General features: G+C 73.1%; 52 protein-coding genes, 2 tRNA genes, 1 other RNA gene and 2 pseudogenes (1 of these 57 running past the window's edge). 23 read left to right on the plus strand and 34 right to left on the minus strand.

Annotation, left to right across the window (positions count from 1 at the left end):
• From ACWCYO_RS24635 to ACWCYO_RS24655, 5 genes are all read left to right on the plus strand, one after another.
• Nucleotides 1-159, plus strand: a complete 159-nt coding sequence (locus ACWCYO_RS24635; protein WP_449785439.1) for a hypothetical protein — start codon at nt 1-3, stop codon at nt 157-159.
• Nucleotides 160-337: 178 nt separating this feature from the next.
• The gene (gene nhaA, locus ACWCYO_RS24640) at nt 338-1,765 is read left to right on the plus strand and encodes a Na+/H+ antiporter NhaA (protein WP_270146037.1); all 1,428 of its coding nucleotides are present in this window, start codon (nt 338-340) and stop codon (nt 1,763-1,765) included.
• Nucleotides 1,766-2,057: 292 nt separating this feature from the next.
• Complete coding sequence (locus tag ACWCYO_RS24645) at nt 2,058-2,534, plus strand: phage holin family protein (protein ID WP_449785406.1); 477 nt, start codon at nt 2,058-2,060, stop codon at nt 2,532-2,534.
• A 77-nt stretch (nt 2,535-2,611) separates the two neighbouring features.
• A complete protein-coding gene (locus tag ACWCYO_RS24650) occupies nt 2,612-3,733 on the plus strand; it encodes an alpha/beta fold hydrolase (RefSeq protein WP_449785407.1) in 1,122 nt (373 codons plus the stop codon).
• Between the two features lie 144 nt (nt 3,734-3,877).
• Nucleotides 3,878-4,087 carry a hypothetical protein gene (locus ACWCYO_RS24655; RefSeq protein WP_270146031.1) on the plus strand — a complete coding sequence of 70 codons (210 nt, stop codon included), beginning with the start codon at nt 3,878-3,880 and terminating at the stop codon, nt 4,085-4,087.
• Between the two features lie 182 nt (nt 4,088-4,269).
• On the opposite strand, the gene ACWCYO_RS24660 is transcribed toward ACWCYO_RS24655, so the two are convergent.
• From ACWCYO_RS24660 to ACWCYO_RS24685, 6 genes are all read right to left on the minus strand, one after another.
• A complete protein-coding gene (locus ACWCYO_RS24660; RefSeq protein ID WP_270146029.1) occupies nt 4,270-4,971 on the minus strand; it encodes a metal-dependent hydrolase in 702 nt (233 codons plus the stop codon).
• Nucleotides 4,972-5,118: 147 nt separating this feature from the next.
• Complete coding sequence (locus ACWCYO_RS24665) at nt 5,119-6,303, minus strand: MarP family serine protease (protein WP_449785408.1); 1,185 nt, start codon at nt 6,301-6,303, stop codon at nt 5,119-5,121.
• Nucleotides 6,304-6,349: 46 nt separating this feature from the next.
• Nucleotides 6,350-7,084 carry an NUDIX hydrolase gene (locus ACWCYO_RS24670; RefSeq protein ID WP_270146025.1) on the minus strand — a complete coding sequence of 245 codons (735 nt, stop codon included), beginning with the start codon at nt 7,082-7,084 and terminating at the stop codon, nt 6,350-6,352.
• Nucleotides 7,081-8,025: an endonuclease III gene (nth, locus tag ACWCYO_RS24675; RefSeq protein ID WP_449785409.1), complete on the minus strand. Its 945-nt coding sequence runs from the start codon at nt 8,023-8,025 to the stop codon at nt 7,081-7,083. Before nth ends, ACWCYO_RS24670 begins: the two co-directional genes overlap by 4 nt.
• A 180-nt stretch (nt 8,026-8,205) precedes the next feature.
• The gene (locus ACWCYO_RS24680) at nt 8,206-8,706 is read right to left on the minus strand and encodes a MarR family winged helix-turn-helix transcriptional regulator (RefSeq protein WP_405000686.1); all 501 of its coding nucleotides are present in this window, start codon (nt 8,704-8,706) and stop codon (nt 8,206-8,208) included.
• Between the two features lie 46 nt (nt 8,707-8,752).
• On the minus strand, nt 8,753-10,516 hold the full coding sequence (locus ACWCYO_RS24685) for an FUSC family protein (protein WP_449785410.1): 1,764 nt from the start codon (nt 10,514-10,516) through the stop codon (nt 8,753-8,755).
• Between the two features lie 118 nt (nt 10,517-10,634).
• Here ACWCYO_RS24685 and ACWCYO_RS24690 point away from each other — a divergent pair, with 118 nt between their 5' ends.
• Nucleotides 10,635-11,261 (plus strand): RraA family protein, encoded by a 627-nt coding sequence (locus tag ACWCYO_RS24690; protein WP_449785411.1) that lies wholly within the window; start codon nt 10,635-10,637, stop codon nt 11,259-11,261.
• Between the two features lie 28 nt (nt 11,262-11,289).
• Here ACWCYO_RS24690 and ACWCYO_RS24695 read toward each other — a convergent pair whose 3' ends face one another.
• Complete coding sequence (locus tag ACWCYO_RS24695; protein WP_449785412.1) at nt 11,290-12,108, minus strand: isocitrate lyase/PEP mutase family protein; 819 nt, start codon at nt 12,106-12,108, stop codon at nt 11,290-11,292.
• A gap of 113 nt (nt 12,109-12,221) precedes the next feature.
• Here ACWCYO_RS24695 and ACWCYO_RS24700 point away from each other — a divergent pair, with 113 nt between their 5' ends.
• Nucleotides 12,222-13,259: an ArsR/SmtB family transcription factor gene (locus tag ACWCYO_RS24700; RefSeq protein WP_449785413.1), complete on the plus strand. Its 1,038-nt coding sequence runs from the start codon at nt 12,222-12,224 to the stop codon at nt 13,257-13,259.
• 152 nt (nt 13,260-13,411) lie between these two features.
• On the plus strand, nt 13,412-14,086 hold the full coding sequence (locus ACWCYO_RS24705) for a Crp/Fnr family transcriptional regulator (RefSeq protein ID WP_030288117.1): 675 nt from the start codon (nt 13,412-13,414) through the stop codon (nt 14,084-14,086).
• Between the two features lie 101 nt (nt 14,087-14,187).
• On the opposite strand, the gene ACWCYO_RS24710 is transcribed toward ACWCYO_RS24705, so the two are convergent.
• The 5 genes from ACWCYO_RS24710 to ACWCYO_RS24730 form a co-directional block, all read right to left on the minus strand.
• A complete protein-coding gene (locus tag ACWCYO_RS24710; RefSeq protein WP_449785414.1) occupies nt 14,188-15,021 on the minus strand; it encodes an MBL fold metallo-hydrolase in 834 nt (277 codons plus the stop codon).
• Nucleotides 15,022-15,094: 73 nt separating this feature from the next.
• Nucleotides 15,095-15,268: a hypothetical protein gene (locus tag ACWCYO_RS24715; protein WP_270146012.1), complete on the minus strand. Its 174-nt coding sequence runs from the start codon at nt 15,266-15,268 to the stop codon at nt 15,095-15,097.
• A gap of 163 nt (nt 15,269-15,431) precedes the next feature.
• Nucleotides 15,432-16,298: an NUDIX hydrolase gene (locus ACWCYO_RS24720; RefSeq protein WP_270146010.1), complete on the minus strand. Its 867-nt coding sequence runs from the start codon at nt 16,296-16,298 to the stop codon at nt 15,432-15,434.
• A 63-nt stretch (nt 16,299-16,361) separates the two neighbouring features.
• The gene (locus ACWCYO_RS24725; RefSeq protein ID WP_270146008.1) at nt 16,362-16,829 is read right to left on the minus strand and encodes a RidA family protein; all 468 of its coding nucleotides are present in this window, start codon (nt 16,827-16,829) and stop codon (nt 16,362-16,364) included.
• Nucleotides 16,826-16,984, minus strand: coding sequence for a DUF4177 domain-containing protein (locus ACWCYO_RS24730; RefSeq protein WP_094743074.1), 159 nt, complete (start codon nt 16,982-16,984; stop codon nt 16,826-16,828). Before ACWCYO_RS24730 ends, ACWCYO_RS24725 begins: the two co-directional genes overlap by 4 nt.
• A gap of 247 nt (nt 16,985-17,231) precedes the next feature.
• Between ACWCYO_RS24730 and ACWCYO_RS24735 the strand changes: the two genes are divergently transcribed.
• Both ACWCYO_RS24735 and ACWCYO_RS24740 read left to right on the plus strand, forming a co-directional pair.
• Entirely contained in the window at nt 17,232-18,320 is a 1,089-nt protein-coding gene (locus tag ACWCYO_RS24735) for an ArsA-related P-loop ATPase (RefSeq protein ID WP_270146006.1), read from the plus strand.
• Nucleotides 18,317-19,540, plus strand: a complete 1,224-nt coding sequence (locus tag ACWCYO_RS24740; protein ID WP_449785415.1) for an ArsA family ATPase — start codon at nt 18,317-18,319, stop codon at nt 19,538-19,540. The genes ACWCYO_RS24735 and ACWCYO_RS24740 overlap by 4 nt, the downstream gene beginning before the upstream one ends.
• A 121-nt stretch (nt 19,541-19,661) precedes the next feature.
• Here the strand turns inward: ACWCYO_RS24740 and ACWCYO_RS24745 are convergent, their stop codons facing one another.
• Nucleotides 19,662-19,985, minus strand: a complete 324-nt coding sequence (locus tag ACWCYO_RS24745) for a WhiB family transcriptional regulator (protein WP_030240986.1) — start codon at nt 19,983-19,985, stop codon at nt 19,662-19,664.
• A gap of 504 nt (nt 19,986-20,489) precedes the next feature.
• Here ACWCYO_RS24745 and ACWCYO_RS24750 point away from each other — a divergent pair.
• Nucleotides 20,490-22,739 (plus strand): transglycosylase domain-containing protein, encoded by a 2,250-nt coding sequence (locus ACWCYO_RS24750; protein ID WP_270146003.1) that lies wholly within the window; start codon nt 20,490-20,492, stop codon nt 22,737-22,739.
• Nucleotides 22,740-22,854: 115 nt separating this feature from the next.
• Here the strand turns inward: ACWCYO_RS24750 and ACWCYO_RS24755 are convergent, their stop codons facing one another.
• Nucleotides 22,855-23,307, minus strand: coding sequence for a GatB/YqeY domain-containing protein (locus ACWCYO_RS24755; protein ID WP_270146002.1), 453 nt, complete (start codon nt 23,305-23,307; stop codon nt 22,855-22,857).
• A 90-nt stretch (nt 23,308-23,397) separates the two neighbouring features.
• Here ACWCYO_RS24755 and ACWCYO_RS24760 point away from each other — a divergent pair, with 90 nt between their 5' ends.
• The 3 genes from ACWCYO_RS24760 to ACWCYO_RS24770 all read left to right on the plus strand — a co-directional run bounded on the left by ACWCYO_RS24760 (nt 23,398) and on the right by ACWCYO_RS24770 (nt 25,226).
• Nucleotides 23,398-24,108 carry a CGNR zinc finger domain-containing protein gene (locus ACWCYO_RS24760; RefSeq protein WP_449785416.1) on the plus strand — a complete coding sequence of 237 codons (711 nt, stop codon included), beginning with the start codon at nt 23,398-23,400 and terminating at the stop codon, nt 24,106-24,108.
• A complete protein-coding gene (locus ACWCYO_RS24765; protein ID WP_449785417.1) occupies nt 24,108-25,052 on the plus strand; it encodes a metallophosphoesterase in 945 nt (314 codons plus the stop codon). The genes ACWCYO_RS24760 and ACWCYO_RS24765 overlap by 1 nt, the downstream gene beginning before the upstream one ends.
• 100 nt (nt 25,053-25,152) lie before the next feature.
• Nucleotides 25,153-25,226 (plus strand) — tRNA-Pro (locus ACWCYO_RS24770).
• 68 nt (nt 25,227-25,294) lie between these two features.
• Here ACWCYO_RS24770 and ACWCYO_RS24775 read toward each other — a convergent pair.
• A pseudogene (locus ACWCYO_RS24775) lies at nt 25,295-25,606 on the minus strand (tyrosine-type recombinase/integrase); the annotation flags it as partial.
• A gap of 135 nt (nt 25,607-25,741) precedes the next feature.
• Nucleotides 25,742-26,193: pseudogene (locus tag ACWCYO_RS24780) on the minus strand (replication initiator); the annotation flags it as partial.
• 326 nt (nt 26,194-26,519) lie between these two features.
• On the opposite strand from ACWCYO_RS24780, the gene ACWCYO_RS24785 reads away from it, so the two are divergent.
• From ACWCYO_RS24785 to ACWCYO_RS24795, 3 genes are all read left to right on the plus strand, one after another.
• Nucleotides 26,520-26,999, plus strand: coding sequence for a hypothetical protein (locus tag ACWCYO_RS24785; protein WP_270145997.1), 480 nt, complete (start codon nt 26,520-26,522; stop codon nt 26,997-26,999).
• Between the two features lie 363 nt (nt 27,000-27,362).
• Nucleotides 27,363-29,150, plus strand: coding sequence for an NHL repeat-containing protein (locus ACWCYO_RS24790; protein WP_449785418.1), 1,788 nt, complete (start codon nt 27,363-27,365; stop codon nt 29,148-29,150).
• 208 nt (nt 29,151-29,358) lie between these two features.
• On the plus strand, nt 29,359-30,591 hold the full coding sequence (locus ACWCYO_RS24795) for a substrate-binding domain-containing protein (protein WP_449785419.1): 1,233 nt from the start codon (nt 29,359-29,361) through the stop codon (nt 30,589-30,591).
• A gap of 588 nt (nt 30,592-31,179) precedes the next feature.
• Here the strand turns inward: ACWCYO_RS24795 and ACWCYO_RS24800 are convergent.
• The gene (locus ACWCYO_RS24800) at nt 31,180-33,939 is read right to left on the minus strand and encodes an AAA family ATPase (RefSeq protein ID WP_449785420.1); all 2,760 of its coding nucleotides are present in this window, start codon (nt 33,937-33,939) and stop codon (nt 31,180-31,182) included.
• Nucleotides 33,940-34,093: 154 nt separating this feature from the next.
• On the opposite strand from ACWCYO_RS24800, the gene ACWCYO_RS24805 reads away from it, so the two are divergent.
• The 4 genes from ACWCYO_RS24805 to ACWCYO_RS24820 all read left to right on the plus strand — a co-directional run bounded on the left by ACWCYO_RS24805 (nt 34,094) and on the right by ACWCYO_RS24820 (nt 38,673).
• Nucleotides 34,094-34,471: a nuclear transport factor 2 family protein gene (locus tag ACWCYO_RS24805; protein ID WP_449785421.1), complete on the plus strand. Its 378-nt coding sequence runs from the start codon at nt 34,094-34,096 to the stop codon at nt 34,469-34,471.
• A gap of 167 nt (nt 34,472-34,638) precedes the next feature.
• Nucleotides 34,639-36,063 carry an MFS transporter gene (locus ACWCYO_RS24810; protein ID WP_449785422.1) on the plus strand — a complete coding sequence of 475 codons (1,425 nt, stop codon included), beginning with the start codon at nt 34,639-34,641 and terminating at the stop codon, nt 36,061-36,063.
• Between the two features lie 118 nt (nt 36,064-36,181).
• The gene (locus ACWCYO_RS24815) at nt 36,182-38,032 is read left to right on the plus strand and encodes a S9 family peptidase (protein ID WP_270145985.1); all 1,851 of its coding nucleotides are present in this window, start codon (nt 36,182-36,184) and stop codon (nt 38,030-38,032) included.
• Nucleotides 38,029-38,673 carry a hypothetical protein gene (locus ACWCYO_RS24820; RefSeq protein WP_449785423.1) on the plus strand — a complete coding sequence of 215 codons (645 nt, stop codon included), beginning with the start codon at nt 38,029-38,031 and terminating at the stop codon, nt 38,671-38,673. Before ACWCYO_RS24815 ends, ACWCYO_RS24820 begins: the two co-directional genes overlap by 4 nt.
• Before the next feature lie 74 nt (nt 38,674-38,747).
• Here the strand turns inward: ACWCYO_RS24820 and ACWCYO_RS24825 are convergent, their stop codons facing one another.
• From ACWCYO_RS24825 to ffs, 10 genes are all read right to left on the minus strand, one after another.
• Entirely contained in the window at nt 38,748-39,539 is a 792-nt protein-coding gene (locus ACWCYO_RS24825) for an SURF1 family protein (protein WP_270145981.1), read from the minus strand.
• Between the two features lie 84 nt (nt 39,540-39,623).
• Complete coding sequence (locus ACWCYO_RS24830) at nt 39,624-40,781, minus strand: hypothetical protein (RefSeq protein ID WP_449785424.1); 1,158 nt, start codon at nt 40,779-40,781, stop codon at nt 39,624-39,626.
• Nucleotides 40,774-41,319 carry a SigE family RNA polymerase sigma factor gene (locus ACWCYO_RS24835; RefSeq protein WP_270145977.1) on the minus strand — a complete coding sequence of 182 codons (546 nt, stop codon included), beginning with the start codon at nt 41,317-41,319 and terminating at the stop codon, nt 40,774-40,776. Before ACWCYO_RS24835 ends, ACWCYO_RS24830 begins: the two co-directional genes overlap by 8 nt.
• Before the next feature lie 285 nt (nt 41,320-41,604).
• Entirely contained in the window at nt 41,605-42,666 is a 1,062-nt protein-coding gene (locus ACWCYO_RS24840; protein ID WP_449785425.1) for an aspartate-semialdehyde dehydrogenase, read from the minus strand.
• 28 nt (nt 42,667-42,694) lie between these two features.
• On the minus strand, nt 42,695-43,975 hold the full coding sequence (locus ACWCYO_RS24845; protein WP_270145973.1) for an aspartate kinase: 1,281 nt from the start codon (nt 43,973-43,975) through the stop codon (nt 42,695-42,697).
• Nucleotides 43,976-44,302: 327 nt separating this feature from the next.
• Nucleotides 44,303-45,010, minus strand: coding sequence for a DUF5063 domain-containing protein (locus tag ACWCYO_RS24850; RefSeq protein WP_270145971.1), 708 nt, complete (start codon nt 45,008-45,010; stop codon nt 44,303-44,305).
• A complete protein-coding gene (gene recR, locus ACWCYO_RS24855) occupies nt 45,003-45,602 on the minus strand; it encodes a recombination mediator RecR (protein ID WP_030288200.1) in 600 nt (199 codons plus the stop codon). Before recR ends, ACWCYO_RS24850 begins: the two co-directional genes overlap by 8 nt.
• A 193-nt stretch (nt 45,603-45,795) precedes the next feature.
• Nucleotides 45,796-46,134 (minus strand): YbaB/EbfC family nucleoid-associated protein, encoded by a 339-nt coding sequence (locus tag ACWCYO_RS24860; protein WP_270145967.1) that lies wholly within the window; start codon nt 46,132-46,134, stop codon nt 45,796-45,798.
• 102 nt (nt 46,135-46,236) lie between these two features.
• Nucleotides 46,237-48,447, minus strand: coding sequence for a DNA polymerase III subunit gamma and tau (locus tag ACWCYO_RS24865; protein ID WP_449785426.1), 2,211 nt, complete (start codon nt 48,445-48,447; stop codon nt 46,237-46,239).
• A gap of 87 nt (nt 48,448-48,534) precedes the next feature.
• Nucleotides 48,535-48,631: signal recognition particle sRNA small type (gene ffs, locus ACWCYO_RS24870), an RNA gene on the minus strand.
• A gap of 108 nt (nt 48,632-48,739) precedes the next feature.
• Between ffs and ACWCYO_RS24875 the strand changes: the two genes are divergently transcribed.
• Nucleotides 48,740-48,824 (plus strand) — tRNA-Ser (locus ACWCYO_RS24875).
• A 444-nt stretch (nt 48,825-49,268) separates the two neighbouring features.
• Here the strand turns inward: ACWCYO_RS24875 and ACWCYO_RS24880 are convergent.
• From ACWCYO_RS24880 to ACWCYO_RS24890, 3 genes are all read right to left on the minus strand, one after another.
• Complete coding sequence (locus ACWCYO_RS24880) at nt 49,269-50,021, minus strand: alpha/beta fold hydrolase (RefSeq protein WP_449785427.1); 753 nt, start codon at nt 50,019-50,021, stop codon at nt 49,269-49,271.
• Nucleotides 50,022-50,040: 19 nt separating this feature from the next.
• Nucleotides 50,041-50,517 (minus strand): NUDIX domain-containing protein, encoded by a 477-nt coding sequence (locus tag ACWCYO_RS24885; protein ID WP_449785428.1) that lies wholly within the window; start codon nt 50,515-50,517, stop codon nt 50,041-50,043.
• Nucleotides 50,518-50,608: 91 nt separating this feature from the next.
• The gene (locus ACWCYO_RS24890; protein WP_449785429.1) at nt 50,609-51,526 is read right to left on the minus strand and encodes an FkbM family methyltransferase; all 918 of its coding nucleotides are present in this window, start codon (nt 51,524-51,526) and stop codon (nt 50,609-50,611) included.
• Between the two features lie 103 nt (nt 51,527-51,629).
• Here ACWCYO_RS24890 and ACWCYO_RS24895 point away from each other — a divergent pair, with 103 nt between their 5' ends.
• Nucleotides 51,630-52,130 carry an AAA family ATPase gene (locus tag ACWCYO_RS24895; protein ID WP_396495954.1) on the plus strand — a complete coding sequence of 167 codons (501 nt, stop codon included), beginning with the start codon at nt 51,630-51,632 and terminating at the stop codon, nt 52,128-52,130.
• On the opposite strand, the gene ACWCYO_RS24900 is transcribed toward ACWCYO_RS24895, so the two are convergent.
• The 4 genes in view from ACWCYO_RS24900 to ACWCYO_RS24915 are tightly spaced (each overlapping or abutting the next) and all read right to left on the minus strand, a layout consistent with a single transcriptional unit that may run on beyond the window.
• Nucleotides 52,088-52,978, minus strand: a complete 891-nt coding sequence (locus ACWCYO_RS24900) for a glycosyltransferase family 2 protein (RefSeq protein ID WP_449785430.1) — start codon at nt 52,976-52,978, stop codon at nt 52,088-52,090. The two genes, ACWCYO_RS24895 and ACWCYO_RS24900, sit on opposite strands and share 43 nt — an antisense overlap.
• Entirely contained in the window at nt 52,975-54,210 is a 1,236-nt protein-coding gene (locus ACWCYO_RS24905) for a hypothetical protein (RefSeq protein WP_449785431.1), read from the minus strand. The genes ACWCYO_RS24900 and ACWCYO_RS24905 overlap by 4 nt, the downstream gene beginning before the upstream one ends.
• Entirely contained in the window at nt 54,207-54,911 is a 705-nt protein-coding gene (locus ACWCYO_RS24910; protein WP_449785432.1) for a hypothetical protein, read from the minus strand. The genes ACWCYO_RS24905 and ACWCYO_RS24910 overlap by 4 nt, the downstream gene beginning before the upstream one ends.
• Nucleotides 54,908-56,060: the 3' portion of a glycosyltransferase gene (locus tag ACWCYO_RS24915; protein WP_449785433.1), read on the minus strand. Its footprint extends 2 nt past the window's final position; 1,153 of the gene's 1,155 nt are visible here — the last part of the coding sequence; its start codon straddles the right edge of the window (only 1 of its three bases is visible, at nt 56,060); its stop codon occupies nt 54,908-54,910. Before ACWCYO_RS24915 ends, ACWCYO_RS24910 begins: the two co-directional genes overlap by 4 nt.

A 56,060-nucleotide genomic window follows, 5' to 3' on the forward strand; every position in this document is an offset into this window, starting at 1 on the left:
CTGGCCGCCTGCGTCGCCAACGGCTGGGACACCGGGAGCTACCTCGACCCGGCGCACCCGATCCAGGAGCTGGCCCGCGAAGGCCTGCGAAGGCCCGCGAAGACACAGCCGGATACCGGCGGGTCCGCTGCTACTCCGGAGTGCAGAACCGGCCCGTAGGGCTTAAGTCCTTTAACAGGACAATCCGGATGTCACCTGAACGTCCCGCTAGACTGTTAAGGACGCATCAAGATCCTTAAGCAGGATTCGCGGGCGTCACAGGGCGCGCCGGGAAGTCTGGTCGGCAACTGCACCATCCGTGCAACCGTTGCCGCTCCCAGCCCCGAGGAGGTCCCGCGTGACCGACCAGCCGCCCGTCCACGAGCCGACGACCCGCCGCCGGCAGTTCCTCGGCCGGCTGTCACTGCCCGAGCGCACCTTCATCACCGACGCCCTGCGCACCGAGACGGTCGGCGGTGTGCTGCTGCTGGCCGCCGCCGTGGTCGCGCTGATCTGGGCGAACGTCTGGCCGCACGCGTACGAGAGCGTGCTCGACTACCGGATCGGCCCGTCCGCCCCGCTCCACCTCGACCTCACGCTGGCCGTCTGGGCCAAGGACGGCCTGCTGACGATCTTCTTCTTCGTGGCCGGCATCGAGCTCAAGCGCGAGTTCGTCGCGGGCGAGCTGCGCACTCCGAGCGCCGCGCTGCTGCCAGTGGTCGCCGCCGTCTGCGGCGTCGCCATGCCCGCGATCCTGTTCGCCCTGGTCAACTCCGGCAGCGGCGGCCACCCCGGCGGCTGGGCCATCCCGACCGCCACCGACATCGCCTTCGCGCTCGGTGTGCTGGCCGTGGTCGGCAGCCACCTGCCCTCGCCGCTGCGCGCCTTCCTGCTCACCCTGGCCGTGGTCGACGATCTGATCGCGATCCTGATCATCGCGATCTTCTACAGCTCCGGGATCAAGTTCTGGGCGCTCGGCCTGGCCTTCGCCGGCCTGGTGCTGTTCTGGTTCCTGCACCGGCGCGGGGTGAAGGGCTGGTACCTGTTCGTGCCGCTGGCCGTCGTGGTCTGGGCGCTGATGCACGAGAGCGGCGTCCACGCCACCGTGGCGGGCGTCGCGATGGGTCTGATGCTGCGCTGCCACCGGGAGGGCGACGAGAAGCACTCCCCCGGCGAGCACATCGAGCACCTGGTCCGCCCGCTCTCGGCCGGGCTGGCCGTCCCGGTGTTCGCGCTGTTCGCGGCCGGGGTGACGATCTCCGTCCCGGCGCTGCGCGAGGTGTTCACCCAGGCCACACCGCTCGGCGTCGTGATCGGTCTGCTGGTCGGCAAGACGGTGGGCGTGTTCGGCGGCACCTGGCTGGCCGCCCGGTTCACCCGGGCCGAACTGAACCCGCAGCTCAAGTGGGCCGACCTGTTCGCCGTCTCGGTGCTCGCCGGGATCGGCTTCACCGTCTCGCTGCTGATCAGCGAGCTGGCCTTCCCGCACGACCTGGCGCTCGCCGACCGCTCCAAGACGGCCGTCCTGGTCGGCTCGCTGCTCTGCGCGATCGTCGCCACCGTGCTGCTCAAACTGCGCAACCGGCACTACCGCGCACTGTGCGACGAGGAGGACCGGGACCTGGACGGCGACGACGGCGGCGACGGCGACAACGGCGTCCAGGACGGCCGCCAGCAGGACGACCCGGCCTGGCGGGCCCGGACCGCCGACCCGGCGCCGGCCCCCGCACCGGCCCGACGCCTGCCCGGCGACGGGCTCGGCGAGGAGCCCGGAACCGACCGCTGAGACCCCGCCGGGAGGTTCCCGCAGTCCTCTCGCAGTCCTCTCGCAGGCCTTCCCACCGGCCTCCCGCAGGGCTTCCGCGGGTCTCCCGCAAGCCTTCCCACCGGCCTCCCGCAGGCCTTCCGAAGCCAGGACACGTCCCTCCGGCGGGGCCCCGGAGTGGTGTCCGACTGACCGGTAGGGGCATGATTCTGAGCTGTCGACAAACCACTGACGCCTCCGGACCCCCCACCGGCCCGGGAAACCGCACACCGCGACGGCGTCACGCCGCAGCAGCCGCAGAGGAGAACCGCTGATGCCCGCAGGAGCCGCAGACCCGTCCAGCAACGGCCGGGCGCCCTACGAGGGCGAGCGTTCGGTGGGGCAGCTGTTCGCGGCGGCCACCGCCGATCTGTCCGCCCTGGTCCACGACGAGATCGCGCTCGCCAAGGCCGAGATCCGCAAGGACGTCAAGCGCGGTCTCACCGGCGGGGTCTCGATCGGGGTCGCCGCTGTGGTGTTCCTGTTCTCCATCCCCATGTTGAGCGCCGCCGTGGCCTTCGGCATCCACGCGCTGGGGCTTTCGCTCGGCTGGTCCTTCCTCATCGTCGCGGCCGCCTACTGGGTGCTCGGGGTGCTGCTGTTCGTGGTGTCCCGCCGCACGTTCAAGAAGATCGAGCCGCCGCACCGCGCCATCGAGGGTGCCCAGAAGACCGCCGAGGTGCTGAAGAACGCCCGGCCTCGCCCGGCCACCCAGGAGGAGATCGACCGGGGCCTGGGCCGCATCCCGTAACCGCGAGAGGGGCCCTGGACCCGCCGACAACGAGTGCCGGGCACGTGTCCGGCTCCCGGATGTGACACGCTCTCGGTATGCCGCTTGACCAGAAGCCCGTGACCGCGCAGCCGTCCGCCGATTCCGGCCCGGACTCCGGCCCCGATTCCGGCCCCGAGCTGGCCCCCGGACACGAGTCCGAACAGGACCCCGGCCCGAACCCCGGCCCGGCGCCCGTCCAGCCCGCCCAGCCCGTCCAACCCGCCCAGCCCGCCCAGGCGGTTCCCGGTGCCGAACGGCACGGCGGCGGTACGGCCGAGGCCTGGAGCATCCGGCAGCCCGGCCCCTGGGTGCACCGCGACCTCGCGGCCAACGGCGCCCGCTTCCACATCACCGAGCTGGGCTCCGGCCCGCTGGTGTTGTTGGTGCACGGCTGGCCCGAGTACTGGTGGGCGTGGCGCCACCAGCTGACGGCGCTCGCCGAGGCCGGCTACCGCGCCGTGGCGCTCGACCTCCGGGGCATCGGCGGCAGCGACCGCACCCCGCGCGGTTACGACCCGGGCAACCTCGCCCTGGACATCACCGGTGTGATCCGCTCGCTCGGCGAGCGCCGGGCGCACCTGGTCGGGCACGCCTCCGGCGGCACCCTGGCCTGGGTTGCGGCGGTGATGCGCCCGTCGGTGATCCAGAGCCTCACCGTGGTCTCCGCGGCGCACCCCCGGGACCTGCGCCGGGCGCTGCTGACGGACCGCAAGCAGCTGGCCGCCTTCGACCACGTGCTGGGCTTCCAGCGGCCGTGGATACCGGAACGCCGCCTGGTCGCCGACGACGCCGCGCTGGTCGGCCGCTACCTGGACGAGTGGACCGGGCCGAACAAGCTGGACGAGGTGGCGGTGCACGCGTACCGGCAGGCGATCCAGATCCCCAGCACCGCGCACTGCTCGATCGAGCCGTACCGCTGGTTGCTGCGCTCGATGGCGCGCCCGGACGGCATCCAGTTCGCCCGGCGGATGAAGAAGCCGATCACCGCGCCGACCCTGCACGTCCAGGGCGCCTCGGACCCGGTGCTGCTGTCGCACACCGCGCTGGGCGGCGGCGAGTACGTGGCGGCACCGTACCGCTGGCGGCTGATGCCGGGGGTGGGGCACTTCCCGCACGAGGAGGCGCCGGAGGAGTTCACCGCTGAGCTGCTGGACTGGGTCGGCCGCCACAAGGACTGACGACCGGAGGGAACGGCGGGGGGCAATCGGGAAATGGGCTGGCGGCCCAACTCCCTTGATGTCGCGCTCATATGACAATCGCATAGGCCAGTTCCGGTGAACCCGTGCGGTTACTCCCACCGGCCCAGGGGCATCCATTCCGGTATGACCTGGATGCCCGATCGCGACGACGCTCCGCGCGGCCGACGCCACAGCAGTCCCCAGCGCTCCGCACACCGCCCGGACCGGGCCGATGACCTCGGCTTCGAGAGCCTCGACCGCCGTCAGCGCGGGGCGCAACGGCAGATGGGCATCCGGCGCATCCTGGGCCGGCGCGCCCGGTGGGTGGGCGCACGACTGCGGCGCGAGACCTGAGGCCTCGCGCCGCTTCAGCGGACCGGACGACAGCCGGCCGCGGGCTACAGCCGGCCGCTCCGGCAGGCGTCAGCCAGTCGGTCGCCGGGCCGGCAGGCGTCAGCCAGTCGGTCGCCGGGCCGGCAGGCGTCAGCCAGTCGGTCGCCGGGCCGGCAGGCGTCAGCCAGTCGGTCGCCAGCAGGTCAGTTCACGATCGTCGGCGACAGCGCGGTGAACCAGAGCAGGACGAAGGTCGCCACCGACATGATCGGCACCAGCACCTTGGTCTCGACGTTGTTGCCGCTGCGCTTGATCAGCACGATCTCGTAGCGCTCCTTGTGCGGCCACAGCAGCGGCGCGCCCTTCTTGGTCAGGCAGTCGCCCAGCAGGTGCGCCAGCGTGCCCAGTCCGACCGCGTACGGCAGCCAGCCGGGCGCGTTGGGCATCCAGGTGTTCATCCCGAAGGTGCCGAGCGCGGCCAGGCCGATGACGGTGATCCATGCCTCGGGGCCGTTGCTCGGCGGGCAGAGCCGCAGTGCGCGGATCGCCAGGGCCAGCAGGAAGAAGGTCACCGAAAGGGTGAAGTAGCGGCCCAGGAAGGTGACGCCGGCCCAGGTGCCGCCGCCCATCAGCGCGACGAACAGCAGCGAGTGCGTGGCGTGCCGGTGCCCACCGGAGGCCCAGGCCACGAAGCGGCAGAGTGCCTTGGACACCGGTCCGAGGAAATTTGCGATCGAACCGTCGTGGTGGTCGAGGTCCGGCAGCAGCGCCGCGCCCGCGCACAGCACCGTGCCCATCAGTATGTCCGCCGGCTGCAGCGTGGTGTGCAGCAGCAGCGGAGGCAGGAACGGGGCCGAGGCCGCGTACAGCATCGCCCCGCTCACCGCGTGTGAATGACCCATCATCGGACTGCCACGACCTCCCGTTGACTCACTCCGGGACGGCAACCCGGTTGAGCCGAACGGGTGAGCGCGGCCGAGGCTACCAGGGAGGACTGACGGATCGACGGATCCCGCACCGGCGGATCGCGGGGCGGGACGACGGTCGGACCGTCAGAGCGCGCAGCCCTCGGTGTCCACCCTGGTGGTCGCGCTGCCGCCCGCCGTCGCGTCCTCGCGCACCTCGGCCGAGGTCAGCACGTACCCGGTGTCGGCACTGTCCAGGGACTTGGCGAACACCACGCCGTACACCTGGCCGTCCGGGGTGAGCAGCGGACCGCCGCTGTTGCCTTGGCGGACCAGCGAACGCACCGAGTAGACGTCGCGCACCACCTGGCCGCGGTGGTAGATGTCCGGGCCGTTGGCCTGGATCCGGCCGCGGATGCGGGCGGGCTGGACGTTGAAGGCACCGTTCTCGGGGAAGCCCGCGACGATCGCGCTGTCGTTGGTCCTCGCCTCGCCCGCGAAGGTCAGCGGGGGCGCGTTCAGTTTGGGCACGTCCAGGACGGCGATGTCGCGCTGCCAGTCGTAGCGGACCACCGTGGCGTCGTAGAGCTGGCCGACGCCGCCGATCTGCACGGTCGGCTCGTCGACGCCGCCGACCACGTGGGCGTTTGTCATCACCCGGTGCGGGGCGAAGACGAAGCCGCTGCCCTCCAGGGTCTTGCCGCAGGAGGGCGCGGTGCCGACCACCTTGACCAGGCTCTGCCGGGCCTTGGCCACCGCCGGGCTGTTGGCCAGCGCCGGATCGGGGGTGTCGACCTGGGTGATCGGCTCGTGCTCGAAGGGGTTGAAGACCTGCGGGAAGCCGTTGCGGGCGAGCACCTTGGAGAAGTCGGAGAACCAGTTCGGCGCGTCGCTGGGCAGCGCGTCCTGGACGCCGCCGAGGATCGCCGAGGACCGGACCTGCTTGGAGACCGTCGGCAGGGACGTTCCGGCCAGCGCGGAGCCGATCAGCCAGGCCACCAGCAGCATCGAGATCACGTTGACCACCGCGCCGCCGGACGCGTCCAGCAGCCGGGCCGGACGGCGGTCGATGTGGCCGCGCAGCTTCCAGCCGAAGTGCGCGGTGATCGCCTGCCCGATCGCGGCGCAGACGATCACCACCACGACGGCCACCACCGAGGCCGTGGTGCCGGGGCTGAGGTGGTCGAGCAGCAGCGGCAGCAGCTGGACGGCCAGCAGACCGCCGCCGAGGAAGCCGACGAGTGACAGGACGCCCACCACGAAGCCCTGCCGGTAGCCCGAAATGGCGAATCCGACGGCGGCGAGGATCAGCAGCACATCCAGGACGTTCACTCCGACACCCTCCCACGCTTCGCGCCCCTGCCGCGCCGACGGACCGTCACGAGCGGTCGGCGTCGCCGCCCGGCAGGGCACGGGAGTGTTCGAGGTCACCCTGGACGAGCGCGAGCGCGTCGTCCGAGAGGTCGACGATCCGGGACGGGTCCCAGGGCAGCTCCAGCCCGCTGTGGTGCAGCACCCGGTCGATCACCCCGGCGGTGAATCCCCAGACCAGCCGCCCGGCGACCGCGAAGGCCGGTCCGATGTGCCCGGACGGGTGCCGCAGCCGGACCCGGTTCGCCGGGTCGGCCAGGTCGGCGATCGTGACCCGGAACACCGCGCCGGTCTCGCCCTGGTCCACCGGGCGCACCGGCGACTCCTCGCGCCACCAGCCCAGCACCGGGGTCACCACGAAGCTGCTCACCGGGATGTACAGCCGGGGCAGCGCGGCGAAGACCTGCACCCCGGCCGGGTCCAGGCCGGTCTCCTCCCAGGCCTCGCGCAGCGCCGCCGCGATCGGGCCGGGGCCGTCCGGGTCGCCGTCCTCCGGGTCCAGCGAGCCGCCCGGGAAGGACGGCTGGCCGGCGTGCGAGCGCAGCGAGCGGGCGCGCTCGATCAGCAGCAGGTCCGGCCCGTCCGGGCCCTCGCCGAACAGCATCAGCACGGCTGCCGCCCGGCCGCCCTCGCGCGGCGGCAGGAAACGGCTCAGCTGCTCCGGCAGCACCCGCTCGGCCGCGTCCCGGACCGGCTCCAGCCAGCCCGGCAGGCCGCTCCGCTCGATGAGTCCGGCGGTCACGCGTCCACCGCCAGGTCCGCGACCTGCCCGTGGTGGGCGGCGGCGTCGGCGCGGGCGGCCGCCTCGCCGGGGAAGTCCGCCGGTGGCTTCAGCCGCTGGCCGGGATGGCCGCCCATCTCGTACTTGAGCAGCTTGCGGGCCTTCTCCGGGTCCAGCTCGCCCTCCCCGTAAGCGGGGCAGAGCGGCGCGATCGGGCAGGCCCCGCAGGCGGGCCTCTGGGAGTGGCAGATCCGGCGGCCGTGGAAGACCACCCGGTGCGAGAGCATCGTCCACTCCGACTTCGGGAAGATCTCGGCGACGGCCAGCTCGACCTTCACCGGGTCCTCTTCGGTGGTCCAGCCGAACCGCCGGGCCAGCCGCCCGAAGTGGGTGTCCACGGTGATGCCGGGGACGCCGAAGGCGTTGCCGAGCACGACGTTGGCGGTCTTGCGGCCGACCCCGGGCAGGGTCACCAGGTCGGCCAGCCGGCCGGGGACCTCGCCGCCGAACTCGTCGCGCAGTGCCGTGGAGAGGCCGATCAGCGACTTCGCCTTGTTCCGGAAGAAGCCGGTCGGACGGATGATCTCCTCCAGCTCCTCCGGGTTCGCCGCCGCCATGTCCTCGGGCGTCGGGTACTTCGCGAACAGGGCCGGGGTGGTCTGGTTCACCCGCAGGTCGGTGGTCTGCGCCGACAACACGGTGGCGACCAGCAGCTGGAACGGGTTCTCGAAGTCCAGCTCCGGGTGCGCGTACGGGTACAGCTCCGCCAGCTCGCGGTTGATCCGCCGGGCCCGTCGCACCATCGCCAGGTGCGACTCCGGCTTCCTCGGCTTCACCGCCGGCTTCGCCGCCTGCTTCACGTCAGGCTTCACGGCCGACTTCACGGCCGACTTCACGGCCTGCTTCTCGGCGTGCTCCGCGGCCGGCTTGGTCGCGGTCTTCCGGGCCTTGCTCTCTGCCATGCACGAAGGCTACGCCGAGCGGCGGACCGCTTGGGGCCGATCAAGGAGGGAAAAGGGCCTGCCGGGGCGGCTGTTGCGCAAAGGGGAGCGGTCCGGCTGGGGGGAGAACGGGTGATCAGGGCCTGTTGGCCGAGGACATGACCGGGTCCGGCCGGAGGGCGTTCACCGGATGCACCGCGTTCACCGCAGGGGGCGGCCGATGGTGCCCTCGAGGGTGTTGAGCAGGCCGGCCAGGGCCTCGGCGAGGCGGTCCTGTTCGTCGGGGGTGAGGCCGGAGAGCAGGGCACGGTCGTAGGCGACGAGTTCCTGGATCAGGCCGTCGACCAGTTCTCGGCCGGCGTCGGTGAGTGAGAGGTGGGCGACCCGGCGGTCACGGTCGTCGGTGCGGCGGCTGACCAGCCCGCGCTCCTCCAGCAGCCGCAGGCGCTTGGTCACGGCGGCGCCGGAGGCGAAGCTCTCGCGGGCCAGCTGGGTGGGCGTCAGCTCGACGTCGACCCGGCGCAGGGCACCGAGGATGTCGAACTCGGCGCGGGTGAGGCCGGCCCGGGTGAGCGGGTCGGGCGTCTGCTGGAGCAGCGCGGCGCAGCGGTTGATCCGGCCGAGGACGGCGATCGGGCCGGTGTCCAGGCCCGGGTAGGCGCGCTCCCACTGGCGCAGCACACCTGCGACGACGTCCTCCACGTGCGCTGCTCCCGTTCTGCGGCCGACCACCGGCCGTCCGTCGATCCTAGGGCCCGACGGTGCGCACTCCGGCGCCGCGCCGCTCCAGCAGGGCGGCCAGCAACTGGTGGGCGTGCTGCTCGGTGTCGGCGGCGCGCTGGTGCGGGAGGGCGGGGCGGCGCCACTCGCCGGTGGCGGTGTCGGCGGCCTCGCGCAGTTCCAGCAGGGCGCTGGCCAGTCCGGTGCGGGCGGCCACGGCTTCGGAGTCGGTGGGCCGGACGACCCCGACGGCCGCGCTGGCCCCGGAGGTCGCAACGGCCCCGACGGTCTCGACGGCCGCGATGGCGGCCCGGGCCTCCCGGGTTGCGGTCTCGGCGCCGGCCAGGGCGCGGGACAGCCGGGCGGCGGTGCGGCGGTTGGTGACCAGCAGGCAGGCGGCGAGGCCGGTGAGCGCGCCCACGCAGGTGTCCAGCCAGCGGTCGGCGGCCAGGGTCCGGGCGGGCTGGGGGCCCGCGAACTCGGTCATCAGCAGTGCCATCGGGGTGACGAACACGGTGGCCAGCCAGTAGCTGCGGGCGATCGTCGCCTCCGCGCCGAACTGGCACAGCAGCCCCAGTGCGATCAGCGCCACCGAGCCGGAGTGCGCGACGGGCAGCACGGCGGTGAACAGCACCAGGCCGATCAGGTTGCCCAGCACCCGCTGCAGCGCGCGCTGCCAGGAGAGCGTGCTGTTGGCCTGGAACACCGAGGCCGCGGTGACCACCGCCCAGTACGGTCGGCCGACGCCGAAGGCCAGCGAGAGCCATCCGGCGGCGGCGCAGCCGACCGCGACCCGCAGGCCGATCGGCAGCAGCGTGGAGCCGGGGCGCAGCGCCTGACGCATCGTCCGACGCGGCGCCGGCCGGGAGTCGGGGCGGTGGGTGCTCAGCTCGGCGGCCTCCGCCTCGGTGAGGTCGAGCAGCGGCAGCGGACGGCCCCGGCGCAGCTCGCGGGCCCAGGCCGAGTACCGCTCGGCGGCGGCATCGGCAGCACCGGCGGCATCGGCGCCAGCGACAGCACCGGCATCGGCGGCGGCACCGGCGTCGTCGGCCGGGTCGACGGGTGCGGCCAGGGCCGACTCCGCGCGCAGGAGCAGCCGCTCGGGCGCGTCGCCGAGGGCGCGCCACCGGGCCGGGGAGGAGAGCACGAGGCTCTGCCGGGCCGCGTCGACCGCGCCGACCAGGGCGGTCCGGGCGGCCGCGTCGGGGGTGCCGGGCGCGGTGCGGACCAGCCGGGCGGCGGCCTCCAGCGCGCGGGCGGTGGCGATCCGCTCGGGCCCGTACGGGCGCAGCAACGCGGGGGCCATGCCGACCAGCCAGGCCAGTGCGGCGCCGAGCACGGTGAGCGCCAGGTGCGGCGGCAGATCGGCGGGGTGCTGGGGAACGAAGGCGCAGGTGGCGGTCGTGAAGGTGATGATCAGACTGCCGGGCGGGCCGATCCGGGCGGCGTCGCAGCACAGCCTGTGCAGCGCGGCGAGCACGGCGGCCACCACGACCAGCACCACCGGGTCACGGGTCAGCGCGGCGGCGGTGAGGGCGGCGGCGGTGCTGAGCACGGTGCCGAGCAGCACGCCGGCCAGGGTCCGGGCCCGGGCCCGGTAGGGCAGGCCGTGCCCGTACAGGGCGCCGAGTCCGCCGGCCGAGGTGTAGAGCGCGAGGTCGAGCCGGCCGAGGGCGAGCAGGGTGAGGTCGAGGACGCCGAGGGTCACCACGGCGCTGAGCGCGGGCTTGTGCCAGATGTCCCCTGGCGGGCCGACCCGGAGTGCCTGCCGGAACTGGGCGATTGTGGCCATGGAGAAAGATTAGCGGATAATTTATATGTAAAACACTGAGGAACGTCGGAGTCCCGGAACCCCCGTCCACCCACGCCCTAGTCTTCCGACGGTCTGACCATCGGAGGAAAGAGGAAGCATGGACGGGGACTTCAAGGACTTCGCGGACATTCCCACCACCACCCTGGCCGACGTCCTGGGCCGCGCCCAGGTCATGGACATCGGCCTGCGCCCGCTGTGGACGGGCATGCCCCGGGTGGCCGGACCGGCCTTCACCGTGCAGTGCCCGCCCGGCGACAACCTGATGCTGCACGCGGCGATCTACCGGGCCGAGCCCGGCTCGGTGATCGTGGTGGAGTCCGGCGACCTGGACTACGCGCTGGCCGGTGGCAATGTCTGCGCCGTGGCGCAGCGCCGGGGCGTCGCCGCCTTCGTGGCCGACGGCCTGATCCGGGACCTCGGCGAGGTGCGCGAAATGGGCTTCCCGGTGGTCGCCCGGGGCGTCATCCCGATCCCCGGAGCGAAGAAGCAGCTGGGCACCCACGGCGCCCCGGTGCGCTGCGGCGGCGTGCTGGTGGCGGCCGGCGACATCGTGGTGGCCGACGAGGAGGGCGTCGTGGTGGTGCCGGCCGCCGAACGGGCGCGGGCCCTGGCGGCGGCCCGGGCGAAGCTGGCCAAGGAGGCCGCCGAGACCCTGGACGACTGGGAGGCCGCCCACCACGCCCGGATCGAGCAGAGCCTCGCCGAGCTGGGCTTCACCGACTGACGCAAGTCAGTACAGTCCGTTCGACTAGCTAGTACAGCCCGTTCAACTCCCCGAAGCCGAGCGCCCCGTCGAGCTCCGTCAGCGTCCCGGCGCCGAGCAGCTCGACGGCGGCCCGGTGGGCCGTGGTGTACGCGGCCTGGGCGAGGCCGGTGCCGACGCTGATCCGCCGCACCCCGGTGGCGGCGAGTTCGGTGACGGTCGGCCCGCCCGCCCCGGCCATCGCGTTCACCGGCAGCGGGGAGCGCCGGCACAGTTCGGTGAGGGCGTCGAGGTCCAGCAGCCCGGGGACGAACAGGCCGTCGGCGCCCGCCGCGGCGTAGGCCTCGGCCCGGACCAGCACGTCCTCGAGCCCGCCCAGTCCGAACAGGAACACATCGGTACGGGCGTTGACCAGCAGCTCGGGCAGTCCGGCCGCCGCTGCCGCGGTGCGGGCCGCGCGCAGCCGCTCGGCCTGCTCGGCCACCGGGAACAGCGGCCCGCCGACGGCCGTCGAGTCCTCCAGGTTGACCCCGGCCGCGCCGGCGCCGACCAGTTCGGTGACGGTCGCGGCCACGTCGGCGGGCAGCGGCCCGTACCCGCCCTCGGCGTCGACGGTGACCGGCAGGTCCACCGCGGCGACCACCCGGCGGGCCGCCTCGACCGCCGCCGCACGGTCCATCCGCTGGCCGTCGCCGTGGCCCAGCGACCAGGAGACGCCGCCGCTGGTGGTGGCGATCGCCCGGGCGCCGGCCGAGGCGATCACCGCGGCGCTGCCCGCGTCCCAGGCGTTGGGCAGGATGAGCAGGCCCTCCGCGACGAGCTGGCGCAGCCGCAGCGCCCGCTCGCGGGCCTCGGGGGTGATGGACATATCGGGTCACCGGCTTTCGTACGGATCGGTGGGGACGCGGGCATCCTGCGCCCCGGCCCGGGCCCGCCACCAGTGATTAAGCTGGGGCCGAATCTTCCGAAGGGGGCCCGCGGATGCGGACGGAACTCCAGTTCTCCACCCAGGACTTGGCACTGACCCGGTTCGCCGTCAGCCCGATGCAGGAGGTGGTGACCAGCCTGCGCGCGCTCGCCCACTCCCCCGCGCCCGCGCTGCACCGCCGCTGGGCCGGGCAGGTGCGGGCCCGGCTGGCCGCCACCGGGCTGGACCGGGGCCGGCTGGCGGCGATGGTCCCGCCCGACGGCCACCTGCCCGACTTCCTCAACCCCGCCCCGGCGGGTTGCTCGACCACGCTCGCCGAGGAGCTGGCCGCGATCACCGCGACCGGCGCCGAGCAGGTCCGGGCCGACCTCGACGTCCTGGCCGCCGAGGCCGGCGGCCGGCTGCCCGCCGCGCTGGCACCGCTGCACCGCGACCCGGCCGGCCAGCTGCCCAGGCTGGCGGCCGAGATCGAGGCGTACTGGGAACTCGCGCTCGCCCCGTACTGGGCCCGGATCCGGGCGCTACTGGCGGCGGACGTCTTCCACCGCTCCCGACAGGCCGCCGAGCACGGCACCGCGCGGATGCTGAACGAACTGCACGGGACGGTCCGCTGGGACGGCGCCGCGCTGCGGCTGGAGCAACGGCACTGCGCCGTCACCCGGCTGACCGCCGGAGCCGGGCTGCTGCTCCTCCCCTCGGCCTTCGCCTGGCCCCGGGTGCTCACCCGGGTACTGCCGCCGGACCCGCCGCAGCTGATCTACCCGGCGCGCGGCACGGCCGCGCTGTGGGAGGAGCGGCCGGACCCGGCGGCGCGCACCGACGCGCTGGCCGCCGTCCTCGGCCGGTCCCGGGCCCGGCTGCTGGCCGAGCTGGACTCCCCGGCCTCGACCACCGAGCTGGCCCGCCGGACCGGGCTGTCCCCGGCCGCCGTCTCCCAGCACCTCACCGCCCTGCGCGCGGCGGGCCTGACCAGCGCCCACCGGGCCGGGCACGCCGTCCTCTCCGCCCGTACGGCGGTGGGCGACTCCCTGTTCGATCCCGGCGAACCGGCGTTCGATAGGCCGGCGCCCGCCGGGCGCCCCACCCCGTGACCCGCCGGTACGAATGGCCCCGCACCGCACCCCCGGACACACCCCCTCCTCATATGATCGGAGCGACATGCGCCATGCTTGGTGATGCAGAACACTGAACGGAACTTGCGCCGGACGGCCCACCCGCCGGACGGCCGAGAAGGAGGAAGCACGTGGACGACGTTCTGCGGCGCGCCGCACTCTTCGCGGCACTCGACGACGAACAGGCCGGCGAGCTGCGCGCTTCCATGACCGAGGTCACCCTCGCCCGTGGTGAGTCGCTGTTCCACGAGGGCGACCCGGGCGACCGGCTGTACGTCGTCGCCGAGGGCAAGGTGAAGCTGCACCGCGCCTCGCCGGACGGCCGCGAGAACATGCTGGCCGTGCTCGGCCCCAGCGAGATGATCGGCGAGCTGTCGCTGTTCGACCCGGGCCCGCGCACCGCCACCGCCAGCGCGCTGACCGAGGTCAAGCTGCTCGGCCTCGGCCACGGCGACCTGCAGCCCTGGCTGCACGCCCGCCCCGAGGTCTCCATCGCGCTGCTGCGGGCCATCGCCCGCCGACTGCGCCGGACCAATGACGTGATGTCCGACCTGGTCTTCTCCGACGTGCCCGGCCGCGTCGCCAAGGCCCTGCTGGACCTTTCCCGCCGCTTCGGCGTGCAGTCCGAGGAGGGCATCCACGTCGCCCATGACCTCACCCAGGAGGAGCTGGCCCAGCTGGTCGGCGCCTCCCGCGAGACGGTCAACAAGGCGCTGGCCGACTTCGCCGGCCGCGGCTGGCTGAAGCTGGAGGCGCGCGCGGTGGTCCTGCTGGACGTCGAGCGGCTGTCGCGCCGCTCGCGCTGACGCTTCGACGCTGACGCTCCGAGCACCGCGAAGAGCAGTACCGCGAAGAGCAGTACCGCGAAGGGCCCGTCCGGACGGACGGGCCCTTCCGCGTTTCCGGCTCAGTCCTGGTCCGGGATCAGCCCGTGCTCCTCCAGGTACTCCAACTGGGCGCGCACCGACAGCTCGGCGGCCGGCCAGAGCGCCCGGTCCACGTCGGCGTAGACCCTGGCGACCACGTCGGCGGCCGTCCGGCAGCCCGCCTCGACCGCGGTCTCCACCTGGGCGAGCCGGGTGGCCCGGTGGGCCAGGTAGTAGTCGACGGCGCCGAGCGCGTCCGCGAGCACCGGGCCGTGGCCGGGCAGCACCGTACGGACGCCGTGCGCGGAGGCCATCGTGTGGAGGCGGCGCAGCGAGTCCAGGTAGTCGCCGAGCCGGCCGTCGGGGTGGGCGACCATCGTGGTGCCGCGGCCGAGCACGGTGTCCCCGGTGAGGACCGCGCCGTCGTCCGGCAGGTGGAAGGTCAGCGAGTCCGAGGTGTGGCCGGGAGTGGCGACCACCCGCAGGTCGAGGCCGCCGACGTCCAGGCGCTGGCCGCCGACCAGGCCCTCGGAGCCCAGCCGGTGCGCCGGGTCCAGGGCCCGCACCTCGGTGCCGGTCAGCTCCGCGAAGCGGGTCGCGCCCTCGGAGTGGTCGGCGTGGCCGTGGGTCAGCAGGGTGAGCGCGATCCGCTTGCCGCGCTCCTCGGCGAGGTCGACCACCCGGCGCAGGTGGCCCTCGTGCAGCGGGCCCGGGTCGATCACCACCGCGAGGTCCGAGCCCGGCTCGGAGAGCAGCCAGGTGTTGGTGCCGTCCAGCGTCATCGGCGACGGGTTCGGCGCCAGCACGCACAGCGCCCGTGGGGTGGCCTCGCCGCCGACCACGGCGGCGGGGTCACCAGGCAGGAGTCCACTCATGCGCCCGCCTCGCTGCGCTCGGTGGGCGCTGCGCGCAACGCGCACCTCTCGGTGGTTCGCCCGCTCCGCTCGTTCACCGGCCGCCTCCGCCGTCGCGATGCAGGGCCCGCAGCGGCAGGACCCGGACGAGGGCGCGCTGGGCGACCTCGACGAACGGGACCTGGCTCTCGCAGGCCGGGGAACGGGGGATCAGTCGGCGGGCGGGCAGCTCGGGGGCCGTCCGGCGAGCCACGTCGTTGTGGTTCATCGGTCGTCGGTCCTTTCTGATCGTCTGATCGGCATCTCTTCAGTGGTGGTCAGGAATCGCGGGGCAGGCGTCGGGTCGGGTGTCCACGACGCGGTACCCCCAACTCAGGTGCCCCGAGGTCAGGTGCCCCGAGGTCAGGTACCCCGAGGTCAGGCGCCTCCGGTCAGGAGTCCTCCGGGAACTCCCCGTCGATGGTCAGCTCGTCGTACCCGGGCCAGCGGACCGTCATCCGGTCGCCGCGGACCTCGGCCCGGCCCAGCACCGGCTCCAGCGTCCGCCCGGCGGCCGCTGCCAGCGCCTCGGCGGCGGTCCGGACCGGCGTCAGCTCGCGCAGCACCGTCACGGTCGGCGGCAGCATGCCGAACCGGCCTTCCCGGTAACCCCGGACCGCCTCGGTCGGGGTCAGCCAGGCGACCCGGTCGGCCTCGCCGACCTCGAGCGCCGCGCGCTGACCGGCGGGCAGGGCGGCGACGAAGAACCAGGTGTCGTAGCGCCGCTCCTCGAACTCCGGGGTGATCCAACGGGCCCAGCCGCCCAGCAGGTCGCTGCGCAGTACCAGGCCGTTGTCCCGCAGGAACTCGGCGAAGGACAGCTCGTGTGCCTCCAGCGCGGCCCGCTCCGCGGACCAGTCGCGCGGCTCGGCGACGCTCTCCGCGTCGGGGCCGGCCAGCAGCACGCCGGCCTCCTCGAAGGTCTCGCGCACGGCCGCGCACACCACCGCCCGGGCCGTCCGGGCGTCCACCCCGAGCCGGCGCGCCCACTCCTCGGGCGGGGGCCCGGCCCAGCCCGGCTCGACCTCGGCGTCGCGCGGGTCCACCCCGCCGCCCGGGTAGGCGTACATCCCGGCCGCGAAGGCCATCGAGGTGCGCCGGCGCAGCAGGTAGGCCTCCGGCCCGTCGGCGCAGTCGCGCAGCAGCACGACCGTCGCGGCGGGCCTGGGCACCGCCGGGGTGAGCAGGCCGGAGTCGACCGCCCGGATCCGGGCGGGCCAGCCGGGCGGCATCGGGAGCGTCGTTGCTCGATGGTCCATGCCCGGATGCTAAGCGCACGGAGGCGGGGTTGGACAGGCCCAACCCCGCCTCCGCGATCACGCTCAAGCGTTCTTGACGCGCACCTGGATCTCGACCTCGACCGGGGCGTCCAGCGGCAGCACCGCGACGCCGACCGCGCTGCGGGCGTGCACACCGGCCTCGCCCAGCACCTGGCCGAGCAGCTCGCTGGCGCCGTTGATCACGGCGGGCTGGCCGGTGAAGTCGGGGGCGGAGGCGACGAAGCCGACGACCTTCACGACGCGCTCGATCCGGTCCAGGTCGCCGATCACGGACTTCACGGCGGCCAGGGCGTTCAGCGCACAGGTCCGCGCGAGCTCCTTGGCCTCCTCCGCGGACACCTCGGCGCCGACCTTGCCGGTGCTCGGCAGCTTGCCGCCGACGACCGGCAGCTGGCCGGAGGTGAACACGAACTCACCGGACTGCACGGCCGGCACGTACGCGGCGACCGGGGCGGCCACCGGCGGCAGGGTCAGACCCAGCTCCGCGAGCTTCGACTCGACCTGGCTCATGCGTTCTTCTCCCGCTTGAAGTAGGCCACCAGCTGCTCCGGGTTCGGGCCCGGCACGACCTGGACGAGCTCCCAGCCGTCCTCGCCGAAGTTGTCCAGGATCTGCTTGGTGGCGTGCACGAGCAGGGGTGCCGTCATGTATTCCCACTTGGTCATGGCCAGACTCTAGACGAGCCGTCCCGGCGATCGCCGCCGCCCGCCGACCGGCGTGTGAGGTGGGGCACAAAGGGGGCATGATTCAGCCCTGGCACCCCAGGTGCTCCGGGCATCGGGAGCGCTCCCTGGTTACCCTCGCGAGAGGGCACCCTCATGGAGGGGCACCCCGTCCGCGCGCGGGCACCCCCGGCAGGGGCGCCTCGCGGGAGGGGACACCCGTAGGGATGGAGACGGACGGAGACGCAGCGTGGCACGCACTCCCGGCCAGGCGGCCCGGCGCGACCCCGACTGGGAGGGGGTCCGGCTGCACGTGGTCAGCGGCAAGGGCGGCACCGGGAAGACCACGCTGGCCGCCGCGCTGGCCCTGGCCCTGGCCGCCGACGGCGGACGGGTGCTGCTGATCGAGGTCGAGGGTCGGCAGGGCATCGCCGAGCTGTTCGGGATCGCCGCGCTCCCGTACGAGGAGCGCCGGATCGCCTCGGTCTCCCGCCCCCAGCTGGGACTGCCGGCCGGGGAGGCGCCCGCGGGCGGGGCACACGCCGGCGAGGTCCTCGCGCTGGCGATCGACACCGAGCAGGCGCTGCTCGAGTACCTGGAGATGTTCTACAAGCTCGGCCGGGCCGGCAAGGCGCTGCAGAAGGTCGGCTTCGTCGACTTCGCCACCACCGTCGCCCCCGGCGTGCGGGACGTGCTGCTCACCGGCAAGGCCTGCGAGGCGGCCCGCCGCAAGGGCCCGGACGGGCGGCGCCGGTACGACGCGGTGGTGATGGACGCCCCGCCGACCGGGCGGATCACCCGGTTCCTGAACGTCAACTCCGAGGTCGCCGGACTGGCCCGGATCGGCCCGATACACACCCAGGCGCAGGCCGTGATGCGGGTGCTGCGGTCGCCGGAGACCGCCGTGCACCTGGTCACCCTGCTGGAGGAGATGCCGGTGCAGGAGACGGTCGACGGCATCGCGGAGCTGCGCGAGGCGAAGCTCCCGGTGGGCGGGGTGATGGTCAACATGGTCCGGCCACCGGTGCTGGACGCGGCGGCGGTAGCCGCGGTGGACGGGGACCACCGCGAGGAGGTGGCGCTGGCCCTCGGCGAGGCCGGGCTGGGCGGCCGCTCGCGGAAGGCGGAGACGGTCCGGGCGGCGGTGGAGCCGCTGCTCGACCCGCTGCTGGAGCAGGCCAGGGAGCACGCCGAGCGGGTCGAGCTGGAGCGCGAGCAGCGCGCCGACCTGCAGCAGCTGCGACTCCCGACGTACGAACTGCCGCTGCTGGGCGAGGGCGTGGACCTCGGCGGGCTGTACCGGCTGGCGGGCGAACTGAAGCGGCAGGGGGCGGCGTGACTCCGACGAACGGCGGCACGACGAACGGCGGTACGACGACGGCCGGCGGCGCGACGTCGGACGGCGTGCGGGGCACCGGCAGTCGGCTCGCGGTGGACGCGCTGCTCGACGACCCGAAAACCAGGATCATCGTCTGCTGCGGCTCCGGCGGCGTCGGCAAGACCACCACCGCCGCGGCGATCGGCCTGCGGGCCGCCGAGCGCGGCCGCAAGGTCGTGGTGCTGACCATCGACCCGGCCCGGCGGCTGGCCCAGTCGATGGGCCTGACCGAGCTGGACAACACTCCCCGGGTGGTCAAGGGCGTCACCGGCGACGGGGAGCTCCAGGCCATGATGCTCGACATGAAGCGGACCTTCGACGAGGTCGTGCTGGCCCACTCCGAGCCCGAACGGGCCAGGGCGATCATGGACAACCCGTTCTACCAGTCCCTGTCGGCCGGCTTCGCGGGCACGCAGGAGTACATGGCGATGGAGAAGCTCGGGCAGCTGCGCGCCGCCGAGGAGTGGGACCTGATCGTGGTGGACACCCCGCCGTCCCGCTCGGCGCTGGACTTCCTGGACGCGCCCAACCGGCTCGGGTCCTTCCTGGACGGCCGGGTGATCCGGATCCTGACCGCGCCGGCCAAGGTCGGCGGCCGCAGCGCGATGAGGTTCCTCAACGCCGGGATGGGCCTGCTCACCGGCACCCTGGGCAAGATCTTCGGCGCCCAGCTGCTCACCGACGTGCAGACCTTCGTCAGCGCGATGGACTCGATGTTCGGCGGCTTCCGCGAGCGCGCCGACCGCACCTACCAGTTGCTCAAGGCACCGGGCACGGCGTTCCTGGTGGTGGCGGCGCCGGAGCGGGACGCGCTGCGCGAGGCGGCGTACTTCGTGGACCGGCTCGCTGCGGACCGGATGCCGCTGGCCGGGCTGGTGCTCAACCGGGTGCACAGCACTGGCGCTCCGCAGCTCACCGCGGAGCGGGCGCTGGCGGCCGCCGAGGCCCTGGAGGAGAACGGCTCGGAGCACTCCTCGCCCGAGGCGGAGCTGCTCGCGGCCGGGTTGCTGCGGCTGCACGCCGAGCGGATGCAGATCATGGGGCGCGAGCGGCGCACCCGGGACCGCTTCGTCTCGGTGTATCCCGACGTGCCGATCGTGGAGGTGGCCGCGCTGCCGGGCGACGTGCACGACCTGGACGGGCTGCGGGCCATCGGGGAGCGGCTCAGCGGCTCGGCGTGAGCGCCGGCCCGGGGGGACCGGCTCGGGCGACGCGGCCCGCGTGGCCGGCGAGGCCGATGCCACCGGCACGGTCGACGCAACCGGCACGGCCGGCGTACCGCCGCCGGCATTCAGCCCGGGTTCAGCCCGCCTGGGCGTAGTCCGTCAGTATCACGCCGGTCGCGAGGGACTCCTCGTACTCGGTACGGGCCGTCTCCAGCAGCCTGCGCCACGAGATGACCGTCGGGCGGCGGCGCAGCAGCGCCCGGCGCTCGCGCTCCGTCATCCCGCCCCACACGCCGAACTCCACCCGGTTGTCCAGCGCGTCCGCGAGGCACTCCGTACGGACGGGGCAACCGCTGCACACCGCCTTCGCCCGGTTCTGTGCCGCCCCCTGGACGAACAGTTCGTCCGGATCACTCGTGCGGCAGGCGGCCTGCGCACTCCAGTCGTCAACCCAGCCCATGCCGGCGCCGTCCTCTCCCGATGATTCGAGGCTCCCCCACGGCGGCAACGGCATATTCACCGTTGCCAGTTGAGGACGTTACGGAAGATGGACAGCTTGCAACAGCCCCTTCGGGCTCAATCTCGAATGACCCGATCGGACTATGGGTATCTGTCATCTCACTCGTTGGAGTGATCGCAGGTCGTGGCCCTTGCCAGGCGCGAGGTCTCCACTCTCGCCACAGAAGCCGTCACGGAGTGCAACCGTTCACTTGAACACGGCAGGCCTCAGCCGCCTCAAAACCCGTGCAATATCGGGCAATTCGGGCAAGTCTCCCCACTCACAAGAGTGAATGATGTTGACGCACCGAAGCTGTCGCAAGCTTGTGACAAGCGTAGGCGAACACCTGCCCCGATGTGCGGGATTCGGGGACGTAGGGTTCTCCCCATGGCACCGAAGCGCCCACCGGCATACCAGCCCCCAGGCAACCCCGGAGCTCCGCGCCGCAGGAGCAGCGGATCACCGATGGACCACGTCGGCAACGGCGTGAAGTTCCTGGGCGTCAGCGTGCTCTCCGGAGTCCTGCTGGCAGGCCTCGCCCTGCCGGCCGTCGGCGCCATGGGGCTGACCGCCAAGGACACGGCGGAGAGCTTCCAGAACATCCCCGACGACTTCAAGACCCCGCCGCTCACCCAGGCCACCCAGATCTTCGACGCCAAGGGCGGCCTGATCGCGAAGGTCTACGAGCGCGACCGCACCGTGCTGACCGCCGACCAGATGTCGCCGTACATGCGGCACGCCCAGGTCGACATCGAGGACGCCCGCTTCTACGAGCACGGCGCCGTCGACCTCAAGGGCGTCCTGCGCGCCGTCGGCAAGAACGCGGAGAGCGGCACCGCCGCCCAGGGCGCCTCCACCCTGACCCAGCAGTACGTGAAGAACGTCAACGTGGAGAAGGCCGGCGACGACCAGGCCGCCGTCCTGGAGGCCCAGCGCAAGACCCTGGGCCGCAAGATCCAGGAGCTCAAGGTCGCGATCAAGTTGGAGGAGGACCTGACCAAGGACCAGATCCTCACCAACTACCTCAACATCACCTTCTACGGCCACCAGGCCTACGGGGTCGAGGCCGCGTCCCAGCGCTACTTCAGCAAGAGCAACAAGGACCTGACCATCGCCGAGGCCGCCACCCTCGCCGGCCTGGTCCAGAACCCGTCGCAGTACGACCCGGTGCGCTATCCCGACAACACGATCAAGCGCCGCAACGTCGTCATCGACAAGATGCTCGAGAACAAGCACATCACCGCCGACCAGGCGAAGGAGGCGAAGGCCGCCCCGCTGGGCCTGAAGTACAAGGACCCGCAGAACGGCTGCATCACCGCCCAGGCCGGCATGGGCTTCTTCTGCGACTACGTCCGCCACGTGGTCAAGCAGGACCCGGCCTTCGGCAAGAACGCCGACGACCGCAAGAAGCTGTGGGACACCGGTGGTCTGAACATCTACACCACGCTGGACCCGGACAAGCAGGCCGCCGCCCAGAACGCCGTCACCAAGAAGGTCAACGTGACCGACCAGGTGTCGGCCGCGGCGACCATGATGGAGCCCGGCACCGGCAAGATCCTGGCGATGGCCCAGACCCGCCCGTACGGCCTGGACCCGAACAAGAACCAGACCGTCGTCAACCTCAACGTCGACGCCTCGATGGGCGGCGGCAACGGCTTCCAGACCGGTTCGACCTTCAAGCCGATCCTCGCCGCGGCGGCGCTGGAGGCGGGCATGTCGAACACCCAGCAGTTCCCGTCCGAGAACAAGATCGACTACCCCCAGATGTCGACCTGCAACGGCACCTGGAAGAACACCGACAAGCCCAAGGCCACGGTGAAGAACGAGTCGGCCAGCGAGGTCGGTCCGTACGAGCTCAAGCAGGCCATGGCGCTCTCGGTCAACACCTACTTCGTGGAGATGGAGCAGCAGGTCGGCCTCTGCGCCATGAAGCAGATGGCGAACAAGCTGGGCATCACCCAGTCCGCCAAGGGCGACCAGTTCCAGGAAGTGCCCTCGATGGTCCTCGGCACCCTGGAGCTCTCCCCGCTGACGATGGCGAACGTCTACGCGACCTTCGCCGCCCGCGGCAAGTACTGCACCCCGATCGCGATCAACAGGATCACCACGGTCGACGGCAAGGACATCAAGGTCCCGCAGTCCCAGTGCAACCAGGTCTTCTCCGAGCAGACCGCGGACTCGCTCAACACCGTCCTGCTCAACGTGACCGAGAAGGGCACCGCGGCCGCGCTCGGCCTCGACGACGGCCGCAAGATCGCCGGCAAGACCGGAACCACCGACGAGAAGAAGGCCGCCTGGTTCGACGGCTACACCCCGTCGCTGGCCACCGCGGTCTGGCTCGGCGGCCCGGCCGGCGGCGTCAAGATGAAGAACATCAACATCGGCGGCAAGCACTTCGACGAGGTGTTCGGCGCCGACGGCCCCGGTCCGATCTGGCAGATGGCGATGAACCAGGCGCTCAAGGGCTCGCCCCTGGAGCCCATCCAGACCACCAACATCCCGGACCCCCAGCCGGCCACGCCCCCGCCGGGCAACACCCCGCCCGCCGACCCCAACACCCAGCCGCAGCCGCCGGCCCCGAACCCGGCGCCGCCGGTGGCCGGGCCGGGCAACGGCGGCGCCGGTGGGGTGATAGGAGGAGGGTTCACCCTCCCGCCGGGCATGATCGGCGGCGGGAACGGGAACGGCGGCAAGCACGGCGGCGGCAACGGCTGACCTGCTCCCCCGGCCGCCCGGCTGTCCCCAGTAGGAACGGCGAAGGGGCGCCCTCCGGATCTTCCGGAGGGCGCCCCTTCGGCGTCTACGTTTCGTGCGCGCTGGTGCGCCCCGCTCAGGCCAGGGCGGCCTTCACCGCGGCGGCCACCCGGCCGCCCTCGGCCAGGCCGTCGACCTTCGGCTTCACCAGCTTCATCACGGCACCCATCGCCTGCGGGCCGCTCGCCCCGCTCTCGGCCACGGCGGCCGCCACGATCGCGGCCAGCTCCTCGTCCGACAGCTGCTTGGGCAGGTAGGAGGCCAGCACCTCGCCCTCGGCGCGCTCCCGCGCGGCCTGGTCGGCCCGGCCGCCCTGCTCGAAGGCCTCGGCCGCCTCGCGGCGCTTCTTCGCCTCGCGGGTGATCACCTTGAGCACATCGGCGTCGGACAGCTCGCGCTTCTCCTTGCCCGCCACCTCCTCACTGGTGACGGCGGACAGCGTGAGCCGGATGGTGGACGAGCGCAGCTCGTCCCGGTCCTTGATGGCAGCCGTGAGGTCCTCCTGCAGCTGCGCCTTGAGCGTCGTCATGGCCACGAGTCTCCCACCTGCGCCGTTCCGTCGCTTGTCATTAAGCGCCGAGCACCGTCCGGGCGTCGTGTAACCACTTACCCTGGTTACATGACCGATCGAGACGGAGCCACGGACCCCGCGCCCGGCCTGGTCCTCAACACTCCGGGTGGCACCAGCTTCCCGTTCGACCCCGGCGCCCTCTGCCTCGAACTGCTCACCACCGGCGGCCCCGGCGACCTCGCCGTTTTCGAGGCCCTGCACCGCCCGTCCGACCTCGCCGACTGGCTCCCGCACTCCCGGCTGCGGCTGCCCGCCGGAGCCGTACGGATCTCCGCCGACCAGCTCGCCGCCGCCCGCACCCTGCGCGACGCCCTCTGGCGGCTGACCGCCGCCCGCGCCCACGGCACGACCGGCACCCCGGAGGACCACGCCGCCCTCAACCGGGCCGCCGCCCACCCGTCGCTCGTCCCGCAGATCGCCCCGGACGGCACTGCGGCCGCCCCGCTGCCCGCCGACGGGGCGCAGCTGGTCTCCACCCTCGCCCGGGACGCCATCGCCCTGCTCACCGGCCCGTACGCGGACCGGATCCGGGAGTGCGGGGGGCACAACTGCCGACTGCTCTTCGTCGACGCCTCGCGGCCCGGGCGGCGGCGCTGGTGCTCGATGGAGCGGTGCGGCAACCGCAACAAGGTGCGGGCCCTGCGCGCCCGGCGGGAATCCGAGGAGTCCGCGGCGGGGCCCGTTTCCGCAGCGGGGCCCGTTCCGCAGCGGGCCCCCGGACGTTCACCAGCTGATCCGCCGTCTGAGAGCATGGGCTGATGCGACCGCTGTACTCCGTTCCCCTCGGTGTCGCCGCCGCCGGCGCCGCCTGCCTCGCCTACTCCGTCGGGTACGAGGTGCGTGCCTTCCGGCTCCGCCGGGTCGAGGTCCCCGTCCTGCCCCACGGCGCCAAGCCGCTGCGGATCCTGCAGGTGTCCGACATCCACATGGTGAGCGGGCAGGGCAAGAAACAGCGCTGGCTGCAGAGCCTGGCCGGCCTGCGCCCGGACCTGGTGGTCAACACCGGCGACAACCTCTCCGACCCGCTCGGCGTCCCGGCCACCCTCGACGCGCTCGGCCCACTCATGGACTTCCCGGGCGTCTACGTCTTCGGGTCCAACGACTACTACGGCCCGGCCCGCAAGAACCCGGCCCGCTACCTCCAGGCCATGCGCAGCGGCGTCCACGGCATGAACAACCCCGACGGCACCGGCAACCGCGGCATCACCGGCGCCGTCCACAACCCCTGGGAGAAGCTCCGCGACGGCTTCGACGCGGCCGGCTGGCTCGACCTGACCAACACCCGCGGCCGCCTCACCCTCAACGGCCTCGACCTCGAGTTCACCGGCCTCGACGACCCGCACATCCGCCGTGACCGCTACACCGAGGTCGCCGGCGGCCCCTCCACCGACGCCGACCTCTCCCTCGCCGTCGTCCACGCGCCCTACCTGCGCGTCCTCGACGCCTTCACCGCCGACCGCTATCCCCTGATCCTGGCCGGCCACACCCACGGCGGCCAGCTCTGCATCCCCTACTACGGCGCCCTGGTCACCAACTGCGACCTCGACACCCGCCGGGTCAAGGGCCTCTCCACCCACCAGGCCGGCGGCCACCGCTCCTACCTCCACGTCTCCGCCGGCTGCGGCACCAACCGCTACACCCCGGTCCGCTTCGCCTGCCCCCCGGAGGCCACCCTCCTCACCCTCACCCCCACCCCCCGCTGACCTCTACCGGACGCCCGCCCGAAACCGGATTTCGTGTCTCGGCGAGCGTCCGGTAGAGTTCTACTCGTCGCGAAGGAGACGGAGCGACAAACAGAAAGACCGGGGTGTGGCGCAGCTTGGTAGCGCGCTTCGTTCGGGACGAAGAGGCCGTGGGTTCAAATCCCGCCACCCCGACCCAGTCCAGAGGGCCTATCGGAGAAATCCGGTAGGCCCTCTGGCGTTGTGCGTGACCAACTGAGTGACTAAGCCTCAGAGTCTTGGGCGAACAGGCCGTCCATGACCGTTGCCCCGGTCTGGATCACCGGGCGGATCTGCTTCCGGTAGACCTCCTCGGTGACAGCCGTGCTGGAGTGGCCGACGAGTCGGGAGATCTCCTCCAGGGGCACGCCGCTGTCCGAGAGCAGGGACACGAAGCTGTGGCGTAGCTCACGGGGTGTCCATTCGCCGGCGTTCACTCCCTCGGCCTTGGCGATGGCTGAGCGGAAGGCCCGGCGGACGTGGGACGGGTCCGGCTCCTTCCCGGCAGCGGAGTGGAAGACGGGGTCGCCCTCCTCAATGGCGGTCTTCTCCGCCGCCTTCAGAACGGCCTCAGCCTGATGCGGATCAGGTCGTGGATGACCGTCCGGCTCAGGTTCAGGACGTGTACGGCGTCGGATACCCGGCAGAGGACGGGCCGGGCCAACAGCACGTCAGCCATGGGTGGGTTCTCCTTCCGTGCCGGGTGCGGGTTGCAGGGCTTGAGTGAGCCAAGCCTCGCCGCGGGTGAGGCCGAGGGACGAAGGTCCAGTGGTCCAGGACGAGCGTGGTGTCGTCGGTGGCCGGGGCGTCGGAGCCGTGGAGATGTTCGAGGGTCTGGGCACGACGCCAGGCGGCTCGGGCGTCGCGGAGAGCGCCGAGGGTGGTCGAGTACTTGCGGGTCTTGGTGGAGAAGTGGCCCCGGAAGCCGCGCATGTGGGCCCAGGTACGGAGGCGGAGTTCCGCCCGTTCGGGGCGGGCGCCGAGGTTCCAGCAGGTGCGGGTGAGCCGGCGGGCGGGCTCGGGGATGTCGTAGTGGGCGATCTCGGCGAGCAGCCGGACGGCGGTCCAGGGTGCCGGTGGCGGCCTCGGCATCCTTGGTCGCGTACATGCCCAGGAAGCCGGCTGCCTGCCACGGGCGTCCCACAGCCGCTGCTGAGGGGCACCCGCTGGGTCGACCTTCCTCATAGTGGTCGTCAGCTGTTCGGCTCAACAACGGAGGTGGTTTGGACTCAAAGCGCTCATGGTTGACACATGGCTAGGGCTGGCAGCCGGATCGCACGTCGGCTGCCCCCTACCCGCGGGGCGGACTCAACTGGATCGCCGACGGCCACCCGACGCCCGGGTCCTGCCTACGGGACGGCCCGGCGTTGGGCACCTCGCCGGCCTGCTGCAGGAACGGCTGGGCTACGGCCGTAGGCAGTCGGCGAGGCAACCACCTGGAGAATGATCGTGACGCTCAGCGAGGCCGAGTTGCTTACGGCCGACGAGGACCGGCTGGGGGAACTCTTCCGTACGAGCCCGCCCGGTGACATTCCCGACGGCCCGATGGAGGGCACCGCCATCATCTGCGCGGGAACGGGCGCGACCCGACCGATCGCCGCGTTGGTGCGCCTGGCCGTGTGGCGGGGAAAGGTCTTCGACCGCACTGGCGGGTACCTGAGCAATCGGCTGTCCTCACTGGACGCGCTCGCCATCCTCGCCACGGTCGCTCCGGGACCGAGTCGGCTGGACGGCGAGGAGTGCATCGTCATCGACTACTCCAGAACATCCCTCGTCGCTCGCGGCGTGCGCGATGAGATCCGCCAGGTGGGCCCGGACCTGTATCTGGGCGTGATCTGGCTGCTGGGCGCCAAGGTCGGCTGGTTCTCACTGAGGAAGCCGCAAGCAGGAACCGGACCAGGCGAGAAGCAGCCGAACACGAGCACATGACGCTCCGCTCCGCCGCTCTTCCGGCGGCGCGACGCGGCTGCAGCAACATCCCGATCGGCTGACGTCCGGCGGCCTGGGCACCGATCGGGCGAACTCCGGTGAAGGCCACGGCCCAGCCCGGCCGGGCTGCTCTGTTTGAAAGGTCCCACGACGATGACCACCTCCATCATGCGCGCTCGCAGGTCAGCACCCGGCACGTCCCGCCGTGCACGAAGGTGGACCGCAGCTGTCTCAGCCACCGCGGCAGCCTCACTCGTCGCCGTTCTGACCTCGTGCAGCGCCCCGCAAGACGCTCCCGCCGCCACCCCGAGCACATTGGCGGGAACAGTCGCCGGGTCGGGCAACGCGCTACACGGGGCCCAGGTGACGCTCTTCGCCGGAACCCGCGAGGGAACCGAGGCACTGGCCCGCGCCACGACCGACGCGACCGGCTCCTTCAAGATCTCCTACGCCCAGCCGACAGACGGGGTGCTGTACGTCGAGGCCGTGCTTCCGGACACGCCCGGGCTCCGGCTGCGCTCTGTCGTCGGCATCGGCGCCAGAGGCGGCGTCCCCCAGCGGACCCTGAACGCGGTGACGGTCAACGAACTCACCACCGTCGCCGCTACATACGCCTTGGCCCAGTTCAGCGACCAGCGCGGCATCGCCGGTCCGAGCCCCGGGCTGCAGAACGCCGCGGCAACCTCGTTCAACCTCGCCGATCCGGCCACCGGCAAGCCGGGCGGAGTCGTCACGAACAAGGACAACGGCACCAACAACGAGACACTAGCCACCCTCGGCACGCTCGCCAACCTGCTCTCGCTCTGCGCGACGCCGAACGCCCCGCACTGCGGGGACGTGCTCCGCCTCGCCACACCGCCCGGCGGCACCACTCCGATCGACACGGTGCAGGCGGCCCTCAACCTCGTCCACAACCCGACACTCTCCCCGGCCGAGCTCTACTCCCTGGCGCACACGGCGAACGTCTTCTCTCCCGCGCTCACCGCGGCCCCCACATCCTGGATCCTGGCGCTGCGCTACACCGACACCGGCCTCTACGCCCCCGGGCGCATCGCGTTCGACGCCAAGGGGAACGCCTGGGCCAGCAACAACTGGCAGGCCGGCACCCGGGATTCGAGCCCCTACGTCACCGTGCTCGATCCGGTCGGCCACCCGACCCTAGGCAGCCCCATCAGCGGCGGTGGCATGAAAGGCGGGGCGTGGGGCATCGCGATCGACCATGACGGCGCCGCCTGGGTGCCCAGCTACGGGGGCGACGCGATCTCGAAGTACTCGGCCACCGGAACCCCGTTGTCGCCCGACACCGGCTGGAAGAACGGCGGCCCCGACCATCCGCAGGGCGTCGCCGTCGACCAGAAGGGCAACGTGTGGATCGCCAACTACTACGGCATCAAAGGCGCCCCCGGCCAGGGCAGCGTGATCGTCTACCCGCACGGTGACCCCTCGAAGGCGATCACGATCAGCGGCGGCGGCCTCGACCACCCGTTCGCCGTCCAGATCGACGGCCAGGGCCGGGCCTGGGTCACCAACGCCCGCCTCAGCGGCGCCAAGCTCTACGAAACACGGGTGGCCGGCGCCAACGCCGAGTTCGGGGGAAGCGTCACCGTCATCGGCCCCGACTTCAAACCGACCGCGTTCTCCCCCGTCAAGAGCAGCTCGTTCAGCTGGCCCCTGGGACTTGCCATCGATTCCAGGAACAACGTCTGGGTGCCCGACTTCTTCAGCAACACCGTCACCGAGATCCGGCCCGACGGAACCATCGCCGGTGAGCACAAGCTGCCGATCGCGGTCGGCCCCTGGTCCGTGGCCGTGGACGGGTCCGACCGGGTGTGGGTCGCCGGCTTCGGCACCCCGTCCGTATGGCTGCTGTGCGGCGAGAACACCTCCGCCTGCCCGAACGGCACGTCCACCGGCACGTTCCTGTCCCCCTCACAGGGGTTCCGCAACGCAGCGATCCAGCACCTCACGGCAGTGCAGCTCGACCAGTCCGGCAACGTCTGGCTGGCCAACAACTGGTCGGAAATCCTCCCGCCGACCGGCGGCGTGGGGCTGGTGGAACTCATCGGACTCGCCACCCCGGTCTGCACGCCCCTCACCCCGCTACCGGTGCAACCGTCATCGGCGACCGCGACCGCCTGCCCGAAGCAGTGAAACCGCCCGCCGCGGCAGACCCGGCCCACGGGTAGCGAATCCGGCCCCGAAGAGGACTCCGGTGACGCCGACGCCGACGGCCCCGGCGGTGCCGCTCGCGTCGGTGGCTCCTCCGGCTCCCGCGGCCGCGCCCCCGGCCACTCCGCCGGTCGTGCCCGCCGCGCCCGCAGCGCCGACGGGCCCGGTACCGCCGACCGTCCCCGCGTACATGGCGGCCCCCGCCACCCACCCGTCCCTCGCCGACGCCGCCGCGCGCCCACGGAGGCGCAAGGGCGTGCTGATCGGCTCGGTGCTGTCCGCGGTCGTCGTCGCCACGGGGGGCACCCTGGGCTTCCTCGCCTGGCGGGACCACGGTCCGGACGAGCCGGGGTCCCGTGGCTCGAAGCCCGGCCCGTCCTCCTCAGTGACGGCGACGGCTACGGCGACGACCGCCGCCTCAGCCTGCGGCCCCGACGGCAAGCAGGCGGTCGGCGCGGACGGGCTGCAGGTGGCCCTCGTCAAGCAGTGGCAGGCGGATTACGCCAAGGAGTGCCCAGGCGCCGAGATCACCTTCAACGGCCCCGCGAGCGGCACCGTGATGGACCAGTACGCGACCTTCAAGTCCGATGGCGTCGCCCTGGACTCGCCGATGACGGCCGATCAGCGGGCCGTCGTCGGCCGCCACTGCCCCACCGGCTACGCCTCCCAGATCCCGGTCACCGTGCTGCCGATCGCCGTGGTCTACAACACGCCCGGGCTGCAGGGGCTGGAGTTCGACGCCCCGACGCTCGCCAAGATCTTCACTGGCAAGATCACCAAGTGGAACGACCCGGCGATCAAGGCGCTCAACTCGATCTGGAACCTGCCGGACTCGCCGATCGACGTACGGATCCCGAGCAACGAGTCGGCGTCCACCGCCATCTTCACCCAGTACCTCGCCAAGGCGGCGCCCGCCGACTTCCCCTACCAGCCGGGCCGGGCGTGGCCCGACAAGTCGCGGCCCGCGTCCGGCACGAACGCGTCCGACCTCCCCGCCTATGTCGCCGGGGACCAGTGGTCGATGTCCTTCGTGCCGCTCCCGGACGCCGGCACCCTCCAGAAGGCCAAGGTGAAGTTCGGCGGCTCCCAGGCGGTGGAACTCACCCCCCACTCCGCCAGCATGATGGCCGCCGGGGGCTCGGTGCAGGGCACGGGCACCAACCTGACGGTCACGATCGACTACGCGAGGCCCGCCTCGGGCAGCTACCCCATCGTCGACGTCGGCTACATCGGCTTCTGCGACCACGGCGGGGCCGATCGCGCCCTCGCCGGCACCGCCGTCCTGACCAACTTCCTGGCCCACGGGCTGAGCGCGCCGGGCCAGGCAGTCGGCGAGAACCTCATGTACGGCCCGCTGCCGGAGGCCCTGACAAGGCGCGTGCTGGATTCCCTGGCCCCCCTGCGGCTGAAGCCCGGCAATTGATCGAGGAGCGGCGCCGTACGGATTGAGCGTCACCAGGTGGGCGAGGCGCTGATCTCGACGACGTGCGAGGACTTCGTGAGCCGGATCGGGCGGCACGTCCGGGCCGCCTCGAAGGACCGGATGGACGCGCGCACATGGCAGTTCATCGCGGACGAGTTCCTGGAGTACCTGGGCGCGCGCTCTCGGTCGGGACACCCGCACTCGACAGCCCGGAGGCCGGGGCCGTCCTCGCGGACGCCACCGAGGCGGCGGCCGGGGCCGTACCGCACTCGATGCACCACGGGTGGGGACACCTTCCGGATCACCCTCGACTACGTGAACTTCGGGATGCACTACCGCGACGAGGAGGCGGGCGAGGAGCGGTCCCGGGTCACGGCCCGGGAGGTGCTCGACGCGCAGTCGAGGACGTGGACCAGGAGGCCGTTGACGAGTCCTCAACGCCGCCGCGGCCCGCGTCCTGCGCGTCCCGCTGCGTCGGGCCCCGGGGGCTCGGACGGGCTGTGGATTTTCCCGGCCAAGCCGGTACGGGGCGTCCCGCGGCGCCCGCGGCCGCCCGTCTGCCGGTCGGTGTTTTCCGTCCGGGGCGGGTCAGAGGACGGTGGGGAGGGCTGCGCGGGAGGTGATGCCGAGTTTGGGGTAGGCCTTGTAGAGGTGGTGGGCGACGGTGCGGGGGCTGAGGAACAGTTGGGCGGCGATGTCGCGGTTGGTGAGGCCTTGGGCGGCCAGGCGGGCGATCTGGAGTTCTTGAGGGGTGAGGGAGTGGAGGGGGGTGAGGGGGGCTTGGGGGGCGGGAGTGCCGGTGGCGGAGAGTTCGGTGCGGGCGCGGGCGGACCAGGGGTGGGCGGAGAGGCGGTCGAAGGTTTCCAGGGCGGTGGTGAGGTGGGGGCGGGCGTCGGTGCGGCGGCGGGTGCGGCGGAGCCATTCGCCGTAGAGGAGGGCGGTGCGGGCGTGTTCGAAGGGGCGGTGGGTGGTGGCGTGGAGGTCGAGGGCGGCGCGGTAGGCGGGTTCGGCGAGTTCGTCGGGGCCGAGCAGGGCCTGGCAGCGCAGGCGTAGGGCTTCGGCCCAGGGGCGGTCGGCGGCGGCGGTCCAGCGGGCGAAGCGTTCGTAGGGTTCGGCGGCGCGTTCCGGGGTGCCGAGGCGGACGGCGGCCTCGACCAGGTCGGGGACGGCCCGGGTGGCGCTGACGTGGTGGCGGTGCGGGCCGGTGGTGAGGGCGTGGAGGCGGTCGGCGGCGCCGGCGGCGCGGCCCTGGCCGAGGTCGAGCAGGGCGAGTGCCCACTGGGCCCAGGGGTGGCCGGCGGCGGGGGCCGCGGTCTGCGGGCCGGTGGTGGCGAGGGCGGTGGTGGCCAGTTCGGTGCAGCGTTCGGTGCGGCCGTCGAGGGCGGCCAGGTAGGCGAGCAGTGCGCCGAGTTGGCTGACCCACTGGTGCTGGCCGGTGTCCTGGGCGAGGGCGAGCGCCTCGGTGGCGGTGAGTTCGGCGTCGGCGTGGCGGCCGTGGAAGAGTTCCGCTTCGGCGAGGAAGAACTGCAGGGTGGGCATCACCCCGAGGCTGCCCTTGGCGCGGGCCTCGGCGACCAGTTCGCCGCCGAGGTCGACGGTCTCCTCGTCGCGGCCGAGGACGAGGGTGGCGCCGCAGAGTTGGACCAGGTCGGCGGGGCTCTCGGCGCCGGCCCGGCGGGCGGCTTCGACGGCCTCGCGGGCGGTCGGCAGGACGGTGGGCAGGGCGCTCTGCAGGGCGGCGGGCAGGGCGGCGGTCCGGCCGAGGGCCGGGAGGACGGCGGTGGGCAGGTAGCGGGCGAGCGGGGCGAGGGGGTCGTCGGCGGCCAGCGGCAGGGCGGCGAGGCGCGCGAGCACGTCGGCCACCGACTCCTCCCCCGCGTACCAGGCGGCGTGGAAGGCCTGGAACAGCATCCGGGCGGCGTGGCTGGGTTCGATGCCGTCACCACCGGTCGTTGCGGCGGCGTCGAGCAGCAGCCGGTAGGCCGTCGGGTACGAGCCGCGCCAGAAGTGCGCGGTGGCCCGGACGTGGTCCAGCAGGGCGTGGGCGAGGACGCTGTCGGTGCGGGCGGCGGCCTCGTCGGCGAGGGCTTCGGCCCGGTCCAACTCACCTTCCTCGGTGGCGGCTTCGGCGGCCAGGACGAGGCGGCGGGTGGCGCCGTCGCGGTCGGGGGTGAGCCGGGCGGCGCGTTCGTATGCGGCCGCGCCGCCGTGCCCGCCGCGCCGTCCGGTGCGGACGGCGGTGCGCTCCAGCGCGTCGGCGAGGGCTGCGTCGGGGGCGGTGGCGGCGAGGGCGAGGTGCCAGGTGCGGCGGTCGCCCTCCGGCAGAACCCCGGCGATGGTGCGGTGGACCGTCAGCCGCTGGTGGTGCGGGGCGCGCTGGAGGATGGCGGAGCGCAGCAGCGGGTGGCGGAAGGCGATCCGGCGGTCGGGGGTGACCGTGACCAGGCCGGATTCCTCGGCGGGGGTGAGGTGTTCGGCGTCGATGCCGAGCCCGGCGGCGGCGGGTAGCACGACGTCGAGTTCGCCGCTCTCCTCGGCGGCGGCGACCAGCAGCAGGGTCTGGGTGGCCGGGGGCAGCCCGGTGACCTGGCCGTGGAAGGCGATCAGCAGTCGGCTGGTGAGCGGGAGGCCGCCCGCGGTGTGCGCCTGCGGCCCGGTGGCGACGGGGAGTTCGGTGAGGGCGAGCGGGTTGCCGGCGGCTTCGGCGAGCAGCCGGTCGCGGACGGCGGCGGGCAGGTCGGGGCCGGCCCGCTCGCTCAGCAGCCGGGTGGCGTCGGCCTCGGCCAGGCCGGTCACCCGTATTTCGGGCAGGCCGAGTTGGCGCTCGGAGGTCGGGGCGCCACCCTCGGTGCGGGCAGCGAGCAACAGGGCGACGCCTTCGGCCTGGAGGCGCCGGGCGGCCAGCAGCAGGGCCTCCAGGGAGGCCCGGTCGAGCCACTGCACGTCGTCGAGCACGCACAACAGCGGCTGTTCGGCAGCGAGTTCGGCGAGCAGTCCGAGGGTGGCGAGGCCGACCAGCAGCCGGTCGGCGGGGGCGGTCGGCTCCTCGCCGAGCCCGAACGCCGCCTCCAGGGCACGTCGTTGCGGTCCGGGCAGGACGTCCAGCCGGTCCAGACCGGGCGCCAGCAACAGGCTCAGTCCGGCGAAGGGCAGTTCGGCCTCGTACTCGACGCCCGCCGCCCGGATCACCCGGAACGCCGCCCCGGCGCGGGCGACGGCGTCGTCCAGCAGGGCGGTCTTGCCGATCCCCGCCTCGCCGCGGAGCAGCAGCACCCCGCTGCGGCCGTCCCGCGCCCGCGCCAACAGGCCGTCGACGGCGGCCTGTTCGTGTTCCCTCCCGTACAACATGCCCCGACCCTACCGAGCCGCCCGCCGGTACCCGGGCGCAATACCTACGTAGGCAGGTACGGATACGTGACCGATTCGCCGCCGGCCGCCCGTCCCTACCTTTGTGAGCAGCGGGAACGACCGCCAACCACCCACCGGAACACGGGAGATGACCATGACCGAGATCACCGCCGCCACCCTCCAGCAGCTCGCCGAGCGCTACCTGGCGGTCTGGAACGAGACCGATCCGGCGGCCCGCCGCAAGCTGATCGACGAGGTGTGGGCCGAGGACGGCCGCTACACCGACCCGCTGGCCGCCGTCGTCGGCCGGGAAGCCATCAACGCGCTGATCGGCGCGGCCCAGGCCCAGTTCCCGGGGCTGGAGTTCACCCTCGGCCCGGTGGACGCGCACCACGACATCGCCCGGTTCACCTGGAACCTCGGGCCGGCGGGCACCGAGCCGGTGGTGATCGGCTTCGACGTGCTGGCGGCCACCCCGGAGGGCCGGATCGGCACCGTGCACGGGTTCCTGGACCGCGTCCCGGGCGCCTGAGCAACCCGGAAACCCCACCACCCGGGGCGCCGCACCCCCACGGCGGCGGCCCCCCCCCCCCCCCCCCCCCCCCCCGGGGCCCCCCCCCCCCCCGCCGCCCCCCCGCCCCCATCGCCCCCGCCCCCCTTCGCACCCCCACGACGGCACCCCCTGGAGGAGAGCCCGAGATGAGCACCGCCCTGGAAACCCGGCCGCCGGCCGAAGCCGCGGCAGCCCCGGCGGAGCAGGCACCCGCCCCCAGGGGCCTGCTGCCGGTCGTCCTGACCGCCACCTTCATGACCGCGCTCGACACCTTCGTCGTCAACGTCGCCGTCCCCTCCGTCCAGGCCGACCTGGGCGCCGGCCCGGCGGTCGTCCAGTGGGTGATGGCCGGGTTCGGCCTGGCCCTCGCCGTCGGGCTGGTCACCGCCGGGCGGCTCGGCGACCGGTACGGCCGGCGCCGGGTGTTCGCGCTCGGCCTGGCCCTGTTCACCCTCGCCTCGGCGGGCTGCGGCCTCGCCCCCACCGCCGCCGCGCTGGTCGGCGGACGGGTCGCCCAGGGCCTGGCGGCCGCGCTGATGGGCCCGCAGGTGCTGGCGATCCTGCGGACGGCGTTCAGCGGCGCCGCGCAGGCCCGGGCCTTCGCCCGGTACGGGCTGACCATGGGCATCGGCGCGGTGTTCGGTCAGCTGATCGGCGGGTTGCTGATCCGCGCGGACCTGCTCGGCCTCGGCTGGCGCAGCTGCTTCCTGATCAACCTGCCGATCGGCCTGGCCGCCCTGGCCGCCGTCCGCCGCTGCCTGCCGGAGTCGCGCGCCCCGCAGCGGCCCGGGCTGGACCCGGTCGGCGTGCTGCTGGTGTCCGTCGCGCTGACCGCGCTGGTGCTGCCGCTGATCCAGGGCCCCGGCCTGCACTGGCCGCTGTGGACGGTGCTCTGCCTCGCCGCCGCGGGCGTCCTGCTCGCCGCCTTCGCCGTCCACCAGCACCGCACCACCGCGACCGGCACCCCGCTGGTCGACACCCGGCTGTTCCGCGGCCGCGCCTTCCGCACCGGACTGCTCGCCCAGCTCGCCTTCTGGCTGGGCCAGGCCTCCTTCTTCCTGGTCCTGGCCCTGCACCTGCAGCTGGGCCGCGGCCTGGACGCGCTGGGTTCCGGGCTGGTGTTCACCGCGATCGGCCTCGGCTACCTGCTCACCTCGAACGCCACCCACCTGGTCACCGCCCGCCTCGGCGAGCGCCGCACGATCACCGTCGGCGGGCTGCTGATGGCCGTCGGGCTGGGTCTGCTCGCCCTGGCCGCCCACGACACGGCGGAGGCGAGCGTCTGGTGGCTGGCGCCCGGGCTGTTCGTGGACGGCCTCGGCATGGGCCTGGTGATCGCCCCGGTCACCACCGTCGTCCTGGCGGCCGTCGAGCCCGAGCTGGCCGGTGCGGCGGCCGGGGTGGTGGCCACCGTGCAGCAGGTCGGCGGCGCGGTCGGGATCGCGCTGATCGGACTGCTCTACTACGGCGCCGGCGACCCGACCGCCGCCTTCGGCCGCAGCGTGACGGCGCTGGCGGTGCTGGAACTGGTGCTGGTGGGACTGGTCCGGCTGCTGCCGCGCCGTTCGTGAACACAACACGTGGACACAACCCGTGAACACAACACGTGAGCACCGCAGGAGCGGGGGCGGGCGGGGTGAACCCGCCCGCCCGTTCCGTTCCGTCCCCCCGATCGGGTTGGATGGTCGGATGAGCGAGGAGAAGAGCGCCGTACCGGCGTGGGAGCAGCGGTTCCGGGCAGCACGGGTGTCACTGCCCGACTGGGCCGAGGACGCCCCCGACCGGGCGCTGTACGTGTCCAACGCGACCGGCACCTACGAGGTCTACGCCTGGGACCGTGCCACCGGCACCCACCGCAGGGTCACCGACCGTCCGAACGGCACCACCGACGCCGAGCTGTCCCCGGACGGCGCCTGGGTCTGGTGGTTCGACGACCACGACGGCGACGAGTTCGGCGTCTGGCGCCGCCAGCCCTTCGCGGGCGGCCCGGACGAGGAGGCCGTGCCCGGCCTCGCCCCCTCCTACTCGGCCGGTCTGGCCCTCGGCCGCGACGGCACGGTGGTCGTCGGCCGGTCCACCGACGAGCACGGCACCACCCTCCACCTGCGCCGCCCGGGCGCGGCGGAGCCGGTCGAGATCTACCGGCACGAGGAGTACGGCGGCGTCGGCGACCTCAGCCACGACGCCACCCTGCTCGCGATCGACCACACCGAGCACGGCGACGCGATGCACTCCGCGATCCGGGTGGTCCGGATCACCGCCGACGCTGTCGAGACGGTCGCCGAGCTGGACGAGGTCACCGGCCGGGACGAGCCGCGCGGCGTCGCCTGCCTGGGCTTCGCCCCGGTCGAGGGCGACACCCGGCTGCTGGTCGCCCACCAGCGCACCGGCCGCTGGGAGCCGATGATCTGGGACGTGGCCACCGGCGCCGAGACCGCCCTCCCGCTGCGCGACGAGCAGGGCCGCGAGCTGCCCGGCGACGTCTCCGCGCAGTGGCGCCCGGGCGCGGCGGAGCTGCTGGTCGAGCACGAGTACGAGGCGCGCAGCGAGCTGTTCACCTACACGCTCGCGGACGGTCGGCTGACCCGCCTGGAGACCCCGCGCGGCACCGTCGGGGGCGCGACCGCCCGTCCGGACGGCACCGTGGAGTACCTGTGGTCCTCCGCCGCCGAGCCGTCCGCCGTGCGCTCCACCGCCGGTGCGGTCGTACTGCGGGCGCCCGGCCCGGTGCCGCCCGCCTCCGTCCCGGTCGAGGACGTCTGGGTGGACGGGCCCGGCGGGCGGGTGCACGCCTTGGTGCAGCGCCCGCGCACGGCCGGTCCGGGCCCGTACCCGACCGTGTTCGAGATCCACGGCGGCCCGACCCACCACGACAGCGACGCCTTCGCGGCCGGCCCGGCGGCCTGGCTGGACCACGGCTTCGCGGTGGTCCGGGTCAACTACCGCGGCTCGACCGGCTACGGCCAGGCCTGGACCGACGCGCTGCACGAACGGGTCGGCCTGATCGAGCTGGAGGACATCGCGGCCGTCCGGGAGTGGGCGGTCTCCAGCGGCCTGGCCGATCCGCGGCGGCTGGTGCTCACCGGCGGCAGCTGGGGCGGCTACCTGACCCTGCTCGGCCTGGGCGTGCAGCCCGACAGCTGGTCGCTGGGCGTCGCCGCCGTGCCGGTCGCGGACTACCACGCCGCGTACGCCGACGAGATGGAGGCGCTCAAGTCGCTGGACCGCACGCTCTTCGGCGGCACCCCGGAGGAGGTCCCGGAGCGCTTCACCGCCTCCTCGCCGCTGACCTACGTCGAGCGGGTGCGGGTGCCGGTGTACATCAGCGCCGGGGTCAACGACCCGCGCTGCCCGATCCGGCAGATCGACAACTACGTCGAGCGGCTGGAGCAGCTCGGCAAGCCGCACGAGGTGTACCGGTACGACGCCGGGCACGGCTCGCTGGTCGTGGAGGAGCGGATCAAGCAGCTGCGGCTGGAGATCGACTTCGTCCGGCGGCATCTGGGCGTTCCGGGCGGGAGCACCGGAGGAGCTGGGTGAGACGTCTGCTGACGCTCGCGGGAGCGGCGGTGGCCGGGGCGCTGGTGCTCAGCGGCTGCTCGGGCTCACACGGCGACGAGGCGGACTGCCCGGCGCCGGTCGCGCCGCGGCCGGCGAGCCCGTCGGCGAGCCCGCAGGCGGGGCTGCCGACTGCTGCCGCCACTCCGACGGCGGCTCCGACGGCCGTGCCGTCCGGTTCGGCGACGAAGGCGAACGCGCTGGGCACCGGTCCGGCCGTCGTACGGGCGTCGTACGGGCCGGGCTCGGCGGAGGCCACGGGCGGGGAGGAGCAGGACGCGGCCGAGCGCGGCGGGTCCGGCGGCTCGCACGGGTCGAGCGGCTCGCACGGTTCGAGCGGTTCCAAGGGCTCGTCCGGTTCCAAGGGCTCGTCCGGTTCGAAGGGCGGTCGCACCACGCACCACCACATCGACCACTACGACTCGAACGACCAGATCGGCGGACACGGCCACGGCCACTGCCGCGGCGGGTCCGAGCCGGCGGACGACGACCCGGCGACGCCCTTCGGCGGCGGGCAGAGCCCGACGGCCCCCATCCAGTCCCCGACGCCGACCGTCGTACCGACGCCGGCCAAGCCACTGCCGACGCCGACGCCGACGCCGACCGGCAAGCCGTCCCGGTGAGCCGACCCGGCAAGTCCCGGTAAGCCATCCCGGCACGCCCCGGTGAACCGTCCCGGCGAGTCCCGGCGGGTCGGTCAGTCCAGGACCGGGTCCAGCCCGAGGGCCCGGTCCTGCTCCGCCTCCGCCTCCCGGCGCAGCAGGCGGAACCACATGAAGATCACGAAGCCCGCGAAGACGAACCACTCCAGGGTGTAGCCCAGGTTCTGGAACGCCCGCAGGGTGAGCCCGTCCCCGCCCTGCGGCTGCACGGTCGGGACCGCGGTCAGCCCGGCGGGCACCTGGTCGGCGGCCACCCAGCCGTCGTACCAGCCGTCGTAGGCCAGCACGTTCAGCAGCGAGGCCCGGTTGATCATGCCGAGCTGCCCGGCGGGCAGGCCGCCCGCGACCGCGCCGTTGCTGCCCACCGACTCGTTGGCCTGCAGCCGCCCGGTCACCGTCACCTGCCCGGTGGGGGCCGCCTCGGCCGCGGGGGCGGCGCCGGACGGGGCGCCGGGTGCCCAGCCCCGCACCACGGCGACGGCGTGTCCGTCGGCGGTGCGCAGCGGAGTGAGCACGTAGTAGCCCTGCTTGCCGTCCAACACCCGATTGGGGACGAGGAGTTGGTGCTCCGTGTCGAAGCTTCCGGTCACCGTGACGGGCTTGCCGACGGTCTCCGTGGTCACCTGCGGGGTGGTCGGGCCGAGCAGCGCGTCGATCGGCCGGGCTTCACCCGATGCGGTGAGCGACGCCTTGGTCTCCTGGTGGGTGGAGACGCGGTCCTCGAACCGGCCGAGCTGCCAGGAGCCCAGCCAGACGCACACCACCACGGCCGCCATCGCCAGGGCGGTGCCGCCCAGCCAGCGCGGAGTCAGGAGGAACCGGTACACACCCCCCACGGTAACCACTCCTCACACCGCTCCGGACCACAGGGTCCGCCGCCGGGCGCGGCACCGGCCCGGGCGGTCGCACGCTCAGCCGGCCGCGGGCGTCCCCGACGGCTGGGCCGCGGAGCCGCCGGCCGGCTGCACCCCGCCCCGGTAGAGGGTCCCGCCGCACTCGACCGGCAGCGAGGCCGTCGCGGCCGCCGGGCTGCCCGGCGCCGGGGTGTGGGCGATGGTGGCGGTGGCCTGCGCGGAGGTGGGGTTGCCGCTCGGGGTGGCGGTCGGGCTCGGCGCCGACGACGTCCCGGACGTGGGCGACGAGCTGGCCTGCGGGTTGGCGCTCGGCGCCGCCGAGGCGCCGGAGGCCGGGGCGGCGCCCGAGGCGGCGGGGGCCTGGGTGGTCAGCGAGGCCTGGTTGGCGCCGGTGGTCGGCGCGCCGGTGGCGCCGCCGGAGGAACCGCAGCCCTGGTCGGGGATCCACGCGAACGGCACCCGGTAGCCCGCCTGCGGCGCGAGCACCGGCGGCTCGGCGTCCATCGCGGGCAGGTTGCCCGCCGGGTCGCCCGGGGAGTGGTCGGCGGTGCGGACCCGGCTGCGGTCGGTGCCGCTGACGCCGGTGACGGCCACCGCGCCCGGTCCGCCGAGGCGGCAGCTGTGCCCGGAGACGTTGTACACGGTGAAGGAGCCGTAGATCCGGCCCTGCGCGTCCGCCGGGCCGATCTGTGCGGTGCCCTGCCCGAGGTCCGTCCGGGTGCACAGCGGGAGGATCCCGCCGTCGGCGGTGCCGGTGGCTCCGGTGGGGGTGGCGGTGCCGGGGCGGGTGGCGTCCGCGCCGGGGCTGGGTGAGGCGGTGCCGGTGCCCGCCGAGGGGGTGGTGTCCCCACTGCCGGAGCCGGTGTGCGTGCCGACGCCGGTGGCGCCGCCGCCGAGCGCGGTGCCGCTGGGGGCGGCGAGGGTCGCACCGTTGGCCTCCGTGGAGCCGGGCCCGCCGGACAGTCCGAGGCGGTCGCCCTCGCGCAGCACGGGCAGGGCGATCGCGACCGCCAGTGCCAGCGCCGCCGCGCCGGTCCAGGCCCCGCGCCGGGCGGCCCTCCGCCGGGGTACGGCCTGCCGGATCCGGGGCAGGGCGCCGGTCCCGGGCTGGATCCCGGCCACCGCGTGCCGCATCAGCTCGCGCAGCGCCCGTTCCTCGGAGGAGAGGTCCGGGACGTCGTCGTCCTCGGGCCGCTGCCGGGCGCCGTCAGCCATGTCCGGCCTCCATCTGGATCCGGAGGGCGGCGAGTCCGCGTGAGCCGTACGCCTTCACGGAACCGAGCGAGATGCCCAGGGTCTCGGCGACCTGCGCCTCCGTCATGTCCACGAAGTAACGCAGCACCAGAACCTCCCGCTGACGGCGTTGCAGACCCTTGAGCGCGGCCTTCAGCTGGTCGCGCTCCAGGGCATCGTAGGCACCTTCTTCTGCACTGGCCATGTCAGGCATGGGCTTCGGCAGCAGTCGCAGGCCGAGGATCCGGCGGCGCAGCGTGGAGCGCGACAGGTTGACCACCGTCTGCCGCAGGTAGGCCAGGGTCTTCTCGGGCTCGCGCACCCGGCGCCGGGCGGCGTGCACCCGGATGAAGGCCTCCTGCACGACGTCCTCGCAGGTGGAGAGGTCGTCCAGGAGCAGCGCGGCGAGCCGCAGCAGCGAGCGGTAGTGCGCCTGGTAGGTCGCGGTGAGCAGGTCCTCGCTGGTACCCGCGTCGGTACCGGCACCGGAGTCCGCCGCACCGGGTGCGGCCGCCGTCATCTGGTCTTCTTCCGGCCTACTCGAAGACCACGGGGAGCGCGACGGGAAGGTCACCACGGCACTCGCCGGGATGCCCGCCCTTGCCCCCACCATCACGTTCGCCACGCCCGTTGGACACTCGATCCCCTGTCATGGTTGCCCAGCCCGGGGCCCATTCTTCCGCATCGGCCGAAGAGGCCTCCAGGGGATTCCCCCGGGATTCCGGACGGATTGTGTCGAGGAGCGGACACAGGTCCGGACATCCTCGGGCACAAAGGGCCCTCCGCCCCGGACCGATGACGGATCCTAGGAGTCCTGCACCGTCAGTTCACCGGCCACCAGCTCGGCGATCTGCAGCAGGTTGAGCGCGGCTCCCTTGCGCAGGTTGTCGCCGCAGAGGAAGAGGTCGAGCGCGTCCGGCTCGTCCAGCGCCCGGCGCACCCGCCCGGCCCAGACCGGGTCGGTGCCGACCACGTCGTTCGGGGTGGGGAACTCCCCGGCCGCCGGGTCGTCGTAGAGGACCACGCCGGGCGTCTCGCGCAGGATGTCCTGCGCGTGCTCCTGGCTGACCTCGCGCTCGAAGCGGGCGTGCACGGCCAGCGCGTGGGTGCGGACCACCGGGACGCGCACGCAGGTCGCGGAGACCCGCAGGGCGGGCAGACCGAGGATCTTGCGGGTCTCGTCGCGCAGGCCGAGCTCCTGGGCGGACCAGCCGCCCTCGCTCAGGCCGCCGGTCCAGGGCACGGCGTTGAGGGCGAGCGGGGCGGCGAACGGCCCCTCGTCGGCGATCACCGCGCGCAGGTCGCCGGTCTGCCGGCCGACCTCGGTGCCGGCCACCAGGGCGGTCTGCTCGCGCAGCGCCGCCACGCCGGCCCGGCCCTCGCCGCTGGCGGCCTGGTAGGTGGCGACCACCAGCTGCTCCAGCCCGTACTCGGCGTGCAGCGCGCCGACCACCGGGACCAGCGCGAGCGTGGTGCCGGCCGGACTGGCCACGATGCCGCGCGGACGGATCCGCAGCGCGGCCGCGTTGACCTCGGGGACGACCAGCGGGACGTCCCCGGCGGTGCGGAAGGCGGCCGAGTCGTCGACCACCACGATGCCCTTGGCCGCCGCGATCGGCGCCCACTGGGCGGAGACCGCGTCGGGGGCGGCGAACACGGCGACGTCGATCCCCGCGAAGGCCTCCTCGGTCAGCGGCACGACCTCGACCGGCTCCCCGCGCACCACCGGCGTACGGCCGGCCGAGCGCGGGGAGGCGACGAGTCGGACCTCGCCCCAGACGTCCTGACGGAGCGAGAGCAGGCCGAGCAGCACCTCGCCGACCGCGCCGGTGGCGCCGACGACGGCGAGGTTCGGGCGCCGGGTCATCCCCGGAGGCCCCTGCCCGGCTCCCGGGTCATCGCCCGGTGCCGCCGTAGACGACGGCCTCGTCGCTCTCGCTGTCCAGGCCGAAGGCGCTGTGCACGGCGCGGACCGCCTCCGGCACGTCGTCGGCGCGGGTGACCACCGAGATGCGGATCTCCGAGGTGGAGATCAGCTCGATGTTGACGCCCGCGGCGGACAGCGCCTCGAAGAAGGTGGCGGTGACGCCCGGGTTGGAGCGCATGCCCGCGCCGACCAGCGAGATCTTGCCGATCGCGTCGTCGTAGCGCAGCGACTCGTAGCCGATGCCCTCCTTGACCCGGCCGAGCGCGTCGATGGCCTTCTGGCCCTCGGTCTTGGGCAGGGTGAAGGAGATGTCGGTCAGGCCGGTCGACGCGGCGGAGACGTTCTGCACCACCATGTCGATGTTGACCTCGGCGTCGGCGATGGCGCGGAAGATGCGCGCTGCCTCGCCCGGCTTGTCGGGCACGCCGACGACCGTGACCTTGGCCTCGGAGGTGTCGTGGGCGACTCCGGAGATGATGGCCTGCTCCATCTCGCCCCCTTCGGGCTCGTTCGGGTTGTCGTTGCTGACGATCGTCCCGGGAAGACCCGAGAAGGACGAGCGTACGTGAATCGGGATGTTGTAGCGGCGGGCGTACTCCACACAGCGGTCGAGCAGCACCTTGGAACCGGACGAGGCCAGCTCCAGCATGTCCTCGTACGCGATCCAGTCGATCTTGCGCGCCTTCTTCACCACGCGCGGGTCGGCGGTGAACACGCCGTCCACATCGGTGTAGATCTCGCAGACCTCGGCCTTGAGCGCGGCGGCCAGTGCGACGGCGGTGGTGTCCGAGCCGCCGCGACCCAGCGTGGTGATGTCCTTGCTGGTCTGGGACACGCCCTGGAAGCCGGCCACGATCGCGATGTTGCCCTCGTCCAGGGCGGTGCGGATGCGACCCGGCGTCACGTCGATGATGCGCGCCTTGTTGTGGACGGAGTCGGTGATGACACCGGCCTGGCTGCCCGTGAAGGACTGGGCCTCGTGACCCAGGGATTTGATCGCCATGGCCAGCAGCGCCATGGAGATGCGCTCTCCAGCGGTCAGCAGCATGTCGAACTCACGGCCGGCAGGGAGCGGTGACACCTGCTCCGCGAGTTCGATGAGCTCGTCCGTCGTGTCGCCCATCGCGGACACCACGACGACGACCTCATGGCCGGCCTTCTTGGCGTCAACGATTCGGCGGGCAACGCGCTTGATGCCGTCGGCATCCGCAACGGATGAGCCGCCGTACTTCTGCACGACAAGGCCCACGTGCGCTCCTCGACTAGTGTCGTTTTCCGGGGGCGCCAGGCCCCCGTACCCCCGGGTGAAAGGGGGGTGCGGTCCGCGCCAGTCTACCGAGCAGGGGTGCCCTGACCGGCGGCTTCCACATGGTGAGACGGCGGTTTCAGCAAGTGGGCGGCGATTCGGGCGGGCCACCGGCAGGTCTGCGGGCACCCGGCGCGGTTCCGCAGAATCCTCCGAAGAATGCCCGGCGGCGCTGCCGGATTTCTTTTCCGGGCGGATTGCCGAGGCATTCGTCACAACGATCTCCGGATCTCCGGTGGCCCGGATCGCGGGGAACCACCGGGCGCCGGACTACCGGCCGAGACCGAGCTCGGCCGCCATCAGGTCGCCCGCCTGCTGCTCCAGCTGCTCGTCGGTGAGCCCGTCGTCGTCGGTGTCCGCACCGTCCGCCGCCGCACCGATCGGGCTGTCCAGCCGGACGTGGGCGATCAGCGACTGCAGCGCCCGCAGCACCGCCGTGCAGGTCGTGCCCCAGTTGGAGAGGTACGAGAACTGCCACCACCACAGCGCCTCGCTGACCCTGCCCTCCCGGTAGTGGGTCAGGCCGTGCTGGAGCTCGCTGACCACGCCCGCCAGGTCGTCCGAGATCCGGAAGGCGTTCGGCTTCTCCGGCGGGCCGTACGGGTCGAAGACCTCGTGGTAGACGTCGATCGGCGCGAGCAGCTCGGCGAGGCGCTCGCGCAGCTGCTCGCCGTCCGGCTCCGGCCCGGCGTCGGGCTCGAAGCGGTCCTCCGGGACGACGTCCTCGATGGCGCCCAGCCGGCCGCCGGCCAGCAGCAGCTGCGAGACCTCCAGGAGCAGCAGCGAGACCACGCTGCCCGGTTCGTCGCCCTTGGCGACCTCGGTGACGGCGAGCACGAAGCTCTCCACCGAGTCGGCGATCTGCACGGCGAAGTCGTCCGGCTCGGAGCCGTGGCCGTGGGTGTGCGGGGCGTGGGCCTCGGGCTCCGCGTGGGGGTGCGGGCCGTGCGGCTGCTGGTTGATCGTCCGGTCAGACATCGAGCAGTCGTCTCCCTTCGAAGGCGCGGCCGAGGGTGACCTCGTCCGCGTACTCCAGGTCCCCGCCGACGGGCAGTCCGCTCGCCAGCCGGGTCACCTTCAGGCCCATCGGCTTGCAGAGCCGGGCCAGGTAGGTGGCGGTCGCCTCCCCCTCCAGGTTGGGGTCGGTGGCCAGGATCAGCTCGGTGACCGTGCCGTCCGCGAGGCGCGCGAGCAGCTCGCGGATGCGCAGGTCGTCCGGGCCGACGCCCTCGATGGGGCTGATCGCGCCGCCCAGCACGTGGTAGCGGCCGCGGAACTCACGGGTGCGCTCGATGGCGACGACGTCCTTGGGCTCCTCGACCACGCAGATGACGGCGAGGTCGCGGCGCGGGTCCAGGCAGACCCGGCACTGCTCGGCCTCCGCGACGTTGCCGCAGACCACGCAGAAGCGGACCTTGTCCTTGACCTCCAGCAGCGCGTGCGCGAGGCGGCGCACGTCGACCGGGTCGGCCTGCAGCACGTGGAAGGCGATCCGCTGGGCGCTCTTGGGCCCGACGCCGGGCAGCCTGCCCAGTTCGTCGATCAGGTCCTGAACCACGCCCTCGTACAACGTCGCGCCTTCCCTCGGTCGGTCGGTGGTGCCCTGGTCGGAGGTGCTCCGGTGCCATCATCCAACGAATCGGGCGCCGGACACACCGGCCGACGCCCGACTCCCACAGAAATCACATGAGGAACATCCCGAACGGGAGGTTCTGGGACGCCCTGGAAGGGACGCCCAGGACGTGCCGTCCCAGCAGCGCGTCCTAGAAGGGCAGACCCGGGATGCCGCCGCCCATGCCCTGGGTGAGCGGGCCCATCCGCTCGGCCTGCAGCTTCTGGGCCGCCTGGCTGGCGTCCCGGACGGCCGCCAGGATCAGGTCGGCCAGGGTCTCGGTGTCCTCCGGATCGACCGCGGCCGGGGCGATGTTCAGCGCCACCAGCTCACCCGAGCCCGTCACCGTGGCCTCGACCAGGCCGCCGCCCGCCGTACCGTTCACCTTCGCCTCGGCCAGCTCCTGCTGGGCCTTCGCGAGCTCCTGCTGCATCTTCTGCGCCTGCTTGAGCAGCTGCTGCATGTTGGGCTGACCACCACCGGGAAACACGGCTCACTCCTTGCTGTCACGCGTTCTTCGTTCGTCACCGCTGAGCCTACGGGCCCGGACCTGCCCGTGGGGACCGCGCCCGGGGTGCCGTGGTCGCCTCGGCTAGTTGCCGCGGTGGTGGATCTCCTCCAGCACCGTGGCGCCCAGCTCCCGGATGATCAGCTCCTGGCCGGAGAACGCCTCCTCGTTGAGGTCCGGGTCGTCCTCCTCCGGGATGTCGTCCTCCGGAGCCACCGACTGCACCGGACGGGCCGGGGGCGCCGCCACCGACGGCGGAGCCTGCACCGGCGCGGGGGCCTGCACCGGCGCCGGCGGCTGGGGCAGCGACTGGACCGGGGCGGGCGCCTGCACCTGCGGCTGGGGCTGCACCGGGGCGGGAGCGGCCATCGGCGGCGCGGCGGCCGCCGGACGGGCCGGGGCACCCCAGCCACCCCCGGCCGGGGCGGCCGCGGCCGGGGCCGTGCCCCCGCCGCCTCCGACTCCTCCGCCTACAGCTCCTCCGCCTCCGCCGGACGGGTCGACGATGCACTCGATCCGCCAGTCCACGCCCAGCGCGTCGGACAGCGCCTGGCGCAGCACGTCGTCGCTGTTGCTGCCGACGAAGCTGTCCCGGGCGCCCGCGTTGATGAACGAGACCTGGAGCGTACTGCCGTCGAACCCGGCCACCTGACCGTTCTGGCTGAGCAGGATCCAGGTGAAGCGGCGGCGGTTCTTCACCGCCTCGAGGATCTGCGGCCACAGCTGCCGGACCTGCGCGGCACCCTGCTGCGCGGCAGCGGACGGCTGGCCACCGGGAGCCGGGGCCGCCTGCTGGACCGGGGGCGGGGTGGGCGCGGGCTGCGGGACCTGCGGTTGCGGCACGGGCGCGGCGGCCGCAGGGGCCGGTGCGCCGCCGACGGGCGGGAAGCTGCGCGGGATCGGCCAGGCGCCCGGGGCGGGCCCGGCCGGAGGCGGGGTCGCCTGCACGGGGGCCGGCGCCGCGGCGACGGGCGCCACGACGGGCGTAGCCGCCGGCGCGGGCACCTCCACCGGCACCTCCACCGACGGGCCCGCCGGTACGGCCGCGGGCGGAGCCATCGGCGCGGCCGCCATCGGGACAGCCATCGGCGGGACCGCCATCGGCGCCATCCCGGCCGACGCGGCGAAACCGCCCGCGGCCGCCCGGCGCTCCAGCTTGTCCAGTCGCGCCTGCAGCGAGAGCTCGTCGCTGTACGCGCCCGGCAGCATCACCCGGGCACAGATCAGCTCCAGCTGGAGCCGCGGCGCCGCGTTGCCGCGCATCTCGGTCAGCCCGGTGTTGACGATGTCAGCCGCCCGGCTCAGCTCGGCCGCGCCGAACGCGTCCGCCTGCGCCTGCATCACCGCGATCCGGTCCGCCGGCGCGTCGATCAGCCCCTTCTCCCCCGCCTCCGGCACGGTGGCGAGGATCACCAGGTCGCGCAGCCGCTCCAGCAGGTCGGTGACGAACCGGCGCGGGTCGTGCCCACCCTCGACCACCCGGTCGATCACCTGGAACACCGTCGCCCCGTCGTGCGCGGCGAAGGCGTCCACCACCTCGTCCAGCAGCGCCGAGTCGGTGTACCCGAGCAGGGCCGTCGCCATCTGGTACGTGACGCCGCCCTCGCCGGCACCGGCCAGCAGCTGGTCCATGACCGACATCGAGTCACGCACCGAGCCCGCGCCGGCCCGTACCACCAGCGGGAACACCGGGTCCTCGACCTGGATGCCCTCGCGGCCGCAGACGTCCGCCAGGTAGTCGCGCAGCGTGCCGGGCGGGACCAGCCGGAACGGGTAGTGGTGGGTGCGGGACCGGATCGTCCCGATCACCTTCTCCGGCTCGGTGGTCGCGAAGATGAACTTGAGGTGCTCCGGCGGCTCCTCCACCACCTTGAGCAGCGCGTTGAACCCGGCCGAGGTCACCATGTGCGCCTCGTCCAGGATGAAGATCTTGTACCGGCTGTGCACCGGCGCGAAGAAGGCCCGCTCGCGCAGCTCACGCGCGTCGTCCACACCACCGTGCGAGGCGGCGTCGATCTCGATCACGTCGATCGAGCCGGGCCCGCCGGTCGCGAGGTCCCGACAGGACTGGCACTCCCCGCAGGGCGTCGGCGTCGGCCCCTGCTCACAGTTCAGGCAACGGGCCAGGATGCGCGCGCTCGTCGTCTTGCCACAGCCGCGCGGCCCGCTGAACAGGTACGCGTGGTTGACCCTGTTGTTGCGCAGGGCCTGCTGGAGCGGAGCGGTCACGTGCTCCTGCCCGATGACCTCCGCGAAGGTCTCGGGGCGGTAGCGGCGGTACAGGGCTAGGGACACACCACCGACGATATCGGGACGGGCCGACAAACGCGTCGCCCCTTCACCCCCGACCCCGCGCTCCCCCGCCCCGCACTCCCCCAGAAACGCGAAGACCCCCCGTGCACCCGCCAGAGCCCTCCTACCCTTGCTGCCTTCCGGCCCTGGGGGGGTTCAGAGAGATGACGCCACACGAGGGGCTGACCCCCACACTACCGGATCCCGGCCCCGACGATCCACAGGCCACCCCCACCCTCCCGCCTGCGGGATAGCTGGTCGCGAGCACCCCAAAACATGTACTAAGCTCTCCCACGGAGGATTCGCCTAGAGGCCTAGGGCGCACGCTTGGAAAGCGTGTTGGGGGCAACCCCTCACGAGTTCGAATCTCGTATCCTCCGCCTCTGTCCAGCTGGGCAGTTGAAGGCCCCGACCGGGTTCCCGGTCGGGGCCTTCTGCGTTGCGTGGTTGCAGTTTTGGTTGCAGTTGCGCTTTTGGGACCCGGCAGATCGGCTCGTAAGCCGCCCTCCTGGGGACGGCAGCGGCCACCGGCATCGCCCTCGCGATTGTCGGTTCCGCTGCCGGAACGCGGCCGGGGCCCCAGCAGTGGTCACGGCGGCGATACCGGACCACCCCGGTGGGCCCGATCCCTGAGCGGCTGGCCTGCCCCGACGCGCCGGCCAAGGCGGATCGCACCCGAGGACGGCCACGACGGGCGGATAGGGTTCCCCCACGAATCGCGTCATCTGCAGAAGCAGCTTTCGGACGATCTCTCAACGGTGCGTCAGCGTGGACGTCGCGGGGTCCTCCGTCGAGGCAGCTTCGCGCCGGTCCCGGTCGCCCGCTTATCCCCCGCTGGCAGCTGTCTGCCGGCCAACCCCGTCGAGGAACTCCGAGAGCAGGAGGTGCAGAACCTCCGGCCGCTCCAGATGAACGTCGTGCGCCGTCCCCGGAACGCTCGCGGCCTGGGTGTCAGGGCGCCGTGCGAACATCTCGTCGACTTCCCGCGCGGCGATGAAACTGGACTGGCCCAGGACGACCAGGGTCGGACAGACCACCTGCTCCCACTCCTTCCAGAAGGAGCGGTGGGCGTTCTCGGCCAACGAGGCGACCATCACGTCCCGGTCGAAGCGCGGCCACCACTGCGCGTTGCGTTCCTCCAGCCCGGCGGCCCAGCCCTCGCCGACCCGGCCACCGCCGAGGAACCCCACCGCCGCCTCCCGCGAGGGGAACGGCAGCGGCCACGAGTCGAGCCAGTGTCCGACCTCCTCGGCGACGGCCGAGTTCGGCCCACCGGGCCCAGCCTCGACGAGCACGAGGGCGCGAACGCGCTCGGGATGCGCCGCCGCCGCGAGCATGGCGGTGTGCCCGCCCAACGACTGACCGGCCAGCACGACCTGTCCGAGATCGAGCAGCTCCAGTACGGCGAGGACGTCAGCGACGTACGCCGCACGGGAAAGGTCTTCCGGTGTGCGTTCGCTGCCGCCGTGGCCGCGCTGGTCGACGGCGATCACCCGGTACCGATCGCTCAGAGCCCGGGCCAGCGCATCCCATTCGCCCGCGTGACCGGCCAGCCCGTGCAGGAGGACTAGCAGCAACCGTCCTTGCGCCCGCCTATCACGCCGTGGTGGAAGGCCATCCGTAGCGGGAGAAGGAGGGACCTCCATTCCGGTACGCAACCAGGGCCTGCCTGGCGGTCGGAAACGCGGGCTCGGGAAGGCGGTCTACGGCGACCCACCGGGCAGCCAGGTGCTTTTCCGGCTCGGTGTTGGTCAGTTCGCCGGTCCACGTGTCCGTGGCGAAGACGAAGAGGACGAACTGCCCGGCCTGGTCGAAGCCCTGCTCGACGTGGATGACGTGGACGAGTACGAGATCGGCCGGGTCGACGAGCAGGCCGGTCTCCTCCTTGAGCTCGCGGGCGGCGGCTTCGTCGAGCGCTTCGCCGGGCTCGGCCTTGCCGCCGGGGACGGTCCATGACGGCTGCAAGGACCAGTTCCGGGCGGCGTAGAGCAAGGCAGCGATCGTGTCGGTCTCCTGGTCGTGGACGATAACGCAGACCGCGTTGCGGCTGTTCATCACGCTGGTGTTCGTCACGGTGCCCACTCCTTGTCAACGTGCCGGAGGATTCAGTGGTCCAGGCGGGAGGCGCGGATTGGGCCCCCACCGCTGGGACGAGTGGGTGCTCTCAGCGCCCGATGGTGAGGCGGTCGGCGTTGGTGCGCGAGAAGACCAGGTCGGTCATCTGCTCCGGGGTCTTCGTGCACCGGACAGGCGGCTGCGGTCGGCGCATGGCCTGGGGGTAGCTGGCCGGGTCGTAGTCGTTGGTGAGCGTGTACGAGTGGAAGCCGTGCTCGCGCAGGGCGTCGATGATGCCGGCGGCGCTCTCGCCCTGCTTGGCCAGGAGCTTGGGGGTGACTTCCACGACCAGCTCGATGTCCTCGCGCAGGTGCGGCAGCGCGGGCAGCAGTCCCCTGACAGCCGCCGCCTCGGCGCCCTCGACGTCGATCTTGATGACTCGGGCGGTGTCGAGTTCGGCCTGGCCGAGGAGTTCGGTGAGCGGTGCGGCCGGCACGTGGAAGGTGGTGTGGACGTGGCGGGGCCGGATGGCGGTGGTGTGACCGAGGTTGGCCGGGTCCTCCAGGTAGAGGACCAGCGCGCCGGTGGTGTCGGAGGCCGCGGCGCGGACGGTGCGGATGTTGTCCCGGCGGTTGACGGTGGCCGCGCTGGTGAGGTCGTCATGGAACTGCGGGGTGGGCTCGATGGCGACGACTCGACCGGTCGGTCCGACTGCGTGGGAGGCCAGGAGGCTGAACGCGCCGCGGTGGGCCCCGACGTCGACGAAGGTGTCCCCGGGCCGCAGGCGGTCGCGCAGGAAGGCGCTCAGGTTCGGCTCCCACTCGCCGAAGAGGTACTGGTAGCGCTGGATGACGTCGCTGGTGGTGACGGTGACCAGGTCCCCCGAGAGCAACCGGGCAGTGGCGTGAAGGGGACGGGTTCGCAGGTGGTCGTCGAGGAAGCGGTCGACGAGCTGGGCCTTGCCAACGGTTCCGGGCGCGTGGCGGACGTAGGCCCGCAGCAGGCGGGCGAGGGCGGAGGCGGACACGCTGTGCTCCTTCGAGTGGCGGCGGGTGCGGAACGCGGTTCCCGGAGCCGCCCGTGGTGGCAGACTTGCCGGTGAACGCTGGTGGCGGTGAGGGGAGTTGTCGGTGGCCGAGAGTGGTCCGGTGGTGTTCCTGCTGGTGGGGCTCACCGGTTCGGGGAAGACGACCTACGCCCAGCGGGAGCTGGAGCCGCAGGATGCAGTGCGGCTGTCGGTAGACGAGGCCGTCCACGAGCGGCACGGCCGGTATGGGATCGACTATCCGGAGAACACCTACTTCGAGAAGGAGGCCCCGGTCGTCGCCGAGCTGCACTCCCGGCTGGTCGAGCTGGTCTCCGAGGGCCGGGACGTGGTGTGGGACCACGGACTGTGGCAGCGGAAGGACCGCGACGCGATGAAGGAGCTGGTGGAGTCGGCCGGCGGTCGGTGGCGGCTGCTGTACTTCCCCGTCGATCGGGACGAGCTGCTGCGCAGGCTGGCCGAGCGCAACCAGCGGGGGGACGCGAACGCGCTGATCGTGACCCCTGAGGCTCTGGACGACTTCTTCGCGCGGTTCGAGGCACCTCAGGACGAGGGCGAGGAGATCGTGGAGCCGGGCTGGCTCTGACGGGGCGGGCGCCAGGCGGCGTGGATCTGGGCGGCTTCGGCGGCCCAGTCGTCGGGCAGGCGGTCGAGGGTGACGTGGCGGAAGGCCAGGCGGGGGTCGGAGACGGCGATGCGGCCGTGGTGGCGGTCGATGTGCTGCAGCAGGCGGGTGGCCTCGGTCCGGACGGCCGGGGTGTGCTCGGTCCACGCGCCGGACGTGAAGCGGTCGACACGACGGCGCAGGTCGTCCAGGACGCCGGCGCGCCACTTGAAGTGGTGGACGCACGCGAGCGTGTGCGAGTCGGGCCTGCGGCCGGGGGCACGGTGGTTGCCGGAGGCGACCGTGACATCGGAGAGCGCGAGGACGATCTTGCGAGGGTCGCCCTGCAGGAGGCGGTGGGTGAGGTGCCCACCGAGCGGGAAGGCACGGTCAAGCCCACTCTCGGGCCGCCAGAGGGCGAGTCGGCCGTCCGCGCTGACGCGGTCGAGCATCAGCCCGCCCACGACCGCCCGACCGTTCTCCTCGGCCTCCGCCGCCACGTCGCTGAGCGTGGCCGGGTACGTGTGGAACTCGTCGGAGTCGGCGAGCAGGTGCCAGCCGGGGCCGGCCTGCTGGCGGAGAGCGTCGCGCAGTTCGGTGTTGGTGTGCTCGTGCCACGGCCCGGTGCTGACCTGGCCCGTGGGCAGGTCGAGCTCCCGGGCGGTGCCCAGCAACTGGCGACGCCAGGCGTCGGGGACGTGCTCGGCGAAGTGGAAGGCGAGGTGGAAGCGTTCGATGCCGAGCCGGCGGTAGTGGGAGGTCCAGGCGATCAGCAGGGCCGGTTCGACCGGGCCGATCACGGCGACCAGCGCGGGGGCGGCGGGCGTCATCGGTACTCCTTGATCAGGTCGGTGTAGGTGTCGACGAGGTAGGCGGCCTGCTCGGCTGCCGACAGCATGTCCAGCGCCGTGGGTGCCTTCGGCCCCGGCCGCTCCGGCGGCCCGTCCGCCAGAGCGTCCAGCGCGGCGGCCAGGACACCCGGGTCGCCGGCCCGAAACACCTGGGCCCAGGGCTGCCCGACCAGCCGCTCGGTCAGGTCCGGGTCGTGGTCGGAGACGATCAGCGGGACATCGAGCCGGGCGGCGTCCATGACCAGGCCGGACTCCTTGCCGGTGCCGGGACACCGGGCCACCACGGCGGCATCGGCGGCGGCATAGACCAACCGGAGGACGTCCTCGCCGACCGGGCCGGGCACGGTGTGGACCCGGACACGGGGCAGGCGGTGCCAGCGTTCGAGTACCGCGTCGTCCAGCGGAGTGCCGCAGACCAGGACGTGCAGCGGCTTGGTGAGGCAGGCCAGGGCCGCATCGACGGTGGCGATGTCCTTGTAGGGCCACCAGCCGCCGACCAGGCAGACCGCCGTCGCCGAGGCGGGGATGGTAAAGGCGGCGCGGGCACCCTCGCGCTCGGCGGTGGTGAGGGGCCGACCGTCGTCGACCGCGAACGCCCGCACCCGGCCCGGGAGGTGGAGGAAGGCCGTGGAGAGCCGGTCGCGGACCGTGGTGGTCGGATAGAGGGCGACCACCTGCTTCTCGCTCCGCCGGGCGAGCCGGCCCAGCAGCCGGACCGGCGAGTCCTCGGTGGTGACCAGCTCGTGGATGAACCGAAGGTGCGGGGTGCCGCCGAGCAGGGCGGCCATGCCGTGCAGGGCTTCGCTCGCGCTGAGGATCACCACGGCCGCCGGCTGAGGGGCAAGGCGGCGGACGGTACGCAGGCATCCGGCTTCGGTCAGGCAGCGGGCGATCAGGGTGACCTGGTGCGGCAGCCGGCGGAGCGGCAACGGCCAGCGCCGTGAGCGGAAGGCCCGCTGGCCAGCAGTTGACACGCGTTCCGCCGCGCGGGCTGCGGCCAGCAGGGCCTTCGCCGCCGGACCCACCGGTCCGGCGGCGAAGCAGGCGCCGGCCCGCAGCAGCGGACCGGGCCCGTCTGCGATCCCCTGCGGGGTGATGACCACGGAACCCGGGCGGGCGGCGGCGAGCGCCGTCAGCGTGCGCTGGTGGTGCCCGCCGCCGAGGTGCGCCTGCGGCTCGATCAGGACCAGCGGTCCGCAGCGGGTGCTCATCCGGCGACCGCCTGCTCGCCGTGCAGCGTGATGAAGTGCCGGTGCAGCCAGGGCGGGTCGTTGAGCGCCTCGAAGCGCTTGGGGTCGCGGGCCGCAGTGCGGGCGAACTCCAGGCCGTCACGGGCCCCGGCTGCCGCGTAGTCGGCGAAGTCGCCGTCCTTGCTGGCCGTCCAGGCGTCGATGCGCTCCTGGGCGGAGGCGTCGGTCATGCCGTACTCGCTGCCGCGCGCGAGCATCGCGCACTCCCGGAAGCCCGCCTTCCAGGCGTGGAACGGGGTCTGGTTGAACAGGGTGGTCCCGGCTGTGTGCGGGCTGAACTCGACCCGGCCGGGCAGTGCGGCCAGCACGTCGACGGCCTGGCCCATCTCCCGCAGTGCGCTGGTGCGGATCAGCTTGAGGCCGCCGTAGCCGTAGGTGAGCCCGTTGACCGGGTTGACGGCCCGCCAGACCCGCATCGACACGCCCGCTGCCAGCGGCTCCACCGCGCTGGCGGAGAAGGCCGGGTCGATGGCGAAGTCGCCGTCAGCGAGGAAGAACTGGTCGGTGTCGACGAGTTCGGCCGTGAGCCGGTAGGCGCGGCGCATCCCGCGCACCCCGTGCAGACGCTTGACGGTTCCGCCCAGCACGCGAGCCAGGCGGGTATGCAGGGAGTCCGCCAGCGGCTCGTCGTAGGAGAGCAGGACCGCGTCGAAGCCGCTCACTTGATCGCCTCCAGGTAGCGTGCGGCCACCGCAGCGGGCGTCAGGTCCGTGGTGGAGGCGTGCGCGCGCTTGGCGTGCACCAGGTAGAACTCGGAGTCGGTGGCGAGGCGTTCGGCGATCCGGACGGCCTGGTCGTCGGTGTCGAACACCAGCTCCGGGTCGAGGTGCTCGGCCAGCCAGCCGATGCGAGGGCCGATCACCGGCAGGCCCATCGCCTGGCAGTCGATGACCGACATGGACCAGGGGCAGCCGGGCCGAAACGGAGCGATGCCGAAGTGGGTGCCAGCCAGCAGGTTGCGGTAGCGGACGCGGTCTCCGCGGTCGGAGGCGATGGCGACGCCGTCCACGGCCGCCAGCTCCTCCAGGTTCCGCTCGGGGCTGGGATCCAGGCGGATCCGCTCGGCGCTGCGGGTGCCGAACAGGTCCATCACGGTCAGCCGCACCGGGGCCTGGGCGACGAGGTGGCGGGCGAGCTGGGTGAAGCGGGCGGTGCCGTAGTGGGCGTACAGGCGGTGGTTGTAGATGCCGACCGCCCGGCCCTCCGGCGGGGTGATCTCGGCAGGGTCGCGGACCAGGCGCACGTCCCTGGGGGCGGGGACCACGTGCAACTTCTCGGTGAGCTCGACGCCGGTGCGGGCGGCGGCAGCGGCCGTCCACGAGGCGGCGGTGCCGGAGTGGACCAGGACGCGGTCGCAGGCCGCGAGACCGGCGGCGAAGGCCAGCAGCACGCTGCGGCCCAGCCCGCCGTCGTCCATCGCGGGGTCCAGCTCCAACTGGCCGGTGTCGGTGAAGGAGAACGGCAGGTAGTGGCAGTAACCGACGATCCGCGCGTCCACTCCGGCTTCCAGGAGCGCGGCGCGGATCGCGGGGGCGGCCTCGATCTGGTTGGCCACGACCACTTCGGGCTGCTGGCGGCGGAACAGCCGCACCAGGCCGCCGACGCCCGGGTTGAAGCGGGCCCGGTACTTGGTCGAGGGCGAGGCGGTCCGCACAAACTGCACGCGGTCGTCGCCGACCGGGACGGGAGCGGCCACGGTGACCTCGACCCCGGCGTCGGCCAGGGCCGGGGTGAGCATGTCGGCGAAGGTGTAGCCGGAGTCGGCAGTCAGCTGGCTGGAGTTGGAGACGTTGAGCAGGTACAGCAGGCGC

The sequence above is a fragment of the Kitasatospora sp. NPDC001683 genome (assembly GCF_053596495.1).

Coding starts and splice junctions, on each gene's coding strand:
- ACWCYO_RS24645 (WP_449785406.1), top strand. CDS start 2,058: ATGCCCGCAGGAGCCGCAGACCCGTCCAGCAACGGCCGGGCGCCCTAC.
- ACWCYO_RS24650 (WP_449785407.1), top strand. CDS start 2,612: ATGCCGCTTGACCAGAAGCCCGTGACCGCGCAGCCGTCCGCCGATTCC.
- ACWCYO_RS24655 (WP_270146031.1), top strand. CDS start 3,878: ATGACCTGGATGCCCGATCGCGACGACGCTCCGCGCGGCCGACGCCAC.
- ACWCYO_RS24660 (WP_270146029.1), bottom strand. CDS start 4,971: ATGATGGGTCATTCACACGCGGTGAGCGGGGCGATGCTGTACGCGGCC.
- nth (WP_449785409.1), bottom strand. CDS start 8,025: ATGGCAGAGAGCAAGGCCCGGAAGACCGCGACCAAGCCGGCCGCGGAG.
- ACWCYO_RS24685 (WP_449785410.1), bottom strand. CDS start 10,516: ATGGCCACAATCGCCCAGTTCCGGCAGGCACTCCGGGTCGGCCCGCCA.
- ACWCYO_RS24690 (WP_449785411.1), top strand. CDS start 10,635: ATGGACGGGGACTTCAAGGACTTCGCGGACATTCCCACCACCACCCTG.
- ACWCYO_RS24695 (WP_449785412.1), bottom strand. CDS start 12,108: ATGTCCATCACCCCCGAGGCCCGCGAGCGGGCGCTGCGGCTGCGCCAG.
- ACWCYO_RS24700 (WP_449785413.1), top strand. CDS start 12,222: ATGCGGACGGAACTCCAGTTCTCCACCCAGGACTTGGCACTGACCCGG.
- ACWCYO_RS24710 (WP_449785414.1), bottom strand. CDS start 15,021: ATGAGTGGACTCCTGCCTGGTGACCCCGCCGCCGTGGTCGGCGGCGAG.
- ACWCYO_RS24715 (WP_270146012.1), bottom strand. CDS start 15,268: ATGAACCACAACGACGTGGCTCGCCGGACGGCCCCCGAGCTGCCCGCC.
- ACWCYO_RS24720 (WP_270146010.1), bottom strand. CDS start 16,298: ATGGACCATCGAGCAACGACGCTCCCGATGCCGCCCGGCTGGCCCGCC.
- ACWCYO_RS24725 (WP_270146008.1), bottom strand. CDS start 16,829: ATGAGCCAGGTCGAGTCGAAGCTCGCGGAGCTGGGTCTGACCCTGCCG.
- ACWCYO_RS24730 (WP_094743074.1), bottom strand. CDS start 16,984: ATGACCAAGTGGGAATACATGACGGCACCCCTGCTCGTGCACGCCACC.
- ACWCYO_RS24745 (WP_030240986.1), bottom strand. CDS start 19,985: ATGGGCTGGGTTGACGACTGGAGTGCGCAGGCCGCCTGCCGCACGAGT.
- ACWCYO_RS24750 (WP_270146003.1), top strand. CDS start 20,490: ATGGACCACGTCGGCAACGGCGTGAAGTTCCTGGGCGTCAGCGTGCTC.
- ACWCYO_RS24755 (WP_270146002.1), bottom strand. CDS start 23,307: ATGACGACGCTCAAGGCGCAGCTGCAGGAGGACCTCACGGCTGCCATC.
- ACWCYO_RS24760 (WP_449785416.1), top strand. CDS start 23,398: ATGACCGATCGAGACGGAGCCACGGACCCCGCGCCCGGCCTGGTCCTC.
- ACWCYO_RS24765 (WP_449785417.1), top strand. CDS start 24,108: ATGCGACCGCTGTACTCCGTTCCCCTCGGTGTCGCCGCCGCCGGCGCC.
- ACWCYO_RS24795 (WP_449785419.1), top strand. CDS start 29,359: ATGGCGGCCCCCGCCACCCACCCGTCCCTCGCCGACGCCGCCGCGCGC.
- ACWCYO_RS24800 (WP_449785420.1), bottom strand. CDS start 33,939: ATGTTGTACGGGAGGGAACACGAACAGGCCGCCGTCGACGGCCTGTTG.
- ACWCYO_RS24805 (WP_449785421.1), top strand. CDS start 34,094: ATGACCGAGATCACCGCCGCCACCCTCCAGCAGCTCGCCGAGCGCTAC.
- ACWCYO_RS24810 (WP_449785422.1), top strand. CDS start 34,639: ATGAGCACCGCCCTGGAAACCCGGCCGCCGGCCGAAGCCGCGGCAGCC.
- ACWCYO_RS24815 (WP_270145985.1), top strand. CDS start 36,182: ATGAGCGAGGAGAAGAGCGCCGTACCGGCGTGGGAGCAGCGGTTCCGG.
- ACWCYO_RS24830 (WP_449785424.1), bottom strand. CDS start 40,781: ATGGCTGACGGCGCCCGGCAGCGGCCCGAGGACGACGACGTCCCGGAC.
- ACWCYO_RS24835 (WP_270145977.1), bottom strand. CDS start 41,319: ATGACGGCGGCCGCACCCGGTGCGGCGGACTCCGGTGCCGGTACCGAC.
- ACWCYO_RS24840 (WP_449785425.1), bottom strand. CDS start 42,666: ATGACCCGGCGCCCGAACCTCGCCGTCGTCGGCGCCACCGGCGCGGTC.
- ACWCYO_RS24850 (WP_270145971.1), bottom strand. CDS start 45,010: ATGTCTGACCGGACGATCAACCAGCAGCCGCACGGCCCGCACCCCCAC.
- ACWCYO_RS24900 (WP_449785430.1), bottom strand. CDS start 52,978: ATGACGCCCGCCGCCCCCGCGCTGGTCGCCGTGATCGGCCCGGTCGAA.
- ACWCYO_RS24905 (WP_449785431.1), bottom strand. CDS start 54,210: ATGAGCACCCGCTGCGGACCGCTGGTCCTGATCGAGCCGCAGGCGCAC.